The 57,671-nt window shown below is 46.0% G+C and carries 49 protein-coding genes and 1 riboswitch (1 of these 50 running past the window's edge); of the genes, 6 read left to right on the top strand and 43 right to left on the bottom strand.

All coding sequences use genetic code 11. From position 1 onward, the window contains the following. The 8 genes from ABIO93_RS12030 to ABIO93_RS12065 form a co-directional block, all read right to left on the bottom strand. Positions 1-1,028, bottom strand: a 1,028-nt coding sequence (locus ABIO93_RS12030; RefSeq protein WP_348067864.1) for an ABC transporter ATP-binding protein, incomplete at its 3' end; no start/stop codon positions are given. Between the two features lie 62 nt (positions 1,029-1,090). Then, the gene (locus ABIO93_RS12035) at positions 1,091-2,419 is read right to left on the bottom strand and encodes a DEAD/DEAH box helicase (RefSeq protein ID WP_348067866.1); all 1,329 of its coding nucleotides are present in this window, start codon (positions 2,417-2,419) and stop codon (positions 1,091-1,093) included. A 122-nt stretch (positions 2,420-2,541) separates the two neighbouring features. After that, positions 2,542-3,183, bottom strand: coding sequence for a porin family protein (locus ABIO93_RS12040; protein WP_348067868.1), 642 nt, complete (start codon positions 3,181-3,183; stop codon positions 2,542-2,544). A gap of 209 nt (positions 3,184-3,392) precedes the next feature. Then, on the bottom strand, positions 3,393-4,469 hold the full coding sequence (locus ABIO93_RS12045) for a hypothetical protein (RefSeq protein ID WP_348067870.1): 1,077 nt from the start codon (positions 4,467-4,469) through the stop codon (positions 3,393-3,395). A gap of 22 nt (positions 4,470-4,491) precedes the next feature. Continuing rightward, the gene (locus ABIO93_RS12050; RefSeq protein WP_348067872.1) at positions 4,492-5,415 is read right to left on the bottom strand and encodes a hypothetical protein; all 924 of its coding nucleotides are present in this window, start codon (positions 5,413-5,415) and stop codon (positions 4,492-4,494) included. Positions 5,416-5,424: 9 nt separating this feature from the next. Beyond that, positions 5,425-5,994, bottom strand: coding sequence for a phosphoribosylglycinamide formyltransferase (locus ABIO93_RS12055; RefSeq protein WP_348067874.1), 570 nt, complete (start codon positions 5,992-5,994; stop codon positions 5,425-5,427). 131 nt (positions 5,995-6,125) lie between these two features. Further along, positions 6,126-6,821, bottom strand: coding sequence for a hypothetical protein (locus ABIO93_RS12060; protein WP_348067876.1), 696 nt, complete (start codon positions 6,819-6,821; stop codon positions 6,126-6,128). 108 nt (positions 6,822-6,929) lie between these two features. Further along, positions 6,930-7,811 carry a geranylgeranylglycerol-phosphate geranylgeranyltransferase gene (locus ABIO93_RS12065; RefSeq protein WP_348067878.1) on the bottom strand — a complete coding sequence of 294 codons (882 nt, stop codon included), beginning with the start codon at positions 7,809-7,811 and terminating at the stop codon, positions 6,930-6,932. A 181-nt stretch (positions 7,812-7,992) separates the two neighbouring features. Here ABIO93_RS12065 and bshA point away from each other — a divergent pair, with 181 nt between their 5' ends. Together bshA and ABIO93_RS12075 are read left to right on the top strand one after the other, a co-directional pair. Continuing rightward, entirely contained in the window at positions 7,993-9,132 is a 1,140-nt protein-coding gene (gene bshA / locus ABIO93_RS12070; protein ID WP_348067880.1) for an N-acetyl-alpha-D-glucosaminyl L-malate synthase BshA, read from the top strand. A 130-nt stretch (positions 9,133-9,262) separates the two neighbouring features. Next, on the top strand, positions 9,263-9,520 hold the full coding sequence (locus ABIO93_RS12075; RefSeq protein ID WP_348067882.1) for a DUF4834 family protein: 258 nt from the start codon (positions 9,263-9,265) through the stop codon (positions 9,518-9,520). 77 nt (positions 9,521-9,597) lie between these two features. Here the strand turns inward: ABIO93_RS12075 and ABIO93_RS12080 are convergent, their stop codons facing one another. The 6 genes from ABIO93_RS12080 to nuoB form a co-directional block, all read right to left on the bottom strand. Continuing rightward, on the bottom strand, positions 9,598-11,136 hold the full coding sequence (locus ABIO93_RS12080) for an MFS transporter (protein ID WP_348067884.1): 1,539 nt from the start codon (positions 11,134-11,136) through the stop codon (positions 9,598-9,600). Between the two features lie 194 nt (positions 11,137-11,330). Continuing rightward, positions 11,331-14,174, bottom strand: coding sequence for a carbamoyl-phosphate synthase large subunit (gene carB, locus ABIO93_RS12085; protein ID WP_348067886.1), 2,844 nt, complete (start codon positions 14,172-14,174; stop codon positions 11,331-11,333). Positions 14,175-14,389: 215 nt separating this feature from the next. Next, positions 14,390-16,237 carry a hypothetical protein gene (locus tag ABIO93_RS12090; RefSeq protein WP_348067888.1) on the bottom strand — a complete coding sequence of 616 codons (1,848 nt, stop codon included), beginning with the start codon at positions 16,235-16,237 and terminating at the stop codon, positions 14,390-14,392. 104 nt (positions 16,238-16,341) lie between these two features. Beyond that, a complete protein-coding gene (locus ABIO93_RS12095; protein WP_348067890.1) occupies positions 16,342-18,021 on the bottom strand; it encodes a hypothetical protein in 1,680 nt (559 codons plus the stop codon). Between the two features lie 106 nt (positions 18,022-18,127). Then, entirely contained in the window at positions 18,128-18,670 is a 543-nt protein-coding gene (locus ABIO93_RS12100; protein WP_348067892.1) for an NADH-quinone oxidoreductase subunit C, read from the bottom strand. Between the two features lie 15 nt (positions 18,671-18,685). Further along, a complete protein-coding gene (gene nuoB / locus ABIO93_RS12105) occupies positions 18,686-19,210 on the bottom strand; it encodes an NADH-quinone oxidoreductase subunit NuoB (protein WP_348067894.1) in 525 nt (174 codons plus the stop codon). A gap of 135 nt (positions 19,211-19,345) precedes the next feature. On the opposite strand from nuoB, the gene ABIO93_RS12110 reads away from it, so the two are divergent. Further along, the gene (locus ABIO93_RS12110; RefSeq protein WP_348067896.1) at positions 19,346-20,089 is read left to right on the top strand and encodes a hypothetical protein; all 744 of its coding nucleotides are present in this window, start codon (positions 19,346-19,348) and stop codon (positions 20,087-20,089) included. Positions 20,090-20,095: 6 nt separating this feature from the next. Here the strand turns inward: ABIO93_RS12110 and ABIO93_RS12115 are convergent, their stop codons facing one another. Next, the gene (locus tag ABIO93_RS12115) at positions 20,096-20,425 is read right to left on the bottom strand and encodes a helix-turn-helix transcriptional regulator (RefSeq protein WP_348067898.1); all 330 of its coding nucleotides are present in this window, start codon (positions 20,423-20,425) and stop codon (positions 20,096-20,098) included. A 348-nt stretch (positions 20,426-20,773) separates the two neighbouring features. Between ABIO93_RS12115 and ABIO93_RS12120 the strand changes: the two genes are divergently transcribed. After that, positions 20,774-21,214 carry a hypothetical protein gene (locus tag ABIO93_RS12120; protein WP_348067900.1) on the top strand — a complete coding sequence of 147 codons (441 nt, stop codon included), beginning with the start codon at positions 20,774-20,776 and terminating at the stop codon, positions 21,212-21,214. 18 nt (positions 21,215-21,232) lie between these two features. On the opposite strand, the gene ndhC is transcribed toward ABIO93_RS12120, so the two are convergent. The 11 genes from ndhC to thiS form a co-directional block, all read right to left on the bottom strand. Further along, positions 21,233-21,709 carry an NADH-quinone oxidoreductase subunit A gene (gene ndhC / locus ABIO93_RS12125; RefSeq protein WP_348067902.1) on the bottom strand — a complete coding sequence of 159 codons (477 nt, stop codon included), beginning with the start codon at positions 21,707-21,709 and terminating at the stop codon, positions 21,233-21,235. A 91-nt stretch (positions 21,710-21,800) separates the two neighbouring features. Next, the gene (locus ABIO93_RS12130) at positions 21,801-22,682 is read right to left on the bottom strand and encodes a sulfite exporter TauE/SafE family protein (RefSeq protein ID WP_348067904.1); all 882 of its coding nucleotides are present in this window, start codon (positions 22,680-22,682) and stop codon (positions 21,801-21,803) included. A gap of 112 nt (positions 22,683-22,794) precedes the next feature. Then, entirely contained in the window at positions 22,795-23,934 is a 1,140-nt protein-coding gene (locus tag ABIO93_RS12135; RefSeq protein WP_348067906.1) for an ATP-binding protein, read from the bottom strand. A 111-nt stretch (positions 23,935-24,045) separates the two neighbouring features. Continuing rightward, entirely contained in the window at positions 24,046-24,987 is a 942-nt protein-coding gene (locus tag ABIO93_RS12140; protein WP_348067908.1) for a nitrilase family protein, read from the bottom strand. A 120-nt stretch (positions 24,988-25,107) separates the two neighbouring features. Next, positions 25,108-25,911 carry a helix-turn-helix transcriptional regulator gene (locus ABIO93_RS12145; RefSeq protein WP_348067910.1) on the bottom strand — a complete coding sequence of 268 codons (804 nt, stop codon included), beginning with the start codon at positions 25,909-25,911 and terminating at the stop codon, positions 25,108-25,110. 22 nt (positions 25,912-25,933) lie between these two features. Further along, positions 25,934-26,974, bottom strand: coding sequence for a HesA/MoeB/ThiF family protein (locus ABIO93_RS12150; RefSeq protein WP_348067912.1), 1,041 nt, complete (start codon positions 26,972-26,974; stop codon positions 25,934-25,936). A 39-nt stretch (positions 26,975-27,013) separates the two neighbouring features. Next, positions 27,014-28,123, bottom strand: coding sequence for a 2-iminoacetate synthase ThiH (thiH, locus tag ABIO93_RS12155; RefSeq protein ID WP_348067914.1), 1,110 nt, complete (start codon positions 28,121-28,123; stop codon positions 27,014-27,016). After that, entirely contained in the window at positions 28,113-28,880 is a 768-nt protein-coding gene (locus ABIO93_RS12160; protein WP_348067916.1) for a thiazole synthase, read from the bottom strand. The genes thiH and ABIO93_RS12160 overlap by 11 nt, the downstream gene beginning before the upstream one ends. Continuing rightward, on the bottom strand, positions 28,874-30,310 hold the full coding sequence (locus tag ABIO93_RS12165) for a thiamine phosphate synthase (RefSeq protein ID WP_348067918.1): 1,437 nt from the start codon (positions 30,308-30,310) through the stop codon (positions 28,874-28,876). Before ABIO93_RS12165 ends, ABIO93_RS12160 begins: the two co-directional genes overlap by 7 nt. Before the next feature lie 2 nt (positions 30,311-30,312). Beyond that, complete coding sequence (gene thiC / locus ABIO93_RS12170; RefSeq protein ID WP_348067920.1) at positions 30,313-32,196, bottom strand: phosphomethylpyrimidine synthase ThiC; 1,884 nt, start codon at positions 32,194-32,196, stop codon at positions 30,313-30,315. A gap of 38 nt (positions 32,197-32,234) precedes the next feature. Continuing rightward, the gene (thiS, locus tag ABIO93_RS12175; protein WP_348067922.1) at positions 32,235-32,441 is read right to left on the bottom strand and encodes a sulfur carrier protein ThiS; all 207 of its coding nucleotides are present in this window, start codon (positions 32,439-32,441) and stop codon (positions 32,235-32,237) included. 68 nt (positions 32,442-32,509) lie between these two features. Next, a riboswitch (TPP riboswitch) is annotated at positions 32,510-32,605 on the bottom strand. Between the two features lie 141 nt (positions 32,606-32,746). Between thiS and ABIO93_RS12180 the strand changes: the two genes are divergently transcribed. Continuing rightward, a complete protein-coding gene (locus ABIO93_RS12180) occupies positions 32,747-33,250 on the top strand; it encodes an N-acetyltransferase family protein (protein ID WP_348068080.1) in 504 nt (167 codons plus the stop codon). A gap of 840 nt (positions 33,251-34,090) precedes the next feature. On the opposite strand, the gene ABIO93_RS12185 is transcribed toward ABIO93_RS12180, so the two are convergent. The 7 genes from ABIO93_RS12185 to ABIO93_RS12215 form a co-directional block, all read right to left on the bottom strand. Continuing rightward, positions 34,091-35,197 (bottom strand): bile acid:sodium symporter family protein, encoded by a 1,107-nt coding sequence (locus ABIO93_RS12185; RefSeq protein WP_348067924.1) that lies wholly within the window; start codon positions 35,195-35,197, stop codon positions 34,091-34,093. 99 nt (positions 35,198-35,296) lie between these two features. After that, the gene (locus ABIO93_RS12190; RefSeq protein ID WP_348067926.1) at positions 35,297-36,229 is read right to left on the bottom strand and encodes an RraA family protein; all 933 of its coding nucleotides are present in this window, start codon (positions 36,227-36,229) and stop codon (positions 35,297-35,299) included. Positions 36,230-36,316: 87 nt separating this feature from the next. Continuing rightward, complete coding sequence (locus ABIO93_RS12195; protein WP_348067927.1) at positions 36,317-38,107, bottom strand: CocE/NonD family hydrolase; 1,791 nt, start codon at positions 38,105-38,107, stop codon at positions 36,317-36,319. 33 nt (positions 38,108-38,140) lie between these two features. After that, entirely contained in the window at positions 38,141-39,412 is a 1,272-nt protein-coding gene (locus ABIO93_RS12200; protein ID WP_348067929.1) for an amidohydrolase/deacetylase family metallohydrolase, read from the bottom strand. A 205-nt stretch (positions 39,413-39,617) separates the two neighbouring features. Then, on the bottom strand, positions 39,618-41,180 hold the full coding sequence (locus ABIO93_RS12205; RefSeq protein ID WP_348067931.1) for a SusD/RagB family nutrient-binding outer membrane lipoprotein: 1,563 nt from the start codon (positions 41,178-41,180) through the stop codon (positions 39,618-39,620). A 21-nt stretch (positions 41,181-41,201) separates the two neighbouring features. Next, a complete protein-coding gene (locus ABIO93_RS12210; protein WP_348067933.1) occupies positions 41,202-44,648 on the bottom strand; it encodes a SusC/RagA family TonB-linked outer membrane protein in 3,447 nt (1,148 codons plus the stop codon). Between the two features lie 209 nt (positions 44,649-44,857). Then, entirely contained in the window at positions 44,858-45,958 is a 1,101-nt protein-coding gene (locus tag ABIO93_RS12215) for a FecR domain-containing protein (RefSeq protein ID WP_348067935.1), read from the bottom strand. 141 nt (positions 45,959-46,099) lie between these two features. Between ABIO93_RS12215 and ABIO93_RS12220 the strand changes: the two genes are divergently transcribed. Next, on the top strand, positions 46,100-46,705 hold the full coding sequence (locus tag ABIO93_RS12220) for a Crp/Fnr family transcriptional regulator (protein WP_348067937.1): 606 nt from the start codon (positions 46,100-46,102) through the stop codon (positions 46,703-46,705). 11 nt (positions 46,706-46,716) lie between these two features. Here the strand turns inward: ABIO93_RS12220 and ABIO93_RS12225 are convergent, their stop codons facing one another. The 10 genes from ABIO93_RS12225 to ABIO93_RS12270 form a co-directional block, all read right to left on the bottom strand. Beyond that, positions 46,717-47,895, bottom strand: coding sequence for an acyltransferase (locus tag ABIO93_RS12225; RefSeq protein ID WP_348067939.1), 1,179 nt, complete (start codon positions 47,893-47,895; stop codon positions 46,717-46,719). Positions 47,896-47,979: 84 nt separating this feature from the next. Then, positions 47,980-48,588 carry a sigma-70 family RNA polymerase sigma factor gene (locus ABIO93_RS12230; protein WP_348067941.1) on the bottom strand — a complete coding sequence of 203 codons (609 nt, stop codon included), beginning with the start codon at positions 48,586-48,588 and terminating at the stop codon, positions 47,980-47,982. A 193-nt stretch (positions 48,589-48,781) separates the two neighbouring features. After that, the gene (locus tag ABIO93_RS12235; protein ID WP_348067943.1) at positions 48,782-49,255 is read right to left on the bottom strand and encodes a RidA family protein; all 474 of its coding nucleotides are present in this window, start codon (positions 49,253-49,255) and stop codon (positions 48,782-48,784) included. Positions 49,256-49,288: 33 nt separating this feature from the next. After that, positions 49,289-50,770 (bottom strand): cytochrome c class I, encoded by a 1,482-nt coding sequence (locus tag ABIO93_RS12240; protein WP_348067945.1) that lies wholly within the window; start codon positions 50,768-50,770, stop codon positions 49,289-49,291. 21 nt (positions 50,771-50,791) lie between these two features. After that, a complete protein-coding gene (locus tag ABIO93_RS12245) occupies positions 50,792-51,226 on the bottom strand; it encodes a cytochrome c (protein ID WP_348067947.1) in 435 nt (144 codons plus the stop codon). A 107-nt stretch (positions 51,227-51,333) separates the two neighbouring features. Beyond that, complete coding sequence (locus ABIO93_RS12250; RefSeq protein ID WP_348067949.1) at positions 51,334-53,076, bottom strand: c-type cytochrome; 1,743 nt, start codon at positions 53,074-53,076, stop codon at positions 51,334-51,336. A 101-nt stretch (positions 53,077-53,177) separates the two neighbouring features. Continuing rightward, entirely contained in the window at positions 53,178-54,428 is a 1,251-nt protein-coding gene (locus ABIO93_RS12255; protein WP_348067951.1) for an amidohydrolase/deacetylase family metallohydrolase, read from the bottom strand. 47 nt (positions 54,429-54,475) lie between these two features. Continuing rightward, the gene (locus tag ABIO93_RS12260) at positions 54,476-55,696 is read right to left on the bottom strand and encodes an aminotransferase class V-fold PLP-dependent enzyme (protein ID WP_348067953.1); all 1,221 of its coding nucleotides are present in this window, start codon (positions 55,694-55,696) and stop codon (positions 54,476-54,478) included. Positions 55,697-55,877: 181 nt separating this feature from the next. Further along, positions 55,878-57,455 carry a SusD/RagB family nutrient-binding outer membrane lipoprotein gene (locus ABIO93_RS12265; RefSeq protein ID WP_348067955.1) on the bottom strand — a complete coding sequence of 526 codons (1,578 nt, stop codon included), beginning with the start codon at positions 57,453-57,455 and terminating at the stop codon, positions 55,878-55,880. Positions 57,456-57,466: 11 nt separating this feature from the next. Continuing rightward, positions 57,467-57,671, bottom strand: the 3' end of a protein-coding gene (locus tag ABIO93_RS12270) for a SusC/RagA family TonB-linked outer membrane protein (protein ID WP_348067957.1). The gene runs 3,188 nt beyond the window's last position; only the last 205 of its 3,393 coding nucleotides appear in the window; its start codon lies beyond the right edge, outside the window — the gene reads right to left on this strand; its stop codon occupies positions 57,467-57,469.

Genomic DNA, 57,671 nt, shown 5'->3' on the forward strand with positions numbered 1-57,671 from the left:
AGGCTGGGAGGAACTGTTTCGCCACTTTCCTCTACCGCATTATCAGCATCCAGAATGTCGAAGAATCCTTCGGAATACGTCAGCGCATCATTCATCTCGTCATAAATACGGTGTAGCTGCCGGATAGGAGCGGACACATTATTGAACAGCAAAATGTGGAACATGATCGCGCCGATCGACATTTGCTGGTCCAAAACCAAGTACGCGGTAAGGATGATGATGAGAACGACGCCAAGTTGCTCGATGAAACTTTTGATACCGTCGTAGGCAAAGTTGGTACGTCTGGTTTTGAGCTGTGATTCCATCAGTTCCATTTGCGTCTGGTACTGTTTCTCACCCTCAAATTTTTCCCTCACAAAGGATTTGATGACGATAATGGATTCGATCAGGTTGATCAGGCCGCTACTCTTGTTCTCACGCTGTCTTTTCAGTTTCCGCCTCACACCCTGCAGTTCTCCTGCCTGTTTAAAACTGATCCAGAAATAGATCGGAAGGATAGCCAAAGCAATGCTTCCCACATAGAAATTGGCGGAAAACATAATCCCCAGGGCCACTAGTGCATTCGCGAAAAGAGGCAGGATATCAATGAAGAAGTTCTGTATCAGTTTGGTAAGGCTCTCCACGCCGCGGTCAATGCGGGTTTGCAGCTTGCCTTTTTGATTGTCATTATCACTGTAAAAAGCGAGATTGTAAGTGAGGATACGGCTTACCGCTTCCTGGGCAAGGTCGCTCGACACTTTGATCCTGATTTTTTCACCAAAATAACGCTGACCAAATACGATCAGCGAGTTGACGATCTCTTTGATAAAAAGAATGACAGAAATGCGGATCAGTAATTCTTTCCCCTGGATAATGCCCCAATGTTTGTCGAGAATGCTTTGAACGGTATCTACGGTGTAGCGCAAAACCCAGGGGTTAACCTGCGCAGTGACGGCACCGAGTAACGTCAGGAACAAGGCAAAGCTGATTTGCCGGTAGTAAGGTTTAACGTAAGGCTGAAGGCGCTGGAATATTTGCCAAATACTCATATATGAATTGAAACAGATGTTGCTCGGAAATAATTGCAATGACTGTTCTCAATTACTATGCCCTACTTTTTGGCGGAACGCTTGATCGGTCTGCCGTACTTCTGCATTTTTTCTTGTGCATGGTTTCGTCTGACATTCACTTTTTGATTTTTCGCAGCCTTTTCGTGAAATGCCGCCCCGACGGAATCCCGCTTTGGTAGCTTCATATCAATGCTTTTCATGAAGATCTTCGGTTCTTCATCGGGCGTCAGAATATCCGAAATTTTGAGTGTTTCGGGTAAAGGGATGATGGGGATCTCGTAGTCCATTAATTCTTCAATCAATGCCTGCAACTCCTTTTCTCTCTCTGCAATGAAGGAAATGGCTACCCCTTTTTTATCAGCCCGGCCCGTCCTGCCGATCCTATGAATGTAGTTTTCGGGTACTTCTGGAATATCAAATTTGAATACGTGCGACACTTCGGCCACGTCCAGTCCTCTCGCGATGATGTCCGTAGCGATCAGAATGCGATAGGTGCCATCGTGGAACTGCCTGATCGTGTTGAAACGGTGGTTTTGCTCTTTATTAGAATGTATTACCCCAATTTTGTTGAGATAACCCAATTCGAGCTGACCGTAAAGCTGATCGGCCAGTTTTTTAGTGGCTACAAAAATCAGGACCTTGCTCATGTCCTCATTCTGCTCCAGTAACATGTCAAGCAGGTTTACTTTGGTATAAAAATTTGGAACTTCGTAGGCCTTCTGCTCAATGTTTTCCAGGGGTGTTCCAACCGGCGCAGCTTCAATGCGAACCGGATTATTGAAATAAGTTTGCATCAGCGTTTCCACATCCTGGGTAATGGTTGCGGAAAATAGTAGGTTTTGGCGTTTTTGCGGAAGCGTGTCCAGTATATTTTTCAGCTGAGTCCTGAATCCAAGATTCAACATTTCATCCACTTCATCAATCACCAGTTTCTTGATTCCCTTTGTTTTAAGCGAACCATTCAATGCGAGGTCCACCAATCGTCCCGGGGTCGCCACAACTACATCAGCGCCCATTTTCAGTTCGGCCATCTGGACTTTGATATTACCTCCACCATATACGCCAACGACCTGAAGCGTCAGATAGGCACTGAGCTTCCGGACTTCTTCCACTACTTGTACCACCAATTCCCTGGTAGGTACCAGAATGAGAAGCTGAGGCAAACGGTCCTTTGAAAATTCAAGGAGACGCAGCGTAGGAAGCAGGTAGGCAAATGTTTTACCGGTTCCCGTTTGCGCAATTCCACAAACATCCTTGCCCGACATGGTCACAGAAAATACTTTTTCCTGAATCGTGGTCGGCTTGGTGTATCCTGCTTCGGAAAGCGCTTTCAGTAATGGTTTGGTGAGATTTAATTCTTCAAAAGTCATAGCATTGGTCGAAAATAATGTGCAAAGGTACTTCTTAATCTTCCACAAGCCATGAAAACATGTCCTTAAGTAAAAAAGGGCACTCAAAATGAATGCCCTCCTGATCGTGAAGTAATAGTGTGTTAACGCGTCCGAAGTCGTCCGGTGTTTTTATTGTATGTGCCTAGCGGGAAACTCAAACCAACATTGATGCCCCAGTTGTTATTTTTAATGTTGGAGCTCTCAAGCCGCGTTACGTCCAGCAGACCAAGACCATAACGGGCATCAAAATTGAACCAGATTTTCTCCTGCAAGCGATAATTGAAGCCGCCGCCAAATGTAAGTCCCAGGTCAAATGGGCTGAAAACGCGGTTGTTGGAATCACCGTTAATATTATTTCCATCTTTATCCCTTGCACCTACCAGAAAGTTCAGGTTTGGACCAAGGAATATTTTCGGACGCATGCGCTGTCCATATTTGCCGAAAAAGAATGTAGCCAGCAATGGGGCCTGAATGTAGTTGAGGTTAATCTCGTTAGTCTTATTGTTGGTCTGCGCGCCCAGCTGGGTAAATAACAATTGACCGCTGAAACCAAATCCCGATTCACTACTGTAATTATAGAAACCACCGATCGTCAAACCGGGTTTCCAGTTGGTGTTGGATACATCTCCCCTGAAATTAGCAATGGAAATTCCAACAAGCGGGCCTATAGAAACATTCTCTTGTGCTTGTGCCTGCGAGATACATAGTGTCAGCGCAAACAACAAAATAATACAATTCTTCATGTAAGTATGATTTGTTTTTAATCATACCAGAATTACAAAAGATGTACCAGATATGTGTCTGATGGATATTTATGCTAACGGGTTCGCTGCCAATCCAGTTAAGGGCTGTATTTGGATATTTATATTTGTTATAAATAGGGAAAAGCGTAGAAATGCCTCCACAATTGTATACGTTTGCCGCAAAACTTGGCGTATCTGAATAGTTCGGATCAGAACTCATCATCTTCCAGATAAGGCTGATCGGGGATCTGGTAAGTTTTGAGATATGCTTTAAGTTGTGAAGGAACTGCCCAGTGTTTGAGCAGCACTTTAATGTTCTTGATCTCGCTTTTTAACTCATTCACATTGGTATTGAATTTCACAATAACCGTAGTAAGCGAGTTGGCGTGCTGGTAAGGAAGGCCGCACACCGCCGAAATTTGTTTCTGAATGACTTCTTTTTCGAGTTCTAATTCTTCTACCTGCTGTTTGAGCACCTTATTATAGTAGTTCAGCTGGTTTTTGGTCAGATTTTCCAAATTGTCCTGGTCAATCCGTTCAAACTCGATTTGCAGTTTTAACAGTTGAAGCAGGTTGTTTTCCTGGTAGGCCTGCGTAATGCGCTGCATGGTTTCCGTCTTCCGCAGCTTTTCCGCCTCATCAGTTTCACGGTCAGGATGGAATGCTTTTACCAGATCCATGTAAACAGTTCTTACGGATTTGGTTGTTTTCTGCTTCTCTGCATGCAGCTTGGCCTCCTGGATACGCTGTTGAAGCCGCTGTTCCCGTTGCTCGGCTTTGATACGCTGCTGTTCCTCTTCTGGTAAGTCGTGAAATGCGGCTGAGTGAGTTTCCTCTTGCCCATTTTCACTATCAAGAAGAAATGCAGGGTCTGTTATTTTGGTAGCGTCCTTTTCTCGTTTTTCCTCTAATAAAACTTCAATGTCCGTTTCGCTGTATTTGTTGAAAACCGGTTTCAGATCGTCATATCCAAAATGGGCAATGAGGTCGAATGCGCTTTCGGTGATCAGGTAAGAAAGTTTGGTCTGGTATGCCTTTCTGAAAAGATCATTGGAATAAGTTCGGTCCATCAGATGCACAATTTCGGCACGAAAACCCTGATATTCGCGAACCAGCGGGTCAAGATCCGTCGGTATTCTCTGGATCATCTGCTCATAGGCAGCCCGGAGCTCTGGAATGAGCCGGTCCAAGTCTTCAATTTTCTCGGATAACTGATTGAATTCCTTTTGTCTTTTATTAAGACTCTCTTTTTTCTCGTGTATGCGTAAAACCGACGTTTCTGACATGGGGTATTGAAAATGGATAAAGTTAGGGTTGCATTGACAATTCCTGATATGAAATCAGAATAATGGCCAGAACTGCTAATACAAGTCCCCATTTGTTAAGAAGGTTCAAATGTTCCTTATAAATAGCCCATGCGGCGAAGGAAGAGACCAGCATGGTCAGGATATTGTAAATAGGAAACACAAATGCGGCGCTGTTGCTAAATGAACCAAGCGCAAGAAGCAAAAAGTAGAGAGACAAAAAATTAGGTACACCCAGAATGAAGCCGCCCAGTACACTCCGGAGCAGAAGCTTTTCTTTTCCAATGATGATCTTATATATTAGTATCACTGTACCAATAATGATTGCGCCGGTGCATGCGATGATCATGAAGATCGTGGTCTGGCCTGGAAGGTAATACCTGACCGACAGGTAGTTGATGAGCGTATTATTGGTGCCGGCTGCAAAAAATGTCAGGATCGGCAGTAGCCAAAGTGCATTGTCTGAGACCAACGCAGGTTCAACGTTCTTATCTTTTTTCTCGCCTGATTTCTGAATAGCGCCCAGCCCAAGGGCTACCAATGCAACCACCAACCCTGCGTAGTTTAATGTAGTGAATTCCTTGTTATTGTTCCTGAACACAAATAATCCGAAAAGCACCGGGATAACCAGTGACATATTGCCCGCCAGGGAGGTAGCGGTCACGCTTACTTTTTGAGCGGTAAGGCCGATCAACATGAAGGCTGTGACGAACATGGAACCCAGCGCCAAAGTGAGCAATGTGCCTTGCGAATCAGTTTGCACCTCCCGGAATACGGAGAGATCGGGAGTAAGGACGAGCCCGGTCAGAACACAAGCGTAATAATTGAAAACAATAGCATGAAAGGAATCCACCTTGTAGCGCGGATAAGCGCGCATAATGAGGTACAGCGCTACTGTAAACAAAACGGCCAGCAGAAAGTAAAGCATACAAATGTGCTACCGTTTGTAAAGAATTTCGTCTATCACACGCGGATAATGTTCGTGTTCCAGCGCATGGATTTTATGCGCAACGTCATCAGCTGTATCGGTAGGTTCAACGTCACAAGTTGCCTGGAAAATGATATTCCCTTCGTCGTAATGGTGGTTGACATAATGGATGGTAATACCGGATTGGGTTTCCTTCGCATTGACCACAGCCTCGTGTACGTAATGCCCGTACATACCCTTACCGCCGTATTTGGGTAGTAGCGCGGGGTGAATGTTGATCATCCGATTAGGGAAAGCATCGACTAGCATAGGCGGTACCAGCATCATAAACCCGGCAAGAATGACAAGGTCAATTCCCTCATTCTGTAATATTTGCGGGATTTTGCCGGTATGGTAAAAGGTTTTCTTATCAAAAAAGACGACGGGTATCTGTAATTTGCAAGCTCTTTTAATCACACCCGCCATCGGATTATTTGTAAAGATCAGCGAAACGTCCACGTCTTCTCTTTGCAGGAAATATTCACAGATTTTTTCAGCGTTAGATCCAGAACCGGAGGCGAAAATGGCAAGTCTTTTCATTTTTTGTAGTTAAAATTGGAATCGATCGGAGGTATTCGTAATACTTATTTGACAAAGCTAAGCAAAGAACGGCTCACAGAGTCACCGGGAGCCGTTCTTTGGTATAATTATTAACATAAAGACACCAAAGCTCAGTAGATTTTAGTGAGTTCACTGTAACCCATGAGCTTTCCTTTGCGATAAGTCTCAGTTTTGAGGTCCCAGACTATGCCGGGGGCACGATAGGAGATACTTTGCATGTCCATTTTGACGGGGAAACCCATCACCATTTCCATATTCATGTCGGAAGTAAGCTTGTATGCGTCGTAAGTGCCGGCAGGGATGGTCAGTTTTTCCTGACCAACTATGACGCGGTTTTTGATGAGCATATTAAAGTTGATGGCCATCGGTCCGGACTTCCCTTCACCTTTTACCGAAGCGTCCTTTAATTTGTCGCCGACATTGTATTTGGCAGGATACTCAATGTTGTCGTAGGTGAATTTCATTTCCATGTTTTGGAACGACTTCATTTGCTCCTGGCTGATCAAAGAACTGGCGTCCAGTGTCAGTACATTGCCGTCGCACATCATTTTGTAGGTGTTCTTCAACTCGGATTTTCCTTTGTTATTGAAGGATTCCATGTCAATTACAAAAACGGTGTTGGCACCTTCCTTAGTAACTTTGACAATTTTGTAGACGATTTTACCGATCGATTTGGCTTTTCCGTCATAATTATTCATTTCGAATCCGCCGCCTTCTTTCATCGTCAGGCCTGCGCATTCCTGGGCGAAAACCTGCCCGCAAAGCATGAGGAGGCATAGTATGCTCCATAAAACAAGCTTTTTCATAAATGTAGGATTAGTGAGTTACTGGTTTAACACCCGAGTAAATATACTTTTTGAATTCTGTTTTCGCACCTGATTTTTTTTAAATTGATTTAAAGGAAAAATGGCAAATCAGGCCCACACCATGGTGATCAATCCGAGAAGCATAATGATCTTACATAAACTGCTGATTTCCCGGAAGTCACGTCGGGTATCGGCCTTTGAAAGTTTGAATGTAAGCCAGGAAACGGGAAAGAGTAGCAAAAAGAATAGCAACACCAGCAAGTTGTTGTCCAGCGCGTGTGCCATTACGAATAATGTAAGGACAAAGAACGTCACTACCAGATAAAGAAAGTTTTTGGTCCGGCGAATACCCCAGATAATAGGTAATGTACGACAACCATGGGCCTCATCGCCTTTAATGTCTTCCATATCTTTCACAATTTCACGGATCAGTGATATGAAAAAAGAAAATACGGCGTAGATGAAAACCAGATGCCGGTTGGCCGGATAATGTACAGTCAATATCAATAGTGTAAATCCGGTCAGCAGCGACACGATAAAGTTACCAATGAAAGGCAGTCGCTTGTATCGCTCGGAGTAAAACCATAACAGGGTTATTGAAAATACATTGATCAAAAATATATAGGGACTGACGACCAGCCCGAGAACGGCACCCATTACATTCAGTATCTGGTGCGCGCCCATGGCCCACCTTCTTTTGAGGTAACGGCCAACAACTACGCGCTCGGGCTTATTGACAATATCAATTTTAATGTCAAAATAATCATTGATAATATAGCCTGCTGCGGCTATGCAAACCGTTGACAATGAAAGCACAAACATATCGACATTACCGACGATGCTACGCCATTCGTCTCGGGGTCCTATTAAAAGAATTCGTGTGAAGTATTGGGTAAGCACAACAATCACCAGGTTGGTCATGCGGACCAGACGGGCACTTCCGGTAACGTAATCCCATAATCTGATTTTCGGTCTTGCAGACACATTCATGGAGGCTAATATCAGGAAATGAAGGTTTAGGCACTAAAATTATTCATTTTATACCATTAACGACAATTCTTCACATCTTTATCCATTTGTTGAGATAAAAAGAGAGCATTTGTTGTTAGTTGTTTAAAATATGTCATTCTGACGATTTTATCATGGGACTTTCAACTATTTAATGAAAATTATGAAAATTGGTATTGTATGCTATCCTACCTTCGGAGGAAGTGGAGTGGTAGCTACTGAACTTGGAAAAGCACTAGCCAAGGCCGGGCATCAGGTTCATTTTATTACATATTCTCAACCACAAAGACTTGATTTTTTTAATGAGAACCTTTACTACCATGAAGTAAATATACCTGCTTATCCATTATTTCAATACCCCCCTTACGAGTCCGCATTATCCAGTGAAATGGTGCATGTTGTGACCAATGCAGGTCTGGATCTTTTACATGTTCACTATGCTATCCCGCACGCTTCTTCGGCTTATTTGGCCAAACAAATTCTGGCGCAGCAGGGCATCAACATTCCCATCATCACGACATTGCATGGCACCGATATCACGCTGGTAGGTAAAGAACCATCCTATGAGCCGGTAGTGACATTCAGTATCAACCAGTCTGACGGCGTTACGGCAGTTTCAGAATCGTTGAAAAAAGATACTTACAGTCATTTCAAGATCACCAGGGACATTGAGGTAATACCAAACTTCATTGACCTGGATCGTTTTAACCGCCAGAAAAAGGATCATTTCAAGTTGGCGATCTGCCCTAATAATGAAAAGCTGATCGTCCATACCTCCAATTTCAGGAAGGTGAAGCGGATCGATGATGTGATCATGATTTTTGAAAAATTGCGGAAACTGCTGCCGAGTAAATTGTTATTGGTAGGGGACGGCCCTGACCGTGCGCGCATTGAACGCCTTTGTAAAGAGCTGGATATGCTTTCGGACGTGCGGTTTTTGGGTAAATTGGATGCTATTGAAGAAGTTCTTTCGGTTGCGGACCTATTCCTGATGCCTTCTGAATCGGAAAGTTTCGGGCTTGCTGCGCTGGAAGCGCTTGCTTGTGAAGTTCCTTTGATCACGTCCAATGCAGGAGGCTTACCGGAGTTGAATATTCACGGAGTAACCGGGTTTTTGAGTGATGTGGGCGATGTGGAGGACATGGTCAAAAATGCAGCATTCATTCTGGCTGACGAAAATCTGCCTACATTCAAGGTCAATGCACTGGCACGTGCGAAGGAATTTGATGTTGCCAAAATTCTGCCGCATTACGAGTCATATTACGAACGTGTGCTGGAAAGCAGCAAAGCTGTTGAAATTTAGGCACCCAAACCGCTCGTAATTTCACTTCGCCGTTCACAGCCGGATTGCATCATTCATTAGGTTTTCATTATATTCGTGTGCTATTTATGCTAGGTTTACGTTATAGATTGAAGTAATAAACTTTTGACAGATGAAACTGGTATTTAATATAATTCTCATATTCTTGCTTCTGATAGCCTTTGTGCCTTTTTTCAGGAGATTTATTTTTCATTTGCTGGTAGGACGTCAGCTTATCAAAGAGCAGGAAAGACAATACAGGGCTCAGCAGCAACAGCAACGCCAGAGCGCAAAACAAGGTGTCCGGGTTGACAATGTGCAGCAGGCTGACCCTAATCAGTCGTCGAGGTTTGGAGGTGGTGAGTATGTTGACTACGAAGAAGTGAAATAGAAAAAATTGAATAAATAGGAAGAGCCGGTATTTCAAAAGTACCGGCTCTTTTGCTTTTTCCATGACCCTGACTTGCTTCAATGATCATCCTGGTCTTCGACCCGGAGCGATAGCAGAGCAGCCAGGATCATTGAAAATCCGCCGACGACCAATGCATAAATCGGTTCGCCGTGAAAGAATTGCTTGATCAGAAAGCCAAGTAAGGCGGCAGCGACGATTTGCGGAATGACAATGAAGAAATTGAACAATCCCATAAAATAACCCATTTTCTTGGGCGGCAACGAGCCAGCGAGCATTGCATAAGGAATAGATAAAATAGAAGCCCACGCCACTCCGATTCCGATCATGGACAGCATTAGATACTTAGCGTCTGGTAGTAAGTATACTGATAACAAGGCGATTCCACCTGCCAGCAAGCATATCATATGCGTCACTTTTCTGCCAGTTTTGATGGCGATAACCGGAATTATGAATGCTACCAATGCTGAAATTCCATTGTAAACACCCATACACAGCCCTACCCAGTCGGCGCCGTCGTTGTACAATTTGCTGGTAGGATCGGAAGTGCCGTATAAGTGACTTGTTACCGCCGGGGTCATGTAAATCCACATGGCAAAAAGGGCGAACCATGAAAAAAACTGTACGACAGCTAGTTGCTTCATGGTAGCTGGCATATTTTGCAGGTCGCTCATGATCATGACAAAAGCAGAGCCTTCACTTTTATCTCTGGCAGCTATTCCGGCGGCGACAAAAAGGAGGCCCATGACCAGAACACCCAGGGAAAATATGTAGAGTTCTTTGTTTAGATCGCGGCTGATGAACCATAGCGTAAATGCGACTCCGATGGCGGAAAATATATAACCTTGTCGTAAAAGCTTCTGTTGCTTGCCCGTAGCGATTACCGCGGGGTGAAGCAGCGGTGTTTCGGCCTGCTGCTTGGAAAACGCGTGCAACTGTTCCGGCGAATATTCCCTCGATTTGGCGACGGTCCAAATCACTGCCAGCAAAAAGATAAACCCTCCGAGGTAGAACGACCACTTGACTGAATCGGGGACAATGCCTTGCGGCGCCTGATTGGAAATATCAAACCAATTCGTAAAAATATAAGGCAGCGAAGAAGCTACAATGGCACCGGTACCGATAAAAAAGCTCTGCATCGCGAAACCGGAAGTCCGTTGCCGGGATGGCAGATTGTCACCCACAAAAGCCCTGAATGGCTCCATTGTAATGTTAATGGATGCATCCAGTATCCACAATGTGCCAGCTGCAAACCAAAGCCCGGGAGAATTTGGCATGACAAATAACGAAAGCGAGGCAAGAATGGCACCGGCAAGGAAGTAAGGTCGCCGCCTGCCCAGGCGCGTCCAGGTATGGTCACTAAAATAGCCGATGATGGGTTGTATGATGAGGCCGGTTAATGGAGCAGCTACCCAGAGAATGGGAATGTCGTCTACTTTTGCGCCGAGTGTTTCAAAGATGCGGCTCACATTCGCATTCTGTAATGCAAACCCAAACTGAATACCCAGGAAGCCGAAACTCATATTCCAGATATCCCAAAACGGAAGTAAAGGCTTGGTATCTGATGCTTCACTTACGGAGGGGGAATTGGACGCCATTTTACTAATTTTTAGATACTGGAGAGAAGCAAATCAGTCCAAAAGTAGAATAGTTTCCGGGTTTTCAAAATTTAATTTTCAAAAGGTTATTTTGCATTAAATAAATGAAAAAAGCCTTGGAAATAAACTCCAAGGCTTCCATTATTAAATCAAACCATCGGCCTGATTAGCAGACGAGGTTGGCTGAATGAGCACTACCGGCTCAGGTAAAGATTGCGTTCGCCATATATTTTCTGAAAGAAATCATCCTGCAAATCATCAATGAAGTAAATGGCTTCACCGGTTGACTTCATTTCAGGCCCCAGTTCCTTATTGACATTTGGGAACTTGTTGAATGAGAACACAGGGATTTTAATTGCCCAGCCTTTTTTCACAGGTTTGAAGTCGAAATCCTTCACTTTTTTATCACCCAGCATCAATTTGGTAGCGTAATTGACGTAAGGCTCCTGGTATGCCTTGCAAATAAACGGCACCGTCCGGGAAGCCCTTGGGTTGGCCTCGATCACGTACACCACGCCATTTTTAATCGCGAATTGCACATTGATCAATCCTTTGACGTTCATCGCCAATGCAATTTTACGGGTATGCTCTTCAATCTGACGGATTTCGTCTGCTGAAAGATCAAATGGAGGTAATGCGGCATGGGAGTCACCGGAGTGAATTCCGGCTGGCTCGATATGCTCCATCACACCGATAATGTACGCGTCTTCGCCGTCGCAGATTGCATCCGCTTCTGCTTCCAGCGCGCCTTCCAGGAAGTGGTCAAGAAGAATGTTGTTATCGGGAATGTCGTGGAGGATCTTCACAACATGCTGCTCCAATTCCTTCTCATTGATCACAATCTTCATATTTTGTCCACCCAATACGTAGCTTGGACGTACCAGAAGCGGGAAGCCCAGGGTGCGTGACAGTTCCACGGCCGCATCGGAAGTTCTTACTGTTCCGAATTGAGGAAAAGGAATTTCCAGTTCTTCAAGCAGGGCAGAGAATCGACCACGGTCTTCGGCTAAGTCTAACGACTGGTAGCTGGTACCGATAATTTTAATACCGTATTTTTCCAGTTTCTCTGCCATTTTGAGAGCGGTCTGGCCACCAAGCTGAACGATTACGCCTTCCGGTTTTTCGTGCTCAATGATGTCAAAAACGTGCTCCCAGAAAACCGGTTCAAAGTACAATTTGTCCGAAATGTCAGGGTCAGTTGAAACCGTCTCAGGGTTACAGTTTACCATGATCGTTTCATAACCTGCTTCTTTTGCAGCCAAAACGCCATGGACACAGGAGTAGTCAAATTCAATTCCCTGCCCGATCCGGTTAGGACCTGAACCGAGTACCACCACTTTTTTGCGGTCGCTCACGATGGATTCATTGTCAGGGAATTCCTGTGACGTATTGAATGTAGAGTAGTAATAGGGTGTCTTCGCCTCAAACTCCGCCGCGCAGGTATCCACACATTTATATACACGCTTGATACCCATTTCCTTTCTCTTATCGTATACCTTACTTTCCTTGGTATTCAACAAATGGGCGATCTGGCGGTCAGCGTAACCTTTTTGTTTTGCAGTCAATAACAGATCTTTTGGAAGATCGTTGAGGTCAAATTTTTCGATTTCATGTTCCAGCTCGATCAGTTCTTCGATCTGGCGCAGGAACCATGCATCAATTTTGGTCAGGTTTTGGATGGTTTTGAATGACAAACCGATCTTGAATGCATCATATATATGGAAAAGACGGTCCCAGCTTGGATGTTTCAAGCTGTATTTAATCGCTTCCTGATCGCGTAGCTCACGTCCATCTGCTCCCAAACCGTTTCTACGAATTTCCAGTGACTGACAAGCTTTTTGCAATGCTTCCTGGAAATTACGTCCGATACCCATGGCTTCACCTACGGACTTCATTTGTAGACCCAGTGAGCGGTCAGCTCCTTTAAATTTATCAAAATTCCAGCGAGGGACTTTTACAATGACATAGTCAATAGAAGGCTCGAAGAAGGCCGAAGTGCTTCCGGTGATCGGGTTGATCAGCTCGTCGAGGTTGTATCCGATCGCCATTTTCGCAGCGATTTTCGCAATAGGGTAACCAGTCGCTTTGGATGCCAGTGCCGAAGAGCGGGAAACACGTGGGTTAATTTCAATCGCAATGATTTGATCATCAGCCGGATTTACCGAGAACTGAACATTACAGCCACCCGCAAATTTGCCGATACCATCCATCATTTTGATGGCCAGATCGCGCATTTGCTGATAAAGCGTATCAGGTAATGTCATTGCGGGCGCAACCGTGATGCTGTCTCCTGTATGTACACCCATCGGGTCAAAGTTCTCGATCGAGCAGATAATGATGAAGTTACCTTTGCCGTCGCGAAGCAGTTCCAGTTCGTATTCTTTCCAGCCCATTGCACTTTGCTCTACCAATACTTCGTGTACGGGTGAAGCGTGCAAGCCATTATTCAATGCTTTGTCGAAATCCTCTTCCCTTTCAACAAAACCTCCTCCTGTTCCTCCCAATGTATAGGAAGGGCGGATCACAAGGGGGAAACCAATTTCCTGCGCAATTTCTTTTCCTTCCAAAAACGACCTCGCTGTACGGCCTTTGCAGACATTCACATTGAGTTCAAGCATTTTCAGACGGAATTTCTCCCTATCCTCAGTAGTTTCGATCGCTTTGATGTCCACACCGATGATCTCAATATCATATTTCTTCCAGATACCTGCTTTGTCGCAGTCAATGGCAAGGTTCAACGCAGTTTGCCCACCCATGGTAGGAAGTACGGCATCAATGGGCTTGCCCATTGCCTTATGCTTTTCCAGAATTTCAACGATATACTTCTTTTCCAACGGCAACAGATAGACGTGATCTGCGCTGATCGGATCTGTCATAATTGTTGCAGGATTCGAGTTGATCAAGACCACCTCTATTCCTTCTTCACGTAGAGAACGGGCTGCCTGAGAACCGGCATAGTCAAACTCGCACGCCTGACCGATGATAATTGGACCTGAACCGATAATTAGAACGGAATTGATATTCGTATTTTTGGGCACAGTAAATGGTAATTTGTAGAAATGACGAAATACTTTTTAACAACTTTTGGGGTTGCCTGTTAATATCTGAGCAGGGGTACGTCCAAAAATTCCACAAAGTTAATTCACATATCCGAAAATGAAGGGTAGGTAGCTGGAAATTACTGTGATTTTTTGTGTATTGGACATTAACTACCTTTTTATCAGCTCATTAAGCAGATTAAAATTCATCAATGTCATTGAAGTGGGACAATGGAAGGAGCGGAGATGTCAAAATCTCTCAATCGGAGCGGTACGTTTCCGCTGGCGCCAAAACGGAAATCCGCTGAATTGCCTGGGATATTAGGGTAATAACCCACACGGAGTTGTAAGGTGTTAAATGTAAGGTTTTCATTTCTCAGCCTCAGGCCGAGCCCGTAACCTTGATATAAAGGACTTTTCCAGATCGATGCCCCACCCTTGACCAAACCAATGTCTGCAAAAACAAAGTAGGCAATACGAAACCCTAGCAAACTTTTGTCAGAAAAGAATACGGTTTCGGTACCTAAAGTCAGCCTTTTTGTGCCAATTAACTGATCATTATTAATACCTCTAATGCCTTGCTCTCCACTGATATTCAAGTAATCCAGTGGGTCGCGGCGGATGCCGTGCGTGTAGCGGAATACGAGGAACTGGCGGAAAAAGCTGTATCGGAATGGAATCAGGTTGCTAATGTAATTGAGCTGCCCGTTGATCACACCCTGTTGCGCGCGGCCATTTTTGGAATAACTGCCCATGTTCACAATCCCATACATATAGCCCAGATTGTGAGGCAGGTATTTGCCCGTGGCATATTGAATACCTCCATATCCCCGTGCTCCAAACTCAGTATTTTCCTGTCCGATCGTGAGTGCAAACAAGCTACCGATCGGAACGTCCTCCGTTCTACCAAAACCGTAGATCAAGACATCCCGCCGGTAATTACGGTTAGAGAAACCAATACTGACCAATGTCGCGGTCCTGTTCCAATAGATCTTATTGGTGTCTGCTGCTACGTTTGGACGCTTTTCAAAATCGTATTTATTATGCCTGATAGCCGTCACGATCCGTGAGTTCTTGCTCAGTCGGCTGTTCGGGAACGGGAATTTAAATGCTCTTCCGAGCCATAAGTCGTAATATTTGTATTCGGTTGGATACACGGGCAGGGAAACATCAGGATTGTCCAGATCCCGCCTGTATTGCTGCGTGTTGTAATGACCAATTTCCACAGCCCCAGCATACTTGGTTTCATTGGTAAGAAACCGTCGGAAGAAACGGATCGATTGTTCTTTTAGGTCTTTTTCGAAAATAAAACTGGCCTGCCCTGTGATGAAGGTTTTACCAATATATGGGACCGTGTAAATGGTCCTGAACTGAAATTTTTGAGCGTTATCGGCAGTATCCTTCGCATCCCAGCGGATGGCCGTTCGCTGGGAATGTGTCGTACCCCTGACGTTAATATTTTCAATACCGGCATTGAATTTCTTGAATGAGCTGAAACCGCCAGAGAAATTCAGCGACCACGCATCCTGGATCAGGATCACCACGTCGGCCATCCAGGTTACGTCCGTCCTCGGTACCACAATGATCCGCGCATCGACAATGGTGCGGTTACTTCGGAGTAGACGTTCATTGTCTTTCAGCTTTTGCGCCTCAATGTCGTCCCCTTCCGAAAAAAGCAGGAATGATTTTCGGATGATGCCTTCGCGGGTGTTGGTATGCACGCTTTTACTCAGGAAACGTTCGAGCTGGTTACCTTTCCGGGTGGTATCATAAACCGACTCGCCAAGAATGTCCAGCTGACGAATGTAAATTTTGCGGATAACCATTCCCTCGTACGGAGTGAATGGATTTGTCTCGATTTTCTTAACCTCCGTAACCTTGCCCTGGTTGTAAACATCCCTGAATAAAAGCCTGTAAACGGCGCGTGAAAATTTTGTTTTCGACATCCGCGCTTTCAGGTTTGTATACCTTATGCTGTCGCGGCTGTGAGCTTCCAGGCTGTCGGGATTTTGGGCCGAAGCGGTGGCAGCTAGCAGTAAAAACAGCAATAAATATCTATACATGGCACTTTCAATTCCAAATCAACACACTTAACGTAAATGTACGAATGTCAGATATAGTAAGATTGCGAACGATTTACGGGTATTTACGGAAAAGTACGACGATGCTATTGTTTATCCGCTTCTAAAATTGCCGTAGCCGTTTTCTCCGTCGCGCTGGGTGCAGGAGCGTTTTTTAAGGCGAATTTTCCATTCGGCCTGATGATGGAAAATGTTGCCGCGTCCAGGGGATTGAGCCTGAACAAAAGGTCCATCATCTGACTGCTGTTCAGTAACAAATGCGTTCCTCGGAGTTTGTGGCGTACAATATATTGTTTGAGAAGTGCATCGGAGGCTACATATTCTTCACCGGGTAAGTGAATGTAGAGAAATACAATGTCTTCGGGAAGACTCGCCTGCAGTGCGGGGATATAGTCCATTTCTTCGCGGCTTTTGGCATCTTCCATATTCCATTTAACGAGGTAAATGGTTTTCCCTTTGTTAATTTCAATGATCCGGTTGACCCAGGCAGTTCCCCGGTCATTGGAAGCCGCTAGTAAATAGCCAGGCAATACTTCCACAGGATCGGTTCTCAGGTCCTTGAAATTGATCAGCTTGTTGATATCCGTGCTGTCTTTTACTTCCAGGTTCACAATCTCGTCGAGCGACTCCCGAAACTGAGGGATACCAGTCTTGGATTGAATGTGTTGGCTCAGTAATAATTGTTGTTTGTAAGTAAATTTGTAAAGATTTTTGGCCAGGTAGCGTGCTTTTAGAAATTCGGTAGCGGTACTGTCGAAAAGGTCATTGTAGATCCGGCTTTCTCTTTCATAGTTGAAAAGCAGGTTGAGTACCATTTCATTTTTTGCAAAAAGCTTGTTCAGGAAATCCAGCTCTGACTTTTCCGCCAATCCATTTAATGTGACCTGGTCGAGACGCTCTTTTTCTTCGGCAGTCAGCTTGGTAGCATTGTTTCTGATCAGAGAGGCCATTAACCTCACCGGTAGGGAATTGGTACGGCTCGGATTGTTATATTTCCGCTCTTCGACTAGCAGGTCGGAATAGTTGCCAAAACGGTTGGCCCAAATCACGCGCTGCCCGGTCAATGGAGGATCACCAAGGCGCTTCAAGCTGTCCAGCAAACCTTTACCAACCTCATATTGTCCGCTTAATGCATGTTCGAACAGGATTTGAAGTTGTTCTTCGTCGGTAATGGATTTGACCCATTGATATAAAAGCGGCGACTGAACATTGTTCCTGGTAGCAGCCTGAACAGCCGAAAGTCGTAGTTGCGCACGTTGCGAGGCCAGGGATTTGGCGTCCGAAGGACTTCTTTCCCAAAAGGATTTGAAGAAATCGGCGCCCAGGACTCTATTGGAAGTCAACGCCTGATTTTCTGCTGCCAGGTATTGTCCGTACTGATTGTTGGCATCCGCATTAACTCCTGCGAAGTAAAAAAGCTTTTTCGCCTTGGCCAGTGAGTCACCATTGAAAGTGACCTCTACCGTACCGGGAGAGCCGAGAAACGTGGTAAAAGCTTTACCGCCGTAGTCCAGATAAAATTCTTCCTGAGGAAAAAGAATGGGTAGCGACACGCGAAAACTGCCGTCGGGCTGCAAAGGAGCCTGCTTGCTCAGCTCCGACTGCGGTTGCAGAATGTTGTTTCGGGAAAAAGTGATCGAGGGGGCCTGACGGTAAAGTCTTCCATTTAAATTGAGTATGCGCCCTTTAATGATCAGAGAATCAGATGAAGCAAATGATGCTGTGAAAAAACCTGAGAAGAGGACGGTCAAAAGTATGAAGCGCATGCACGTACATATTAAAAATTTGTAACGAAAAATAGTGAGCCTTTTTCACGCTACCAAATTTGTCGTGTTTATTTCAGGGCATTGCCGGTTGCTCCAATTGTCGATATCAGGCCCGGTCTGTATCAGTCGGCTGTTGCTCGGAATTGCCATCTTGATAACGCACATAAATTCCGTGGTAACGGTCTTGTAGCTGGTAGTCCTTTCGCAACGGATGTCCTTCCCAATCTTCGGGTAACAGGATCCGTCTCAGGTCCGGATGTCCTTCAAAATGGATACCCATCAGGTCAAAGGCCTCGCGTTCGTGCCAATCGGCCGTACGCCAAATCGTACTGACGGTGGGTACGACGGGTAGGGGAGTACCCGGTAAATTTCTTGGAAAAATCGTTTTGAGGGTCAGGTCATGCCCATAGGGAATGGAAGTAAGGTTGTAGATCACTTCCATAGTCGCCAGGCCCGGGCCATTGTCAATCGCGGTAATGCACGCCAGGTAGTCGAAATACAGTCTTTCATCGGCGTGTAAAAACCGACAGATATCCTGCACACTGTCAACCGGAATGATCAAAACAGGCTGCGGGCTTCTGGTATCCGCATCAATGGTAGCATCCGGGAATGCGGCTACGATCAATGCAGTTATTTCCTGAAAATTCATGAGGTTACATTAATGTTAAGTAGTGGCGATTTCGGCAGCTTCCATTTCCAGGAACAATTCGGGTGCCAGAGGATGTTCACCCCTGATCTTCTCCTGCAACTTCATAAAACCACCGATCAGGGCTTCCGGGCGCGGAGGACAACCAGGAACGTATACATCCACCGGTATAATTCTGTCCACACCTTTCACCACATGGTAGCCATGTTCCCAGTATGGCCCTCCACAGTTTGAGCAACTTCCCATGGAGATAACATAGCGTGGCTCAGGCATTTGTTCGTATAATCTGCGTATCCGGTCAGCCATTTTGAATGTAACGGTACCCGCCACAATCATCACGTCCGATTGCCTCGGAGACGGTCGCGGAAATATACCGAAACGTTCCAGATCATAGTTAGACGCATAGGACGCCATCATTTCAATCGCACAGCATGCCAACCCAAAGCCCATAGGCCACAATGACGACAGCCGTGCCCAGTTCATCAGGTCTTCTGCGCTGGTTAGTATGATACCACCGTCACCGGTTTTGATTCGCTCACTCATTCGTTATTGCAGGGGAATTTTCAGTGGTACGGATATTGCTTAACATACCTCTGAACTGTATGTACAAAAGTAACCATAATTAGCAAGAAACTGTCCCGGGAGGCGTTACAAACCAAACACATTAACCATAACTATATGAGAAACAAAATACTTTCAGCCGTAATATTAGCGGTAAACTTCATCACCTGCGCACAAGCTCAGACAGACTCAACCGCAAGAATGTTTAAGAGCGGAATGGCCATTTATGCAGAATTCGGGCTACTTCCCAATAATAAGGATATCCGTGACCAACTTTCCAGGCTGAACATCAAGCCATTTACTTCTTTTATGGGGTCTATTGTTCTGGCGAAAAGAATGGAATCAGAGCGGTGGTTTTCGGAAGGCAGGCTCATTCTCATGAACAGCACCAACTATACCAAGGACAAGGATGATAAGAAGGCATACCTCAACGGAATTGGAATAGGAACCGATGGCGGGCCGAAACTCGTCAATACCACGCGTTGGAATGTGCTGATACCGATTGGGGCAGACCTGATGTTGTACCGTTTAAAAATCAAAAACAACAGTTCGGCAACCATTTCGCAGGTAGTTCAAAATCCGTCATCTTTTCAGCCTGTCAAGCTTTTTACAGGTAATATCAATCTCCACGCTGGTGTTGGAGCGGATTACAAAATGAATGTCATGCCCAAATTTTACGACAAAGTTTATCTAAGCGGGAAAGCGACCTATCATTTGCCAATACTAGGTAAAAGGAAATGGAAAGGTGAAGACGTCACGATCAGTGACCTGTCGTCGCTTAAACTGAACCAGATCTATTTGCAGCTGGGGTTGGTTTTCTTTCCAAAACCCGGCATGAAAAAGTGGGGTAAAATGCATTGATCTCGTTTATCGAGTGCTCTCCTTTTCCAGCAGCAAAGCACGGAGGCGATTTTCTAATATCTTAATGTAAGTGTCCTTATCTGCTTCGGTACGTTGTAAGACAGGCGGAGTTATTGGAGTCTCAGAATGGCTCATTTGCTGTTCTGAGATCAACTCGTCTACTGTTATTTCCAGGATTTTCGCGAATTTTTTCAGCTGTTCAATGGAAGGGTTCGTTTTGCCTCTTTCAATGTCAGAGTAGTTAGGCTGGGACATCCCGCAATGGATGGCCATAAATGCCTGTGTCAATCTTTTCTCTTCCCTTCTGGCGAGCAGGTTGCTTGCAAAAATGTTCATGATAGTGTGTTATGAATTTGTGTGACAATCAATACCGCACGCAAAGTCTATATTTTTTGAACATCGGTCAAGCTAATCCTGAAATTATAAGGCTAGACTATCATTTTATAAGGAATGGTTATGATGTTATAAGCAAGTCGACTTGTTTATAAGTTTGTCATCAGGGCATTTTTGCAAAACATCCGACTACCACAAAATATCGGAGGTAGGGAGGGATTGTAACATGCTATAACATTGAAAAAAATATGGCAAATGGAACGACTACTATGCATTTGGCCAGTACAATCCGAACGGGAATAACTATAATGGAAATCTACATGTAATTAGCGGGATCAGACCGTAATTAATATGAAAAATTTAGCTGAGCCACTGATCATACTTGTATCCATACTACTAGCAGCAGGTCGTTGCGAACCACCGGACGGTTGGTTTTATAGCGGTCCGATGAGGCCATATTTGGCAGGGAAGTGGAGACTGGAACAGGTCGTTACACCGACAGATACTTTAATTGGCTCGCAAATCGGCTATAATGAGGTTTTGAGCTATACCCATGACTCTAAAATAGGACTCGATAGTATTTTCAGGAATGATACGCTTTTTGCAGTTCATGTCAGGCTTCAAAATATGAATCCCGTTTTAAACAACGATAGTATGAACGTACTGATCTACTATGAGGGAGGCTTGCAGCGGTTTCAAAAAGTTATTCTAAATGACTATGTGACGAAGCTCGAAGCCTCAGCTTACCTAAAAGAGGTTGGAAGTGAGGCGGATTCTGTAAAATATATTTAAGGGAGATTCTAACAAAGCTTACTCCGCCTTTTTGGCGTATTTCGCATTCACCTTTTGGTACAAATCAGCGGGTACCGGAGATTGAATGTGCGGTACCTGCGGTTTTGGCCGTACCCAGTCGAGGTAACCTTTTGCCCAGGCGTAGGCGAGCCCGAAGATGAGTATGCCAATGAAGACGGTCATTTCCGCCATTGCAAACCAGCCCCATTGTCCGTTCGTCTGGCGAATCAGTTCTTCATTGCCGAATACTACTGACCAGGGGAATAAAAACAACAGCTCGACTTCGAACAGCACGAAAATCAATGCAATGACGTAAAACCGGACATTGAACTGAATGTTAGCGTTTCCCATCGGATCTTCCCCAGATTCGTAAGTAGTCAGTTTTTCTTCATTGGGACGGCTGGGACGAAGCACTTTGGCGATCGTTAACATTACTCCCAGCAGGGCGAGTCCGGCGATGATGAACAGTAATATGTAACCAAAATCGGTGAGCATGATCAGAAACTTGTTTCTGCAAAACTACTGATTTTGCGTAAACACAATCCTAACAGGAATAAAAAGAAGAGAATTGGCAGCGCAGGAATGTTTAAATGCTCAGGTAAATGGTACGGACACTTAGCGCGATGACCAGGCAGCCAACGATCAGCATCAATGGCTTGCGGTTGATTTTTCCAACTAGCATTGCGCCAAATGGAGCAGCGATAACCCCACCTACGATCAGGCCTAATACAACCTGCCAGTTGTTAATGCCGTTAAAAAGAAGAAAGGTAATCCCACTGGCAAAGGCAATAACAAACTCTGCAGCATTCACTGACCCGATGGTATATCTCGGATCGCGACCCTGTCCGAGTAATGTAGAAGTAACGATCGGTCCCCAGCCACCGCCGCCAATCGAGTCCAGAAAACCACCGGTTGCCGCCAGTACACCGATCCGTTTCGTCTTGTTTTTGACCAATGTTTTTTTCAATGCCTTCCTGATGATAATTACACCGAGAATAAGCATGTAAAATGCGATGTAGGGTTTGATCATGTTGCTATCAATGATGTCAGAAAGCAAGTATGCGCCCACTACCGCACCGGCAACGCCAGGTATCAGCAAACTTTTGAATAACTTTTTGTTGATGTTTTTAAACCGGAAATGCGAGATTGCCGATGCACCCGTTGTGAACATTTCGGCGAAGTGAACGCTTGCGCTACTTACTGCCGGTGTAACGCCGAGGCTTAGCAAAAAGGAATTGGAAGTAACCCCATAAGCCATTCCCAAAGCTCCATCCACCAGCTGTGCGCCGAGGCCGACAAGCAGGTATAAGAAAAAATCTCCTGTTAGAAATGTAGTAACCTCCTGGCTATCAATATGAATTGTTCCATTCGACAAAAGAATCCCAAACAGCAAAATCAGGATTGTGGCAGGCACAATGTACCAGGCTCGAGAAGAGGGAAGTTTGAGTGAAAGAACTTTTGCAAGCATTGCATTATTGATTTTGGAATAATAATCTGACGACAGTTTACAAAAGTACACAAACTATTTAATCTACCAAATTGATAGATTATTAAATTTTACTTAAAATTTTGTGTACGATTTATATCTCGCCACTTACAAAATCAATGTAGTTTTCCTGTGTGATCCAGCTTGTTTTTGCTTCGGGGTATCCTTCCACAAAAGCTTTGGGGAATTTGACCTTATCATTGCTCCATTTAAACTCGTAGCCGCTCAGTTGTTCGTTTTCAACTTCCAGCCAGTCCAATTCCTGCTGGTCATATGTTCGCCAGAAGTAGGTGAGTGGGTTTGTTCTGGTGTAGGAATTGCATTTCGCTCTTTCGGCAGCAAGATAATTTTCCCACAATGAACCAATATCCTGCCTCTGAGGTACAGGCAGGAAGTTATTGATCAAAGCATTTCTAATCCCATTGTCGAAGAAATACCATTTCGAGGATTTGGTCACCTCTTTTCTCAGATTCCTACTAAACCCACCGATGCGGAAAATGATGAAAACTTTGGAAAACAAGTCAAGATACCGCTCCACCGTATTTCTGTCGATTTGAAGTGATTTTGATAATTCGTCATACGAAACCTCCTGGCCGGTTTGATAAGCTACCAATTGCAACAACTGTAACATTTTGTGTGAGTAGCGAACCTGTTCAAACATCAGTATATCTTTCAGCAGATAGGCACTTACTAAACTTTTCAAATACTCAATTTTGTCGTCTGCATTTGCCATCTGGAGTACGTCCGGATAGCTGCCAAAAACTAATCTGTCATTGAGCCGTTGTTTCGTTTCCAAATAGTTTTCATGTTTTGAAAGTTCGATTTGGGCCAATGGAAATAATTGGTAGCTGATTTGCCTTCCCACCAGCGGTTCACCGGTTTTGTTGGATAATTCGAAAGCGGAGGAGCCGCTGGCAAGAATCGTCAACGTGGGAAATGAATCAATTAGCAATTTAAGTGATTTACCAATTTCAGGGACCATTTGCGCTTCATCCACAATCAAAAGATCTATATTGGAAACCCAGCGTTGGAAAGAAGCAACTCTCCGATCCGACAAAAGCGATACGGTATCCAGATCCTCACCATTGAGAAACATTGATTTCCCTGTGAATTCAGCCTGTATCGTTTTGATCAGATGTGTTTTACCCACTCTTCTTGCCCCTGCCAAAATCAAAACTTTGTTTGATTTCAAGTTATCTTTCACAGCTGAATAAATGTATCGGGAGAACTCCATAGCTAAATTCGTTGATTCTATTCAACAAATTTAGCTAAATTTATTGAGTTAATTCAACCAATTTAGCTAAATTCATTGAATGGACTCAACGAATTTAGGTTTTTAGCACCTTTACAACCAAACAACCCGCTGCTCCGAAACATGTTCCTTTCCAATAATAGTCCCGTATAACCCGGGCCTGCGGGCCTGGATGTAGCGGTAACCACCGGCTTGTTGAAGTTTTTCAGGAGTGAACGTGGCTATGGCAATGTCATTGTCCAGCTCCCGGCATTCTGCGATAATGTCTCCAAAAGGGTCGAGGATCATGGAGCAGCCGTTTTTCAATTGATCATCATCCATGCCAATCGGGTTGGAGAAAACCGCATACACAGAATTGTCATAAGCCCGGGCAGGCAACCATTTCATCAGCCACGCGCGACCTTTCAAACCATCAAATTCCTGGCGGAGCGAAGTAGGATCGGCGGCACGGTTATGCCATAGTGCGGGATCTACGAAACCCGCGCCCGGCCGCGTGGAAGGTGTACACATGGTTACGTGAGGCATAAAAATAATGTCGGCGCCAAGCAGTTTGGTCGCGCGCACATTCTCGATGATATTGTTATCGTAGCAGATCAGAATGCCGCATTTCCAGCCGTATAGGTCAAAAGTGACGTATTCATTGCCCGGCGTAAGGTGTGGATTAATGAACGGATGCAGCTTGCGGTACTTGGCTATCAGTCCGGTTTTGTCAACACAGACGTAAGCCTTATACAATTTGTCGTTTGCGTCTTTTTCAAACAGTCCTGCGAGAATGGCGATGTCATGTTTTGTGGCGATCTTTTGAAGTTTCTGAATGCTCGGTCCGTCAGGAATGAACTCTGCAATGTCAAGCATTTGCTCCTTTGAAAGGTTTCGGGCGAATGTGTATCCGGTAATCGAGCATTCGTGAAATGCAATCGCTTGCGCGCCTTTCAATGCAGCCTCTCCGGCTAGCTGATCAATAATTTGTAGGTTGTAAGCTTTGTCTCCGCTCCGGTTTTCGAACTGGGCAGTTGCAATTTTGATGTTTTCCATAGCTTTGTTTTTGTCCTTTGTTAGGTCAAAATTAGGCGGATGCAACCCATTGCTATTGTACAAACCCGACAAAATGCGGGCAGCTGATTACTTCGGTAATCTAAGTTGAAAGAACTCGAACTATGGTAACCGTATCAGATTAGCAGCGAGAAGGTTACCGCCATTCATATACTGGCCTGGCGTCAAGCCTGAAAGGTTTTTCAACTCCCGGTTAAGATGGGCAGGATCGTAAAATCCGCTTTCGTAAAGCACATCGGTGAGCGTCGTTTCCAAAGACCTGTTGCGAAGTAATTTTAGAAAATACTGAATCCGCGCAATGCCCGAGTACCTCTTGGGCGTAATGCCTATATGCTCCTCAAAAGCCCTTTGAAGCTGTCTATCATGCACATTCAATGCAGAGGCGAGGTGGGTAACCGTGATACCGCCATGGCATTGGTCAATCAAATGTACTGCGTTGGTCGCCAACACATTGCTTGTAACCGGCTGACGTAATGCCGACAGCAGAGCATTTTCAATGATCCTGATTTTGTCCAGCATATGTGGAGCATTATCCAGTTGATCTAAAACCGTTTCCGTTCTTAGAAATGGAAATGTGATCGTGTCAATAATTTGGTTTTTGAGCTGGAAAGCGGGTATTCGAAGTAATGCAGATGCTCCGTACGGGTGGAGAACTGCAATTAATAGTTTGATTTTCCCGGAGGCAATCACATTTTGAAATATGTCAAGCTGGCCGTAAATAAAGCTTTGCGGTAATGCTTCATGGCTTGGAGCATTGCATTCATGCCGGTAAAGTGAATCCCCGCCATTGAAAACCATTCCTGTATTTCCATCCGAAAAGATGCGCAACATCAGGCTGCTGTCATTTTCCAGGATCAGAAAATGTTTGACAATTCCGGAAAGGCCAGGGGACGGTTTTACTTGCATAACCCTTATTTAAACTTAAAACTTACCAGTGTTGCGCCCAAAAACTACGTCCATTGAAGCCACTTTGCAAAAGTAATTTTGCAGCCTGCATGCTTCTTTTTCCACTTTGACAATAGAATACAATGATCTTGTCTTTGGGGAAAGTGGCAATGCTTTCGGGAATTTCGGAAAGCGGAATGTTGATGCCACCGAAATTATCTGCTTCAAACTCATTGTCTTCCCGAACATCAATCAGGTGAATTTGCTCAGGGAAAGTTTGCTGAATATTTTCAAATTCTTCGTAAGAAATCTCCTCTAATTCCTGAACGGCAGGTTGCTCTTTTTTTAGTTCCGGCTTTGGAGCTACCGCAGTTGCATGTGAAAACTGAAAGACCGAGGTTGCATTGGTCAATGCATTGATCACCATTAACTTACCAGAAAGCGTCTCGCCGATCTCGCAAATAATCTTGATCGCCTCATTCGTCATATAAGTGCCCACGATTCCGGGCAGTATCCCTATCACTCCGGCCTCAGCGCAGTTATCACCCTCTTCCGCATCAGGAAAAAGACTCCGGTAGTCAGGTCCTCCATTGTAATTAAATACCGAAACCTGGCCTTCAAAACGCAATATGGAGCCGAATACCAACGGTTTGTTTAATGTCACACAAAAATCACTGACCAGGTAGCGTGTCGGGAAGTTGTCGGATCCGTCGATCACCAAATCGTATGCTGAAATTATTTCGGAAGCATTGCTTTCACTAAGTCTTATCGGGTATGGAACAATACTGATGAAAGGATTCAGCAGCGAAAGCTTTTCAGCAGCGGTAACAGCCTTGTTTTTACCAATATCATTGTGGTTGTACAGGATCTGACGATGCAGATTAGTAACATCCACGGTATCATCATCCACAATTCCGATGTGGCCAACTCCCGCCGCGGCCAGGTATTGCAGCACCGGACAGCCCAGCCCGCCCGCGCCGATCACCAGCACTTTGGCAGCCTTCAATTTCTCCTGACCGAGCAAACCGACCTCGGGAAGCAGGATTTGCCGGCTGTATCGTTTGCGTTCCTGTGGCTCCAACATGGTTTTGAAATATCTGTTAGCGAATCTATCAATTTCTTTTCAAACAAAAACATTGTCCCAATCTTTCCAGACCGGTTCGTAACCGCCCGCTCTGATCATGTCGGCAATTTGGGCCGGACTGCGGTCATCCGAAATCTCAAATTGTTCCAATGAACCAGGTTCTACCGCATAGCCGCCGGGATTTGTTTTGGAACCCGCACTGATCGAAGTCACGCCCAGCTGAATGCAATGGTTGCGGAATTTTTCAGATTCCCGTGTCGACAGTGAAATCTCAACTTCCTCATTCATAATCCTGTAGGCGCATATCAGTTGCACGAGTTCCTTATCCGTCATTTCTACCTTCGGTTCCAGTCCGCCGGAAAACGGTCTGAGCCTTGGGAATGATAAACTGTAACGCGTTTGCCAGTAGGTTCGTTCGAGATAATTTAAATGTAAAGCCGTGAAAAAGCTGTCGGTACGCCAGTCTTCCAATCCGATCAGTACGCCGAGGCCCATTTTGTAAATTCCCGCACGACCCAGCCGGTCCGGGGTTTCCAGCCGATAATTGAAATTCGACTTTTTGCCTTTTGGATGATGTTTTCGATAGTCTTCCTGGTGGTAAGTTTCCTGGTAGATCAATACCGAATGTAAGCCCAGCGGAATAAGTTGCTCATATTCATCCTGGTCCAATGGCTGCACTTCCATCGAAACCTGAGCAAAATGCGGCCGGATCAGATCCAATGCTTTTTTGAAATAATCGACATGGACAGTCTGGTTTGCTTCGCCGGTAACCAACAGAACATGCTCGTAGCCAAGGCTTTTAATGACTTCCACCTCCTTCAAAATCTCGTCCGCATTCAATGTCCGCCGTCGCACTTTGTTATCCAGACTGAACCCGCAGTAGGTGCAAATATTGGTACATTCATTCGAGAGATACAGCGGAATGTACATCTGGATGGTTTTGCCAAACCTCTTTTGCGTGAGCTCGCGGCTTAGCCTGGCCATCGGTTCCAGATATCGTGCCGCCGCTGGAGATATTAGCGCTTTGAAATCGTCCAAAGTCCTTTTGGAGGCGTGCAGCGCGGTTTCGACGTCGGTTTCGGTTTTGGAATAAATACTATCCTTCACCTCATTCCAGTCATGGCGTTCAAATTGTTCTCTAAAACTCATCTAAAAAGGCAGTTAAAGGGCTGGTAGCGGCGGCAAAGTTTCCTTTGTTCCCTAATCGGGCTTCGAAGGCCATTCGCCCGGCTTGTACGGCCAGTTTAAATGCAGCGGCCATCGTCACAGGATCACCGGCGACTGCAATGGCCGTGTTTACCAGTACCGCATCCGCACCGATCTCCATGGCCAGTGCAGCATCAGAAGGTGAGCCGATTCCCGCATCTACGACCACCGGTACCTTGCTTTGCTCGATGATAATTTCCAGAAAATCAATGGTTTTTAATCCCTTATTACTTCCAATAGGCGATCCCAATGGCATTACCGCAGCGGCACCTGCATTTTCCAGATGCTTGCACAGTACCGGGTCGGCGTGAATGTAAGGCAGGATCACGAAACCTAGTTTGGCCAGTTCCTCAGTGGCTTTCAGCGTTTCAATGGCGTCGGGCATGAGGTACTTGGGGTCAGGATGAATTTCCAGTTTGAGCCAGTTGCTTTCCAAAGCTTCCCGCGCGAGTTGCGCCGCGAATACGGCTTCTTTTGCATTCCTAACGCCCGAAGTATTGGGTAGCAAATGAATATGTGCATGTTTCAAATGCGTCAGAATGTCGTCTTGCGTATTGTTCATGTCCACGCGGCGCAATGCCACGGTGACCAGCTCGGAGCCGGAAGCTAGTAACGCTTCTTCCATCATTTCCGAGGAACTGAACTTGCCAGTACCTGTAAATAACCGGGACTGAAATTCTTTGTCTGCAATTTTCAGCATAATGTTGTCTTGATTTTACTAACAGTTTCTTGGATATCAGCAGCTTGTAACAAAGCCGACGACATCGCTATTCCATGCAGGCCTGTGTTTTTCAAAGCGGCAATGTCATCTGGTAAAATACCTCCAATCGCTATAATTGGAATGTAATGACCCGCTTTTGCAAGCCTGTCCATTAGTTTTTGATACCCTTCCAAACCCAGTATCGGGCTAAGGTTCTGCTTGGTAGTAGTGAACCGGTATGGGCCGAGACCTACGTAATCCGCGCCTTCATTAATTCTCAAAACAATGTCCTCATAGGTATTGGCAGTTCCTCCTATGATCATTTCGCTGCCCACGATTTCCCTGGCTTGCGGTATCTTCATGTCCGACAACCCCAGATGCAATCCGTATGCACGCACTTCTTTTGCTATCATTGGAAAATCATTGATGATCAGTTTGGCGTTGTATCTATCACAAAATATTTTAGCTTTCATAGCCAGTGGCAGCACATCTTCCTGCGGCTGGTCTTTCACCCGCAATTGTATCCATTTACAGCCCCCGTCGAGCGCTTTTTGAATGCTTTTCAAGTGGGTGCGACCGGTTGTCTTGCTGGATATGAAGTGGAGCTTCGCTATTTTTTGAGTGATTCGGCTTGGGCTAAAGCCCTGTCCATGGGCTGGGACTTGGTCGAGAACCCCAGGTTGAAACCTGGGGTTGATGGCTGGCGCACCGGTGCAATTTGGTTCATCATAGGTATCATCCTGTTCCGGGCCTCGGGCGAAGATTCCGATATGTCTCTCTCCAGCCCCAGGTTTCAACCTGGGGACAAGGTGATGGCATAGCCTCCGGAAGTTCATGATAGCATCTTCCGGCTGTTCCCAAAGTGACCCAAGTATGGCGGCCCCGTCAAAGTTCATTGCCTGAATGTCTTTCAGATTAGAAGCTCCGATGCCTCCGAGGGCGATCAAACTGACTGGTTTTTTGATTAGTCTGAAATTGCCCTTCACTACACCGTGATACCCTTTTTTTGAAATGCTATCAAATACAGGTCCGAAAAAGGCATAGGAAAAGCAAGTTGGCAGCGTGTCATGTTGTTCAACTTGGTGGATTGAGGTACTCAGTGTGATACCTTTTTTTCGCATCTCCTGAAAAGCCTCCCACGATGTAGCAGCCCGCTCTTTTTCTGTGAAATGCAGCCTGAAAATACCAAATTCCTCCGCGAGGCAGTGGTGCTGATGCAAAGCAATGCGACCGAGGTACTTTTGGTTTATTTCGCTAAGCAGCACTTTTACTTGCTCCCTGGTACTGTCCGGCTTCCGCAAATGCAGAACCTGCAAGCCATTTTCAAATAGCTTATTGATCAGGCCAGCTTCATCCCGCAATGACCCCGGGGTTCCACCGGGGGTTCCACCGGGGGTTCCACCCGGGTGCGATATCACAATCAATTTCATAGCTATAAATAAATTTCACTACCCTTACTCGCAAACTCTCTCGACTTCGCCAGCATACCTTCTGAAATGGCTTCTTCCTCTCCAAAACCATTCGATTCAGCATACTCCCGTACGTCCTGTGTGATTTTCATCGAGCAGAAATTCGGGCCGCACATCGAACAGAAATGGGCGATTTTAGCTCCTTCCGCCGGTAATGTCTCGTCGTGGAATTCTTTGGCAGTATCCGGGTCAAGCGACAAATTGAACTGGTCTTCCCAGCGGAATTCAAAGCGGGCTTTACTCAATGCATTGTCGCGGTACTGGGCACCGGGGTGGCCTTTGGCAAGGTCTGCGGCGTGGGCGGCGATCTTGTAAGTGATCACGCCGTCCTTTACATCTTTTTTGTTTGGTAAACCCAAATGCTCCTTCGGTGTGACGTAACACAGCATCGCAGTACCGAACCAGCCGATCATGGCCGCACCAATGGCCGAGGTAATGTGGTCATAACCAGGCGCAATGTCGGTGGTTAATGGGCCTAATGTGTAAAATGGGGCTTCCTGGCAATGTTCCAGCTGCTTTTCCATATTCTCCTTGATCAGGTGCATCGGCACGTGGCCGGGACCTTCGATAATGGTCTGAATGTCGTGTTTCCAGGCGATTTTGGTCAGTTCTCCTAACGTTTCCAGCTCTGCAAATTGGGCGGCATCATTGGCATCCGCGATACTGCCCGGGCGCAGGCCATCGCCCAGTGAAAATGCCACATCATAGGCTTTCATGATCTCGCAAATGTCTTCAAAATGCGTGTAAAGGAAGTTTTCCTTGTGATGCGCGAGACACCATTTGGCCATAATAGAGCCACCCCGCGACACGATTCCGGTAATGCGTTTGGCAGTAAGCGGAATGTAGCGCAGCAATACCCCGGCATGGATCGTAAAGTAGTCGACTCCTTGCTCGGCCTGCTCGATCAATGTATCGCGAAAGAGCTCCCAGGTCAGGTCTTCGGCTTTACCATTTACTTTCTCCAATGCCTGGTAAATAGGCACAGTACCGATTGGAACGGGAGAATTTCGGATGATCCATTCGCGGGTTTCATGGATGTTTTTACCGGTCGAAAGGTCCATAATGGTATCTGCACCCCAGCGACATGCCCACACGGCTTTTTCAACTTCCTCTTCAATGGACGAAGACACAGCCGAGTTCCCAATGTTAGCATTAATTTTCACCAGAAAATTTCTTCCGATGATCATCGGTTCGCTTTCGGGGTGATTGATATTATTGGGTATCACAGCTCTGCCGGATGCTACTTCCTGTCTTACAAATTCCGCAGTAATGTGCCCTTTCGGCGTATTGGCACCAAAGCTATGCCCCGCGTGCTGGTGGCCGAGTGTACCAGCCTTACCATTCAATTCTTTCAGTTGCTGATCAATGCGCTGATTTTCGCGGATCGCGATGTATTCCATTTCCGCGGTAATGATCCCTTTTTTGGCGTAATGTAGTTGCGAAACATTCTGGCCTGGCAATGCTCGGAGCGGCTTGCTGATATGGACGAAACGCAAATGATCGAGCGTAGCATCGGTTAGCCGCTGCTGTCCATAGGCAGAAGAAATACCAGGCAATTCTTCCACATCCTGCCGGTCGCGAATCCACTTAGCTCTCAATGCAGGCAGTCCTTTCTTTACATCAATGTCAATGTTTGGGTCGGTGAAAGGGCCGCTGGTATCGTACACTGTGACAGGCGCGTTTTTCTCTGCTGCACCGAGCCGTCCATGCTGGCGGGTGTCGGTAAGCAAAATTTCACGCATCGCCACGGAAATGTCATGAATCTGACCTTTCACATAAATCTTTCTGGAATTGGGGAAAGGGGTGCGGGTGATCGCTCCGGCCTCGGGTGTTTTTTCAGTTTTCATAAAAAATGATGAGTAATTGAATGGATGAATAGACAGGATCAGCCGCCTTGGGTGGCTTTGATCAGCATAACCTGATCATTGGAATGAAGCAGACGGGTTGCCCATTCGGATCCAGGAATAACAGATTGATTAATAGCGACCGCGATCCCTTTGACCTGAGGCCCGGGAAATAAAGAAGACAGGAGAAGCTGAACTGAAAACTGTTCAGGGATTTCTTTGGATTGACCGTTAATGATGATTTCCATTCCGAATTTTGTTTTGTAATAAAACTTCAGGAATGGACCTTTTTGGAAAGATACATTGAGATACAATAGTAGTATCTCTTACTTTTCCCTTCGGCAGTACTAACTGCATCAGGTTCAAAGGGTATTATCTCAGTCCGCATGTCGGGACACCCCTAAAGTCAGGACAAAGCTATTCTAAAATCGCGATTTTCAAAAAAAAACGCTGAAAACGTTGCGCTAATGGTTGATCTTACATTCAATTTTTTAAAATTATCGGGTAACTTTAAGCCCAATATTTCAACCTGACAACGACCCTATTTATTTTGATGGATCTTATTATCAGAAGCGCAGCTCCCAAGGATCTGCCTTCCCTGTTAGAAATTATCAACCACGCTATACTCAACACCACAGCTATTTACGATTATGAGCCGCGAACAATGGAGCAACAAAAAGCCTGGTTTGAACAGATGTTCAATGACGGTATGCCTGTGATCGTGGCGGAAGTGGAAGGAGAAGTGATCGGATACGGTTCCTATAATATTTTCCGGCCTAAGATCGGGTACAAATTCAGTGTAGAACATTCCATTTATCTTGATGAAAAATCACGGGGAATGGGTGTGGGAGGGAAGTTACTGGGAAGCCTCATCCAGCGCGCACGCGAATCCGGCCTGCATACCATGATCGCCGGCATCGACGCTGCCAACCGCGGCAGCATCGAATTTCACAAAAAATATGGCTTTGTAGAAAAAGGCTACCTGAAAGAGGTAGGCTATAAATTTGACCAGTGGTTGGATTTGGTTTTTATGCAGCTGTTGCTGGAAGAGGATTGAAAAACGTTGACCGTAGTCTCTGACAACAGTCGGGTGAAAACCGGTCTCTGACCGGTTTGTGATACGTTAACGGTCGGAGACCGTAGACACTCGGACGTAGTCAGAGACTATGCCCAACTTTCAATGCGCTCGCCCGGTCTCTACATAAGTCTCTTTATCATCCGTAGGCTTACTCCGTTTGAAAACTCATTTTAACCCCTGGATAGGTAAAGCAAAGAAATCAATCGTTTTGGACTGTTATTGTGCAGTGTAACTTTATTATTATCATTTAGTTACCTCACATTTGAAATTATTGTCTAAAATGAATGGTTGGAAAATGGCTTTCTTCGGGACACTGACGATTTCGATAATTATATTGACCTTGGTGGGCTATATAATTGTCGTTCAATCTTTAACGATTGCTCATGATAATCATAGCTATTACGAATTAAAAAAGGACATAACGATACTGTCGAAGATTATTAGTGACAGCAATGTACAAAAGAGGCGTATTATCGAGATGTTAGTTAAAAATAAATTGATTGACGACGAAAATATTTCGGGAGATACGCTATTCCTGAATCAAAGCTTGTTGATATTTAGAAACGAGCAGCTGTTAAAAATAACGGTGCATTACGATTAACTTGCCAATTCTCAACGCCAAGTTGCTCTCAACTTGGCGACTTTTAAAACAGTCTAATGGGCAAGCCGGTTTCCGTATAGATTGCGTTGATCGTGGTCTTCGATTGTCTGATGCCTTGTTACCATTGAGTTTTTGGTTCTGACGGATAGTGAATGCTCATTTGGGGCCCGGTCGGAGACCGTAGACACTCGGACGTAGTCGGAGACTACGCCCAACTTTCAATGCGCCCGCCCCGTTTCCACATACGTCTCCTCATCGCCGGTAGGCTTACCCTGCCACCACGAGGCCAGAATCGATCCTGTAATATTCATAAGCGGCCCGAAAATCGCGGGGGCTAACCCGACAGTGGCCATTTTACCCATTTCTTTGGCGATACCGGAAGCTAGGCCTCCATTTTGCATCCCTACTTCGATAGCGATAGTCCGGCAGTCCCGCTCAGTCATTTTGAACAACCTGCCCGACCAGTAACCCAGCGTATATCCCGAAAGATTGTGGATCAGTACGATTAAAAGTAATGTAGGTCCGATGGTAAGCAAACTATCACGACCGGCGGCGGTAATGATCACAATGATAAACGCGATACCAGCCATTGAGACCAGCGGCATGGCGTCGTCGAGCCATTTGGCTTTGCCACTGAAAAATCTATTAAACAACAGACCTGCGCCGATTGGAATAATCACCATTTTAATGATATCCCACATCATGTGCAATGTGTCAATTTGTACAAATGCACCTGCCAACAGGCTCATCAGCAACGGTGTAACGATCGGAGCAAGCATTGTCGAGACCGCTGTAATGGTGATCGACAATGCGAGGTTTGCTTTGGCCAGATAGGAAATTACGTTAGAAGCCATACCATTGGGCGAGCAACCGATCAGGATAATTCCTGCTGCAATTTCAGGAGGAAAACCACTGAGACTGGCAAGTGTATAACCAATGGTAGGCATAATAATAAAGTGGCTAACCACGCCGATCAGCACCCCTTTTGGCATTTTCACCACACCAACAAAATCTCCGAAACTCATCGAAGTTCCCATCCCGAACATGATGATCTGGATCAGCGGGGTGATCAATATGGCCAGTTTAAAATCGCCAACGGTCTGGAAATGCTGCGGGTAGTACAATGCGGTAGTCACTGCCGCGAAAATAACCGTGGTATATGTAAAACCTTTCAGCTTTTCATAACCTCTGAAACTGATGGCCAATGCCAGAAAAAAACCGATAAAGAATGGACCTGCCTGCGCCAGATTACCACTCAATGCAAAATATAACGCTACCAGGAGGCATAATGCGGCGACACCAGAGAGGAGCTTGTAAATGTTCATATAATTGTATTTATAATACTATTCAAAAAAAGGGGAAAGAAAATTCCTGCTGAATGATCATACAGGAACTCTGTCATTTGGTTTAGGGGAACTACCTGGTTACCAGGTTCTTTTCTTCATATATTCGTCCAGTTCGGCGCGCTTCATCGGGATTTCCTTCGGATTTCCGTCGAGCCATTTCAGGAATGCTTCTTTCAGCTGATCCGTCCATTGGTTATCGATCTGGCCTGGCGTGAATTTGCCTTCTCTTAGCATTTGCAAGGCAAATTTGTCCCTTAATGTGAGGAATTCGGCGGTCAGGATCACTTTTTCGGCCATGTGCGCAGGGATGAAAATCACACCTTCTTTTTTGGCCAAAACCACATCACCAGGCAACACAATAGCGCGGCCAATGCGGATAGGCGTGTTGATGCCCGTCAGGAAAACATCTTTCAGGAAAGACGGATCAAAATCTCTTACAAAAGCATTGAAACCCTCAATTTTGGAAAGCCCCTCCAAGTCCCTAACAGCAGCGTCAAACACGACTCCATTCCCTGATTTGGCAAAAATAGAGGTTCCTAAATTATCTCCGATCAATGTTCCGCTGGCGATTTTCCCAAAGCCATCGGCCACGTAAACATCACCTTTGGAAAGCATATCAATCGGCCAGGAGTTGGTGTTTCCCAATCTGCCATTTTTGTTTCCACGGTCTTTCACCAACTTTTCGACATCCGGGCGGGAAGGCATAAACTGAGCTGTTAATGCACGTCCTGCGATCACAATGTCATCTTTCAGGATTTTCCAATTTCCGTCGAACTGGCAGTTGTAGCCTTCATTTTGCAATACCACCCACGCTTCTTCAATCGAAATATTTTTTGCGCGTGCAATGAGTGCGTCGGGTACTTTGGGGCGGCCGTCCGGGAAGCGTTCACCTTTCCATTCGGAGGTCAAGAAGATCAATTCTTCCTTGGGCATGGTCTGCGATCTGGCGGTACTTGGAGCGCCCAGGGCTAGGGCAGCGATGGCGATGAGGCCAAGAAACTGTACTCTCATAAACTCAGGATAAATTTAGCGGCTTTTATATAAGTCAAAAATGGATTGATTATCATGGATTTGAATGTTATAAATTTTCGAGACCGATCAATTATTGGGCAGTCCGGAAACAACAGGCAGCAAGATATGACTTAACTCCGGACCGCCGAAATAAATGGTCTGTTTAGCGATGCGTGTTTTGGTACTTGTTCCCAATGGTTCACCGGTGTTCGGGTTTCTGTCGAACTGTGGAAAGTTGCTGGACGTAATGTCAACGCGGATGCGGTGTCCTGGTTGAAACACATTGGCCGTACCTGTCATTTCAATCTCATATTCATAAACCTTATCCGGTGTCAGCAGCTTGATTTTATCCAATCCCTCCCTGAATTTGGCCCTCAAAATACCTTCCGAAACCGGCATAGCGAACCCGTTTGGATGTACGTCGACGAGTTTGATCATCCAGTCTGTATCCGGGCCGTCGGTAGCGGCATGCAGTTTCATTTTGACAGGGCCGGCGATCGTTAATGGCTTTTCGAGAAATTCACTTGTGTATACCAACACGTCTTCGCGCTGTTCCAACGGCCGCTGGTCGCGGGGGCCCGCTGGGGTAGGAGTGCCGCAGCAGTTATTGCCGCCGGTGGTAGGTACGGGGCTTTGCGGGTCGTAGCGATAAGTGTCCGTGCCAATTTTAGTAGGTTTGGTAAATGATAATGTGCCTTTTCCGCGCACAGAATTGGCATTTCCATTGCTACCCAGATATAACTCCTGATACTTCGTCCCCGGAATGGGCCAGTCGGTTTCGCTGCGCCATTGATTGGCACCCATATAGAATAACCGCACGGGCTTATCAGTCTCGATTAGGTTTTTGATGCCTTTTAAATGATAGTCAAAGAAGCTGAGCTCGGTTTCAAATTGTTCTACCAAAGCCGCAGGAGTAAAATCCACGTCGCCGTATGACTGGCTCGGTCCGTGACCCCACGGCCCGATGATCATTCTCGCTCCTTTTCTGGCTTCTGATGTGGCGCCTTTATTCTTCATGCCTACATAGCCATTGATGGTGCCCATCACGAAAATGTCAAACCAACCGCCTGATACATAAGTCGGAACGTCTATTTTATCAAAGCGTTCTTCGTCACTGATGGATTTCCAGTAATCGTCGTAGCTTTCATGCTTGATCCAGTCGCGGTAATGGGGTACCACGGCCCCGGCACTTTGCAGATCGCCATCATTCAATGGCAAATGCATGAGAATGTTGGCGTATTTGAGCTCTTCGGGTGTATAATTTTCAGTATGAAAATATTGCGGCAGCATAATACGGTTGGGCATCCTCACCACTCCCCAGCCGTAATTGAAACTGAGCCGGAATGCCCCTCCCATCGTGATCCAGTTGGCGTAAATGTTAGTGGACGCGAGTGAAGGAAATGCGGCTACCAAATGCGGCGGATTCAAGCTGGCCGCCTGCCATTGATTATGCCCCAGATAACTTCCGCCCTGCGTCGCCACCTTGCCATTTGAAAAAGGTTGGGTCGCGGCCCATTCAATGGTGTCGTAACCATCTTTGGCTTCATCGCGAAATGGCTCCCATTTGCCGTCACTTTCGTAGCGACCACGCACATCCTGCACTACTACGGCGTACCCGCGCTGCGCAAACTTGATCATTCCCTGATGCACCGCGTCGCGCTGCGAACCATACGGCGTGCGGGTGATAATGGTCGGGTATTTTCCAGGCGTAGCGGGCATATACACATCCGCATACAGGATCACCCCATCGCGCATAGGTACTGCCTTATGCCGCTCAATGCGAATTTCATTGAGTGGATAACCTGCATTTGAATGATTGACAAAACAAAAAATGACGAGGGCGGACAGCCAGATGCTGCGGGATATTTTCAAAATCATTGCATCACACATTTAGGTAAACAATGGATCGGACTACCTTCTCGAAAGTACGAGTGGATTGGTGATACCATTGAGGTCGTACACCACTTTCCCACCGCGAATGGTCAGTTCTGCTTCCAGTTTTTGCTTCCCCTGGATTTTGGTGCCGGTATAGTCCCAAAAACCAAAAGTACCGGTATCATTCAGCTGGAATTTGCCGTCCAAAACCCTCAAAACGGTCACATCGGCGCGTGAACCCACAGACAGGTTTCCCAGCTCTTCGCGATGAATGGCCTGTGCAGGTGCCCAGGTGCTGGCTTTGATCACGGCTGGCAGGTCCATACCCATTGCCAGGAATTTGGACATGACATTCAGCATGTCTTTCATCGCATTGTTCATACTGCCGGTGTGGATGTCGGTACTGATCGTATTGGGATAAAAACCACTTTTCACGGCTGGTATGGCCTGAGAAAATGCAAAGCTGATCCCGCCGTAACCTACGTCGAAAAGAATGCCTTTTTTTCGTGCCTCATAAACGAACGGTTTGATCTTGCCCGTCGCTACGTCCAGGATCGGTTCGCGGCTGTTGAGCTGGCCAAAGCAATGTGTGAAGATGTCGCCCGGACGTAAATGTTTCATGAAAAGCTCTTCGATGGGTAACACGGGCGAGCTTCCGCCGAAATCGACCATGACCGGAATGTTGGCGAGCTTGCCGGCTTCTACGGCACGTTCGGTTGGAGTCCAGTTGTAGCCATTGAAGTGGGCCAGTTTTATTCCAACTATATATTCAGGATTTTCCTTCGCGACTTTGGCAGTGGCCGCGGGATCCATATCCTCTACATTTTGTTCAAATGTGCCACCGCGCATGCCTTCGCCCACAATGTTGAGGAAAGAGAGTACCCGTGTTTTGGAAACATCAATGGTTTGTTTTTTGAAATCAGCAAATGACTTCCAGCCAGCGCAGCCTGCATCCACCACAGTAGTAACCCCGGTGCGGAATGTAAATCCGTCGGGGGGTAATGCATTGGGACCATTGCTGTAAGTCTGGTCCATTTTGGTGCCGTAAAAGTTGTGCGAATGCATGTCGATCAAGCCCGGTGTTACGAATAATCCTTTGGCATTCACGACCTGCCGGCCCTCTTTGGGATCAATGTTTTTGGCAACCAGCATCACGGTATCGCCTTTCAGGGCGACATCCATAATCTGGTTGATATTGTTTTTGGGGTCAATAACGTGTCCGCCTTTGATGACGACACTGTATTTCTGAGCATTGGCAATGGTAACGCTGCAGAAAATGGTGGCTGCGAATAATAATTTTCTGATCATGGTACGGGATTAGGTTCTGAGGTATTTGGGCAAGACAATTTGCTGATGATTACCAGCACTGATGATAAGACAGGAATTACAATGCATTCACCTCACTCCGGTCTTTATTTTTTTATACTTTTTCAAAAAAATGATACGGATTGCTGTTTTGGGCAATCCGTATCGGGTCAATTCAATTTAAACAAAAGCGATACAAAGGTTACCCTTACTTATCCCACCATACCATGCTCGAAAGCGTATTCGTTCCGCCCTGGCGGGTACGTGCTTCGATGAAGTTGGCTTTGTTGTATTGTTCTTCTGAATCTGGTATAACAAAACGGGTTGGAATCTTGCCGCCGGTAAGGTTACCAGGATAGTTAGTGGGCGTCAACTTGGGATATCCGGTGCGTCTCCAGTTAGAGAAGATCTCATACTCGTCTTCCAGGAACAGGCTCGCCCATTTCTGTGTACCGATCTGCTCCATTTTTTCAGCCAATGTTCCGGCTGCTTTGAACGGATTGGCTTTCAGGTAAGCCGTAATTTTAGCATCTGAAATGATACCCGCGCTGCCAAACAATGTCCATTGCTTCATCGCAGAAGTAACAGCTGCGGTATACTCAGCTTCTGCTGTGGTACCGCTGTACCAGCCCCTCAATGCGGCTTCTGCCAGCAAAAGATGCGCTTCGGCGGTTGTGAAAACCAATAATGGCGCGTTGTATTTCAGGATAGTCGCAGGGTTAGGCTCCGAATAAGTGTTGAAATCACCCGGTAAGCTGTTGAATGCTGCATTCGGCATTCCTTTCTGCAATGTGGTAGTCGTATCTGCGGTAAATGTTTTGCCATCGGCAGACGGTACCCATACGATCGAGATCACATTCAAACGTGGATCTTTGGTGTCTTTGAAATGGTCCACCAGCGTTTTGGCCAATTTACCACCTTCCACATTGTCACCACCTGGATTTACATAATCCGTGCTCATCAGTCCGCTGGCAATGAAATTACGGCTGGCTGTGATGGATCCGTCCACATAAGCAATGGTCGCCATGTCCGAGTCGCTGGTGATCACACCGCCTGCGATCGCTTTCTTCACCCAGGTTTCTGCCATTGCAGGATCGATTTCAGTCAGACGCATGCCTAAACGCAGCATCATTGAATAACCGAATTTCTTCCATTTAGGCACATCGCCGCCATAGATCAGGTCGGAGTTACCGAAAGTGGCTTTGGCCGCATCGAATGCTGTGATGGATTCGTCGATCTCTTTCAGCATATCCGCGTAGATAGCAGCCTGCGTATCATATTTCGGTGTGAAATTCTTGTCAGTGAGCGCTTTTCCTGCTTCTGAGTAAGGAATGTCACCGTATAGGTCTGTCAATCTGTGGTACAGATATGCTCTCCAGATACGTGCTACCGACAACTTATTAACATCTTCCGGAGCAGTTTTCACCGCCCCAATCACCTGCTCCACGTCGATCACCGCACCGGCTGACGCGGGGTCACCGCCATACAATGCCCAGCTTCCGTTGGAATAGCCGTAATTGAAATACTTGTCACCAGCAGCAGGAACCTCTTTATAGGTCGCAAAGTGCTGCATGGATTGGCCAATCGTCAGGTAGGCAGCGCCGGTATAGTTGTTGGCCACGGTTGTAAGCTGTGCCCTGGTGAAAAGGAATCCTGGCACTACTTCCGTGGAAGCATTGGGGTTGACATTCATTTCCTCGAACCCATTATCGCAGGAGGCAATGAAGAAGGCCATCGGGGCCAGATATAGTAGCTTTAAGTATTTTTTCATCTTCACTAAATATTTTAATGATTAAAATTTCACTTGCAGGTTCACACCGATGTTTCTGGTCCGTGGTACACCGAACGCTTCAAGGCCCTGTGCATTACCATTGGTATAGCTAGACTCAGGATCGAAATAGTTGTTTCTCTTGTCTTTGTAGAGTAGCAAAAGATTACGTCCCACAAGCGAAAGCGAAGCGGATTGTATCTTGCCTCCCAGTATCGACATTTTGGCAACAGGCAAATTGTAGCTGATGATTACCTGGCGCAGCTTGATGAAATCATTGTTGAACACGAAAATACCCGTGTAGTTCTTGTCATTGTCATAGTAGGTATCCACATCCTTTTTCTCCCATGTTTTGGTAAAAGGAGCTCCCTCAGGCGTTACACCCGTTACAGTTACACCGGTTTCACGACCGGGAAGCGTTTCTTTCGGCAAACCGAAGCGATAGGCGTACTGGTACATGTTGGAGTAAACCACACTTCCGAACTTGCCATCCACAAGGATATTCAAAGAGAAATTTTTGTATTTGAAGTTATTGGTGATACCCATTGTCCAAGGTGGAATACCATTGCCCAGTTTCGCAAGGTCACCTCTTACCGCATAGCCGCTGGCTGTGTTGAATACGGTATTGCCGTTGGCGTCTTTCTTTTTGTTATAACCCCAAACCTCGCCGTAGGTACCGCCCACGTAGTTATTGATGATACCACCACCTACGCCATTACCAATGGTAAGACTTGGAAGCTTGTCGTCCAGCTTAATGATATCGCTTTTGTTGTAAGCCATATTGTAGCTGATATCCCATGTGAAATCCGCAGATTTTACCGGTGTTGCAGTCAGCAAGATCTCGACACCCTTGTTACTCAGCTCACCCAGGTTTAGCAAAGCAGATGTGTAGCCAGAAGAGGATGCAATGTTGCTCTGTACGATATCATTGGTTGTTTTACGATTGTACAATGTCAGATCAAGACCTACGCGGTTGTGCAGGAATTTAGCTTCGATACCCACTTCATAGGTTGTGGAAGTCAATGGTCTCAGGTTCGGGTTAGGTACCAATGCTGATCCCAATTGCTGCACCGGACGACCATTGTGGCCACCTTGCGCCATGCTGTAACTTTGGTAGATCTGGTAAGCTGCTACGTTCGCACCACCTACCTGCGCCCATGATCCGCGCAGTTTCGCGAAGCTTACCGCCGATGGCAGCTTAAATGCCTCGGAAAGGATCAGCGACCCGCCGATTGCAGGGTAGAAAATGCTGTTGCTAGCCGTGTTCAGCACCGAGAACCAGTCCTGGCGACCTGACATCGTGATATAGGCAAATCCTTTGTAACCTAAATCAACAGAACCAAAAAGCGAGTTGATACCGCTCTTGGTATACGTAGGAACGGTCGTTGAAGTAGCCAGGTTGGTAAAGCTGTAAAAACCAGGAATGGTAAACTCAGTTCCGTTGAATGCAGTTTGGTCGTAAATGCTTCGCTGCATGTTGCCCCCAGCCAGCGCTGAGAAATTAAAGTCTTCGGAGAAATCCTTGCTGTAATTCAGCGTAAGCATTCCGTTGGTTTCAGACGATGTGATTTTCTTAGCTTCGTATTTTCCCAAAGGTTCGTAGGCATTGGCAGTAGGTACTACGAATTCATAATTGAAATTATAGTAGTCCTGGCTCACACTTCCTTTGATAAACAGGTTGTCCAGAATGTCATATTTAATGTTGGCCTGTCCTAGAAAACGATTTTTACGGTCTTCGTTTTTGAATTTATTTATTACAAAATAGGGGTTGGGAGCCGCAGGTACCGGGTTCCATTCCACTTCCTTGCCCGTTGTAGCATCGTAACCTGGTGAAAGGCTTCTGATGTCAACCGTATTAGCGATCAGATAGGTTGCCCAGTGTGGGTTGTAATCCGCGTAACCTACTTTTGGACGGTTGTGTCCATTTTCAATGTTGTATTGAACAACCGTTTCAATGCTCAGTTTTTTGCCCAATTGTGCGTTCAGATTGAGGTTGGCAATTCTTCTGTTGAATGAAGAATTGGGTACAATGCTGGTCGCACTGGTGTTGTTCAGGCCAAAACGAAAGTTAATAACCTCGTTACCACCTGTGAATGAGATAGAATTGATGTAGTTTTTTCCTGTACGATAGAAATTTTTAAGATTATCCTTCTGCGGGGAATAGGGACGCATCTGGCCATCAAACTGGATCACATCGGTACCGTCCATTTTCGCTCCATATGACAAGCGGCCTGAGCTTTTTGCCTGGGTTTGCGTAGTAGGTTTAACACCGTCCACGCCCTGTCCGTATTCGTATTGCCAATCAGGAATGATAGAAAGGTTATCGACACTGAAGTTGCCATTGTACTCCACGCCAATGCCTTTTTGCGCACGTCCTTTTTTGGTAGTGATCAAAATAACACCATTGGAAGCACGGGCGCCATAAAGTGCAGCGGCGGGTCCACCTTTCAAAACACTGATCGATTCAATGTCGTCCGGGTTGATACCGCCGATACCGTCACCACGGTCAGTATTGTTACCATTACCATCCGATGCATTGCCGCCACCCGGAACGCTATTGTCCATCGGCATACCATTGATCACATACAAAGGCTGGTTGTTTCCGCTCAAAGATCCGTTACCGCGGATAATGATACGGCTGGATCCACCCGGGCCTGTTGACATACCGGTTGCGTTAACCCCTGCAATTTTACCTGTCAATGCATTCGCGACGTTGTTTTCACGTGCTTGTGTAAACTCGCTTCCTTTTACCTCTGTCACCGCATAAGCAAGTGCTTTCTTTTCTTTGGAAATACCCAAAGCAGTCACCACGATCTCGTTCAATGCTTTTGCTTCAGGTTCCAGCTGCACATTCAGGTCTGATTGTGAGCCAACTGTAATTTCCTTGGATGTATAACCTACAAAGCTGAATACCAGAACAGTGGATGCAACATCTGCATCAGCAATGTCCAGTGCATATTTTCCATCCGTGTCAGAAGATGTACCACGCTGGGTACCTTTGATCAAAATGCTCACACCAGGCAAACCAGTGCCTGTTTCGTCAGTTACCTTACCAGTTACATTACGTTTAGGCGCAATTTTACTGGCAGGTACGTCTTCCACTACCGGTGCCTGCTCCCGTTTGAGGATAATGCGGTCCTGCACCACTTCATAAGTAACCTTATGTGGTGTGAGGATCTTATTGAGTACTTCCGACAGCGCTTCTTCCTGGAATTTATAAGTCGATTTTTGGTTATTGAAAATCTGAGGGTTGTACATAAACTTAACCTTCGTAGTACTTTCAATCTTCTCCAAAGCCTTGTCAATTTCGGAGTTGGACAAACGCAACGTCACTTTTTGTTCTAAAATTCTTTGACCACGCACATCGTTTGCATGCACAAAAGTGCTGACTGCGATGGAGAGTAGGGCTTGATACAGCGTAATGCGCATGATTTTCTGTAAAGCATGGTGAAATTGTACTCTTTTTGACATAATTTTGATTTTTGTCGGGTTAAAATTCGGCATAAATGATTCCCACGGCAGCCTCTATGGGTGCCGTTAAGCGTGAACAAGCGGGGGATTAAATTGGAGGTCGGTGGTGTTGCAGCATCATCGACTTTTCTTAGGCAATTAGTAATAGATTCTATTCATAGGCTTCCTTTGAATTTTTGCTTTAAGTATGAGAGAAGAGGTATTAACGTTTAACAACCCTTGCTGTTAATAATGATACTGGCATCGAGCTGTTCATACTGCGCGCCGATCGTCTTACAGATCAGGTTGATTTTTTCAAACAGTGGCTCGTCAGAAAGTGAGGCCGTCAGATAGCAGTTTTGCATCACCTCGGCATCGAAAATAATCTTCACACCATAGGACTTTTCCAGTGCTGCAAATACTTCGGTAATAGGCGTTCCCTTGAATTCAAAAGATTGGCGCTGAATAGGCAATTCCAGCAATTTTGGGTTTGGTACCAGGCTGCGCGTCAGGCGTAACTCCTTGGCAGCGAATACAATCTGCTGGTTTGGAGTCAATACCATTCCGCCCAGCTTGTCGTCAGCATGTTGCGAAGCCAGCGCTTCCTTAGTCATCGGGAAAACAGAAACCCTTCCCGTTTTTACCACCACTTTCACCTCACGGTCATCGTCAAATGCACTCACTTTAAAGCTGGTACCCAGCACCTTCGTCGCCAGCGTATGTGCGTATACATAGAAGGGTTTGTCAGGGTTTTTGGCGACTTCAAAAAAGGCTTCACCATTTAAAAACACTTCCCGTTTATTACCGGCAAAGTTCCTCGGGTAAGTTATGCGGCTGTTGGGTTGCAGGAGGATCGAGCTTCCGTCTTCCAGCAGCACCAGGCGCGCTTTGTCGGAAGTGTTATTTTCTTCCACCAATGGCTCGGTGATCTGGCTGAGGATCACTTTGTACTGATCCGATTGCTGTTGGGTAGCTGTTTGTTTGTTGAACAACCATCCTGCAAACATCAGTATCAGCACGGAAGCGGCCATGTGATACCAGTTAGGTCGGAAACGCAGCCATATCGATGATTTCTTGGCCGTTTTTTCGCCTATCGCGTGAGACAAGCGGTACATTTCGTTGGCAACTTCTTCGTCAGTGATCTGGTCAAATGTGGTTTCCGTCGCAGCTAGAAAGTTTTGCGCGCGGGTCACCAGTTCCTGCTTATCAGGATTGAGTTCGAGCCATTCCTCCCACACAGTTCCTTCTGCGGGGTCGTTGTACAAGGCCCAGCGTCTGAATGATGGATCGGCTGCTAGCTCCTCCGGAAGAAAATTGCGGTAATTCTGCATATCAGGCAAATAATAGTATGGCTAATTTTAATAAGGATGCAGAATCATTAGGCCAATACTCTTTTTCTGAAAATTATTTTTCAGAACTAACTTATACACCATTAATTTATACCTTGTTGTAGAACAAGACCCGGAAATCAAATGAAGGTCACCGAGGAGATCAAACCTTTGCAAAGACTGTTAGAGGCGTCGCAATTTATGTTGTCGGAAGAGGTGAAAGAGCGGTTTCAACAGAACCTGAAAAGGTTTGTGATTCCAAAAGGCCGGGTTTTGGTCGATCTCGGACAGGTGAGCCCCAGCCTGTACTTTATCGAAAAAGGCGTGATGCGCACTTACTATCTCAGAGGATCCGAGGATATTACGTCCCTGCTGGTTTCGGACGGCGACATTGTGTGCATTGCCGAGAGCTTTCTTTTGCAAAAGCTGTCCAGTGAAGTACTGGAAACACTGGAAGATACCATCGTCTACGCGATCTCCTATGACGCTTATCGCAAACTGGTGGAGCAGGATTCTTACATGGCGACATTGGCTGTCAAGCTTTTAGAACAACACCTTATCAATTTCACCGACCGTGTCAAAGTCTTCAAGTACTTGTCTGTGGAAGAGCGCATTGCATATTATGTTAATCAACCTTCGTCACTCTTTCGCCGCATTCCGGATCATTATATCGCCACTTACCTGGGTACCACGGCAGCTACATTCAGCAGATGTCTGAAATCAGTTAATTTTGACAAAAATCGTCATTGAGGACAGCGATTTTACAGGTATCTTCTGAAAAATGCATTCTTCCTGATCGCAATACTCACCGCCCAGCTCGCTGAAACGGATACAATAAACGTGATCGAAAATTTGACAAATGCCGGTAAAGGAGCTTCCAGTAGCAAATACTGGCACCAGATCACGAAAGCATAATGCACCAGGTAGATCAGGTAAGCATTGTCGGAAAGAGAATCCCACCAACTTTTGGGCGTATGTACCGTAGCGCGGAACATCGTAATGAATGCAATGCAGCTGCATGTGCAGGAGGCCACATAAATGGAGAAGTAGATCAGGTATCCGACTAATTCCGTGATTTGCTGGTGCTTCACCATTTCGGTCAATGTAGCGGGGAAGATCGTGAGAATCGTATAAGTTAATGCGCAAAGGAATAGCCACCATTTCCAATTTCTAACCAGCGGTGAGGCAGGGTTGAAAATGCTATCATTGAATGCAGTGTTGCCGATGGCGGTACCCAATATAAAATAGCCAAAATACAACAGGATCCTGTTCAGCTGAAAATCAAATGGTCCGAAACCCGTCCAGTTACCCGTTCCCAGCCAGAATGCGAAGGGTACATACAGAATGAAGGTGAACAAAAACCAGCCTATGATGAATGCAAATGGTTTTTTGCCCCAATCTACATTGAAAAGCAACTCCTTGCTTCGCCACTTTTTGCGTGTTAAATAAATCAACGCAAAAAGTATATTGAATACAAATAACACCCAGATAAACCAAGGCGGACCCACCGGCCATTGTTCCACAAAGAAAAAGTCTTTGACGTAGGCAACTACATCATTACTATCGTGGGCAACCTTGTAAGCAGGAAAGTAAGCCAACAGGTTCATCAGTGTTCCGCCGAGCAGAAAGGGAATCAGAAGGCGGTAAACCCGGTCCCGAGTGAATGCCATCGCGCCTTTTTTCTGAATGCTTTTGAAAAGAAACAGACCGGCGATAAAGAACATCAGTGACATGAAGAATACGTCATTGAAATTTTCGAAAATATCAAGACCAACCCATCGCTGGCTGTCCACAATAGGATTGGTGGAATTAATGTAGGCTGTTTTGTTGAAACTCGCAAAAGTGGTGTAGGCGAGGGAGGAGTGATGGGCAACGACGAGAACGGTAATAAAAGAGCGTAAATAGTCAATCCATAGAGTTCTGCTCACGACTTTGTCCATCAGAAGGGTATTTTGGTATGCAATAAAGTGACGCAAGATAGCGCCTCCGTTGCATCCAGTCCATTATTTATTTTGGGAAAAACCTTACCAGTAAAAGGGAATGATCAGTACCAGCAAATGACTTACGGTATGCATCTGATGTTTCAGGGAGGAAATGGCTTTGAAGAGCAGATTAGCGACAGATTGGCGGTTCACCTGCATGAGATCGGCGATCTGTTCATTGTCCATGCCTTCGAAATATTTGAGGAAAACGGCTTCTTTCTGGCGGCGTGGCAGCTCATTCAATGCTGCGCGGACTTTCACCTGATTTTCGCTGTACAGTTCATTTTGCTCAATTTCGGTTTCAATGGTCTGATAATCCGAAAGCTGGCCTATCTCGTCAATGTCGAGCAGAGAGTGGGGAGCGTTACGACGGAATTCCTGAAGAAGCTGATTGCGCAGCGCTTTCAGAAAGTAAATGGTAACAAATTGAATATTGATGTTCTGACGCTTTTCCCAGATGTGGATAAGCAATTCCTGAATGGAATCTTTAATGAACTCTTTGTCGGTAGTAAAGTTACAGGCGTAGTTGAAAAGAGTACGGTATTGCTTGTCAGCGAGTTGGCAAAAAGCCAGGCTATCACCGGCTTGCGATTGTTGCCAGAGATTTAAAAGAATTGTATTCTCCTCAGCTATGCGTTGTCTCTTGTTCAAGGGCGGTCAGGTCAGATAACAAAGTAACTGTTAAATCGTTGCAAAATAAAATATAAGTATGACTTTATTTTTTTTGAAAGAATTTAATGCTGGGAAATTGTATTATTCCAGAATATTAGTTTGTGATTTAGGGTGAGACTTACCAAGTCTTCAAGACTTGGCAAGTCTTCAAGACTTGGCAAGTCTTAATTTCCTAGATATAAGCAATGCAATCGATCTCCACCAATGAATCACCCGGTACGCCGCCGTAGACCGCTACCGTGGTACGGCAAGGGGGCTTGCTGCCGAAACGACCTTTGTACGCTTCGTTCATGGCTTTGTAATCGTTCAGATCGTGCAGGAATACGCTGCATTTCAATACCTTTTCCATCGATGAACCCGCTTTGATCAACTCTTTTTCAAGTTCGTCCAATACGTGTTTGGTATGGGCAGTAATGTCTCCCTCAAAGTGGGCGCCTTTTCCAGCTACGAAAACCATGTTGTTGAATTTGGTATGGCCAGAAAACAAAGGCACATCCTGGTACATTACCACCTCACCCACTTCTTTTACAGGAGCCGCAGCTGCGGGAGCTTCTGCTGCTACTACTTTGGAAGCTGCTCCAATGCCTACTACACCTGCAACGGAGGCGAACAATGATTTAAGAATCGATCTTCTTTCGGATTTCATGTTGGTATAATTAAGTTATTGAAATATGTACATTTATGCTCTTTTTTTCTTGCTCTTTTTTGCCATTTTTTCATTAGCAGGCAGGTTGACTTTCCATATACCACCGCCGGCTTTGTTACCACCCTGTTTCCCTCCGTATTCAATGATATATAAGGTACTTCCAACCAATAATGCGTCGGTAGGAGCCGTGAAGCCTTCCACGATCCGGGTTGTTTTGACTTTATAATTATCAGTCGCTTTGTCGTAGATCATATCCAGATGAAGCAGGTCTTTGCCTTGTCTTCTCAGCGGGTTCGGGTTGACAACCCCGTTTCTTGCCCCTCCGGTGTACCGTATCACAAACCCGTCCCCGGCCAGGTCTTTGCCCAATGTTTTTTCAGTATCAAAAAACAAAGCGAGGGGCGATGAATGTGCGTTGAATGTTCCCACTGTCGCACCGGTTGTGTCGCCATCCATGACTACGCCTGTTTTTCTGTCACGGTACTCGTTGGCATCCGGGCCCATATTCTGAACGGACGGGGTGAATGTAACGCCAGCTGGTTTTTTAGGAAATTCAGGATCATTGTGAAAATACTTCATCAGGTATGCAAATGCAAATTTGCTCAGAAAAGGATCTTTTTCAGGATCAGCCTGGAAATCGGGGAACTGCTGCGGGTTTTCTATACCACCCATAATCCAGGGAAAGCCGTAATGATGACCTTGTCTCACCCAGAACATATCTTCGGGATGGTCGTAATCGCCTGAGTTTGAAACTGCAAACAAATTTCCTTTTGGATCAAAGGCCATGTCATAAGCATTGCGGATACCTTCCGCGTACAGATAACCCTCTGCTTTCAATTTGGGCACATCGGTAGACAGCAACAAGTCTTTTGCATTGATCGGGAAGCGGAAGATGTTCGCAGTCAATGCATTATCACGCGCATTTGGATATTCACCGCCATTGTCCTGCACCTCGCCATGATCGGTACGGGCGCCGGTATTGACGAAAATGTACTTCCCGTCGGGGCTGATCTCCAATGCATTCCAGCCATGATCGAAAGTGGTTTTATTGGCACCATATTCAACAGTATTGAAAACCACGGTCATTTCGGGCTTCTCAACGCCGGGTTTCATTTCATAGCGTACCATACGGCCCTTATTTCCCTTATTATTATTGACGCTGACATTTCCGGCGAGAAAGAGGGTATTGCCATGAAACGCAGCGCCTTGTAAACGGGGGATGCTGTGATCTTCCACCGAAAAAATCTTCTTGCTTTCCGGTTTTCCGTCAACGGTTACGATTTTTAAAACGTCACCAAAGAATGTCGTGTAGTAAATTTCTCCGGTCAATGGATGCTGAATGATACGGACTGCCTCGGGTTCTACTTTCATGTAGTACTCGATGGTAATGTCGTCGCGGAGCGCTTTGGGTGTAGTGACGACGGCTTCTTTCGTTTGTCCGGAAACATGAAGTGAAATGCCCAGGGCAAGCGCGGCAGTAATCCCTGATTTTAAAATGCGGCTAAAATGTAACATGGTATGGTTTAGGATTCAGGATTACTCAGTTTTGCCCAGATGGCGAATGTAAGCAACGAGCTGCCATCTTTGTTCGTCGGTGAAAACGTCTTTGAAAGGCGGCATATTACCCCTTCCGGTCGAGATTTTCCAGAAAACAGAGCCGTCACTTTGCGCTTTTACGAGCGTATCGTGAAAGTTGGCGGGTTTTTGTCCCAATGCGCCACCGGCTGCCCCGTCCCCATAACCGCCATCGCCGTGGCAAGATGCGCAATAAAGTGTAAACAGCTCTTCGCCCTGCGCGAGGGTGAGGGGTTCGTCGTGGTAAGGACTTTTCAAAGTGTCGACCCAGGCCGGAGCCTTCCAGGGATCCTGACTATTGAAATGGTAATCATGCTTGTTCTCAGCAGAAAACCCTGCAAGGCCTACCCCGGAAATAATGATCAAGCTTGCGGCTAAGATTTTATTTTTAGACATTCAATGTACTGAAAAATGATGTATGCCATTCTCCCTCCAACCTCTTAAAGGAACACTCAATTGCCGGAGAGTAATATCCGCTTAAACAGGTTGGAAGGAGAAAAGCATTATTTCAAACTATCGAGCGACGCCCGTACTTTACTAACTTCTTCAATGGTGACAGCATCGGCCGTATTTCCAAAATTGCTACGGATGTGGGTCAGTACCTCCGAAATTTCCTCGTCTTTCAAAAAGCTGTGCTGCGGCATCACATTGTTATACGACTGGCCCTTAACGTCAATGGGGCCATCCAATCCTTTCAGCACTACCTTGATCAGCCTTTCCTTACCGCCGGTTACCCATTCAGAACCGCCTAGTGGAGGAAAACGCTGCGAATCGCCCATGCCGTTGCGCTGGTGGCAAGCACCGCAATAAACGCTATACACTTTGCCGCCCGCTACCGGCTTGTCCTTATCCAGATTGTCATTCACAAAATCGGGTGTGCGTATATGTGCCAGTGATTTTCTCTTTTCCATTTTGGCAAGCGCAGTTTTTGCAAACTTCTTCTTATCGCCTTTATAAGTGATTTTCCAGATCTTTCCTTTTTCAGTCTCAGCAATGTAAATAGAACCGTCCGGCCCCATGGCAATCCCCATCGGGCGATAAACTGCGTCGCTGACATTCACGATCGGGTCAATTCCTGCGAAACCGTCTGCGAAAACTTCGTATGGGCCGGATGGCGCACCATTTTTGAATGGAACAAAACCAATGAAGTAGCTCGACTGCGGGTACGGAGCGCGGTTGGTAGAACCATGGAATGCAATGAATGAACCGTCTTTATAACGATCCGGTAACTGATTTCCCTGATAAAAAAGAAGGTCATTCGGCGCCCAGTGGCCGGGGAAACCAATCAATGGTTTTTCGTACTGATCGCAATCGCCAACAATTTTACCGTCGCCGCCATATTCCGGGTTTAGTACCTTTTTGCCTTGCATCTGGTCCCAGTAGCAGTAAGGCCAGCCCGCGTGCGTTCCTTCTTTGATCCGTAAAAATTCTTCGGACGGCAGCATTGCGCTTTGCCAGCCATTGTAAATCTGTGGCCACAAGCGAAGCAGGTCGTCACGGCCATGTTGTACGGCGTATAGATTATTGTCTTTAAAATTCCAGTCAAGGGCGACCACGCTGCGGAGGCCGGTAGCATATTTCACGCCGTCTTTCTGATGTTGGCCGACTTTGTTAGCATCAAATTTCCAGATACCGCCGTGATCTTCCAGGATAGGGCAAGGAGTCATCCCCGGCGAGCCCGGCGTACGGTTATCTACCTGACACGCATTGGAATTGGCACCAAAAGGAACATACATGAAACCATTGTTATCGAATGTCAATGGCTTCGCAATGTGCTCATGCATACCGTGCGGGTGGTCGTCGGTCAGGATCACTTCTTCCTCACTTTCAGGTACGAGCTGGCCTGGTGTCAGTTTGTAACGGTACACCACCAGTTCGGAACTGAAATACAAATATCCCTTGTAAATACGCATGGCAGTACCATATGCCCGCTCCTTGGCAGCGCCGCCGAAACGCTTGATGATATCGGCACGGCCATCATTGTTGGTATCGCGTAATGCAATGACGGATTCGCCTTTGTCGGCAAATCGCGCTTTTACATAAATATCACCATTATCATTGATCGCAAGATGCCGCGCGCGACCTGGCAAGCTGTCGACTACGACGGTGGCTTCAAATCCATCCGGCAAAAACAAACCGCCGTTCTTGGTATTAACAGGCAATTCCTGCTGATCAGAACGCTGCGTAAATCCCAATGCAAACAGCACCAGTAGCGAGGCGGACCATTTTAAGCGTTTATTGTTCATAGGGGTTAGGGTTTATTGGCTTTTAGCTGTTAGCTGTTAGCTTTTAGTTTTTTAGCTTTTTCGCCAAAAAATAAAAGAGCTAATGGCTAACAGCTAATAACTCATTTCAAATATATCGGCTTGGCAATTCCATTTAAATCATACACAATCTTACCTCCCATGATTGTCATCTCACATTCCAGTTTTTCTTTGCCTTCCATTTTATAACCGGTTTTGTCATAAAAACCGAAATTGCCTTTTCTCATGGAGAAGATAGCAACATCTGCGATCGCATTTTCAGAGATATGGCCCAGGTTTTCGCGGTGAATAACCTGCGCCGGTGCCCAGGTACTGGCTTTGATCACCGCTGGCAGGTCCATTCCCATGACATAGAATTTGGACATAATGCTCAGCATATCCTTCATCGAACCATTCATACTGCCCGTATGCAGGTCGGTACTGATGGTATTGGGATAAAATCCTGCTTTGACCGCTGGAATGGCCTGTGAATAATTGAAGCTAGCGCCGCCGTAGCCGACGTCAAAAATGATCCCCTTCTTGCGTGCTTCGTAAACGAATGGTTTTACTTTCTGGGCCGATTCGTCCACGATCGTTTCCCGCACATTGCCTTCGAGTAATGTATATGCGTGTGTAAAAATGTCGCCCGGACGAAGGTGTTTCATGAACAGTTCTTCGAGCGGAAGCGGAGGGTTATTCCCTCCAAAATCAATCATAACCGGCATATTAGCCAGCTTACCTGCTTTTACAGCATTGTCGACCGGTTTCCAGTCACCGCCTATAAAGTGTGCAACTTTAAAACCGACCACGTCATTCCTGTTTTTAATGGCAACTCCTGCGGCCAGGTTCGGGTCCATATCCGCAGTGTCCTGCTCGTAATTACCGCCGCGCATACCTTCACCCACAATGTTGAGGAATGATAGTACCCGCGTTTTTGAACTGAAAATAACATTCTTTTTGAATTCAGAGAAAGAATCCCAGCCAGCGCCGCCTGCATCCACGATGGTGGTAACGCCTACGCGGAAAGTGAAACCGTCGGGCGGCAGCGCGACCAAACCATTACTGAGATAATGGTTTGGCTCGGTGCCGAAAAACACATGTCCATGGATATCGATCAGTCCGGGAGTGACGTACATTCCTTTTGCGTCAACGACTTGACGGGCTTCCTTCGGATCAATGTCCTTGGCAACCTTTTTGATCTTCCCTTCGAAAATACCCACATCCATGACCTGGTTGAGGTTATTCTTGGGATCAATGACCGTTCCGCCTTTGATCAGTACACTATAAGTTTGTGCATTTGAAACAAAACTTTGCAAACACACCAGAAGAAGGATAGCGATGGACTTGTGCTTCATTTTTTAAGAAAAAGTAGGGCTTAGGAATAGCATTCTACTGTACATATTTAAACTACTGCTTTCGACAGTTCTTCTTTTAATCTGGACGCTACGATTTTCTCCTCGCCCGATTTGAGCATCCAGGCAGTGATTGTCAGCGAATTGTTTTCCGCCGGCATAATTTCGATCGAAGGGTTTCCTTTGCGCAGGCTCTCTTGCAGCACTTTCACTGCCAGACTCACTTTCGCAGGGTCCCACGATACTTTCAAGGTAGGGGTATGGTTGCCGAGTTCAGGAACGGTTACGTCAGTGGTGACACCATTCACGCTTTTGGCGGCATTGGCAATGTGGGCAATGCGGTCTTCCCACATTTTCCATTCTTTCTTATGATCCATTTTGACGAAGTTATCCAGCGCCACGTACATGCCCAGGATTTCTTCTTTATTCACCTTCATACCACGTCCGATCGTCGATCCGCGCGGCGGCATGCTCAGTCTTGCTGCGTCGATTAGGTGTTTTTTACCCATTAATATTCCGGCACTCTGAGGTCCGCGCATTGCTTTTCCTCCTGAAACGCAAACCAGGTCGAAACCCATGTCGTTGAATTTCCAGAGATTTTCCACCGGCGGAACGTCAGCTGCCATGTCGATCATGGTAGGTATGCCATTCTTTTTGCCAATTTCAATAAACTTTTCATGCATTACCTGCCCTTTGTCAGCCTGAATGTTCAGGAACCAAAGCATAGCAGTTTTTTCATTGATCGCTTTTTCAAGCTCTTCCAATGTTTCCACCTGTATGATCTTGCAGCCCGTGTTAGTCAATGCATGCGAGTAACCAATGTTATGTCCTTTCTGAATAATAACCTCTGATTTCATTCCGGTACCTTCCAGGTGCGGCAATGCTTCTACTTTTTTCTGGTCCATGCCAGTCAGTACACCAGCAAGCCCCAGCGTCAATGCTGAAAAGCAACCTGCTGTAACAACGGCAGCCTCTGCGTGGGTAAGCGCAGCAATTTTTTCGCCTACCTTAGTCTGGACTTCATCCAGCATCATAAAATCCTTAGCGGCCCCCTGAATGGTTTCGACCACCTCATCCTGCATCAGTGATCCGGTCATCATCGTGTAGGTACCCGCAGCATTAATAAAAGTACGGATGCCTAGTTCTTTGGCCAGGTTCCTCACGGGTAGTTTGGCGACAAAGCTGGCGGGTTCCAGGCTGTTTTGTCCCAAAAATCCACCGAGAAGCGGAAAAGTGGATAAATGCTTGATTAAATCTCTACGGTTTATCATAACGGTTAAAGGGCTGAATAAATGTGATAATGGCTTTTCAAAACAACTTTGACATACTAACAGAGAAAGGATGCAGGAAATATCTGGTAATACTCTGTTTGCTAAGATTATTTTTTTTAATACTGGAAATTTAAAAAATAAAGTTTGGTCATTGTTGATTTTGAAGGCTTTTTATTCCGAATTACTCTACGTCCCACCAAATCGGTGTTGCTGCGCTGTCTTTTCCGCCCAGATAAGCAGCTACTGCGGCTTTCACTGCGTCGCCACCCGAGTTCGTCACGGCGGAAGGGTAGGTCAAACGTTTGATGAATGTACCCGTCGGCAGGTCAGGATTTTTGGTCACCGCCACCGGATACAGTTTCGGGTAACCCGTTCGTCTGAACTCCGACCAGGCTTCGGTCCCTTCCGGGTATAGTGCGATCCATTTCTGGGTAATGATGCGTTCCAGCTTGGTTTCGAAGTTATCGGCCTCGTTCCATTTTACGGTGATCTTGGTCATGGCTGGCGAATTGTTGGCCGTATTTTTCGGGTCAATGTAGGGAATCTGGGTAGTGTTCCCGGTGAGGTATCCCTCCACACCGCTCGCACCATTCGCTTTGAACGAGGCTTTGATGCCTTCTTCATAGAAAAACTGTGTGGTTCCACCCATATTCCATCCTCTGAGCGCACCTTCGGCTTTCAGAAAATAGCTTTCCGCAACGTCTACCTGTTTTACAGGCGCAGTGGTAGACACATTGGGAAGAGAATAAAACTGGTACCTTGTCTTATCCGGACGTTCAGAACCTGCACGGATGCCTTTGATCTGCCCCGCTACTGCCTTATCGGTAGCTGCCACGGCATATACCGGCAAGCGAGGATCTGCAAATCCTTTGAGGAAAGTCTCAACCGCTGCCGACATGCGCGTGTCAGACCATGCATTGGCCATCGTATAATATGGATTGGTGGTCGTCGGAACGATCGAAAAGCCAACGTCCGTCAGCAAACCACCATTCGCCGGATCCACCGCTTTTTCTGCCTCTGTTTTCGCCAGAGCAGGTTTTACTTTCGATATCCGCATCGCCAGACGCAGTTTTATAGTATTGGCCAGCTTGATCCAGCTGGTATATTCACCCAATAATGATGATTTGTCCCATTTCAAGAAACGTGCTTTATCTGCATTCGGGTTGGCAGCTTCTGCGGCTTTCAATGCAATCACGGCTTTGTCGAGATCTGCAAAAAAAGCGGTGTAGGCCTCTTCCTCTGAGTCAAATGTTACCTGCGCGGAAGTCCCGTATTTGGTATAGGGATAAGGCCCGAATGTATCCACCAGGCGATGCGCGGCTGTTACTTTAATGATCAGGGCAATGGCGTACAAGTCGGGGTACTTGGTTTCGTAACCTTTCTTCCACATTTGCAGCCATTGGTCCATCACGTTCTGGGTGGATGTATTCCATGCCGTGTTGTTCCAGCCGTCTACCATGAAATACGTGGTCGTGTTTTCATTGTTCAGGAACGGGGTAGGCGTTTCCAGGTAACCCGCAAATGATTCTGCCTGCAGGTTTTGCTGGGTTTGAACGGCCGTAGTCGTAGCCACGATGCGGTTCATCATCAGCGGAAGCAAAATCCCGCCTTCATTTGCATCCTGCACCAGGTCTTCGTCCGTGATCAGTTTGTCGTCCTGGTTCAGGGTCTGCATATAGTCTGTACAAGAGGTCGCTACGGAAAGCAGGCAGCCCATGGCCAGAACACTGAATTTATGTTTATCGAGGAAAAATTTCATTGGAATGATAGTTAGAAGGTTGCACGAACGGTAAAACCATAGGAACGGGTCGCAGGAATGCTGAATCCTTCCATTCCCTGCATGCTGTTGGCAGTGGTAATGCTCACTTCGGGATCAAACGGTGCGTCTTTGTAGAAGAAGAAGAGGTTTCTGCTAATGAAGGAAACGCTGATATCTTTAATCGCTTTCGATACTTTCGGGAATGTATAACCCAGC

Origin of the sequence: Dyadobacter sp. (genome assembly GCF_039919315.1) — a bacterium.
GTDB lineage: Bacteria > Bacteroidota > Bacteroidia > Cytophagales > Spirosomataceae > Dyadobacter.

Excerpts from the sequence above, each read along its gene's own strand:
- ABIO93_RS12035 (WP_348067866.1), bottom strand. The coding sequence starts at position 2,419 with ATGACTTTTGAAGAATTAAATCTCACCAAACCATTACTGAAAGCGCTT.
- ABIO93_RS12040 (WP_348067868.1), bottom strand. The coding sequence starts at position 3,183 with ATGAAGAATTGTATTATTTTGTTGTTTGCGCTGACACTATGTATCTCG.
- ABIO93_RS12045 (WP_348067870.1), bottom strand. The coding sequence starts at position 4,469 with ATGTCAGAAACGTCGGTTTTACGCATACACGAGAAAAAAGAGAGTCTT.
- ABIO93_RS12050 (WP_348067872.1), bottom strand. The coding sequence starts at position 5,415 with ATGCTTTACTTTCTGCTGGCCGTTTTGTTTACAGTAGCGCTGTACCTC.
- ABIO93_RS12055 (WP_348067874.1), bottom strand. The coding sequence starts at position 5,994 with ATGAAAAGACTTGCCATTTTCGCCTCCGGTTCTGGATCTAACGCTGAA.
- ABIO93_RS12060 (WP_348067876.1), bottom strand. The coding sequence starts at position 6,821 with ATGAAAAAGCTTGTTTTATGGAGCATACTATGCCTCCTCATGCTTTGC.
- ABIO93_RS12065 (WP_348067878.1), bottom strand. The coding sequence starts at position 7,811 with ATGAATGTGTCTGCAAGACCGAAAATCAGATTATGGGATTACGTTACC.
- bshA (WP_348067880.1), top strand. The coding sequence starts at position 7,993 with ATGAAAATTGGTATTGTATGCTATCCTACCTTCGGAGGAAGTGGAGTG.
- ABIO93_RS12075 (WP_348067882.1), top strand. The coding sequence starts at position 9,263 with ATGAAACTGGTATTTAATATAATTCTCATATTCTTGCTTCTGATAGCC.
- ABIO93_RS12080 (WP_348067884.1), bottom strand. The coding sequence starts at position 11,136 with ATGGCGTCCAATTCCCCCTCCGTAAGTGAAGCATCAGATACCAAGCCT.
- ABIO93_RS12090 (WP_348067888.1), bottom strand. The coding sequence starts at position 16,237 with ATGTATAGATATTTATTGCTGTTTTTACTGCTAGCTGCCACCGCTTCG.
- ABIO93_RS12095 (WP_348067890.1), bottom strand. The coding sequence starts at position 18,021 with ATGCGCTTCATACTTTTGACCGTCCTCTTCTCAGGTTTTTTCACAGCA.
- ABIO93_RS12100 (WP_348067892.1), bottom strand. The coding sequence starts at position 18,670 with ATGAATTTTCAGGAAATAACTGCATTGATCGTAGCCGCATTCCCGGAT.
- nuoB (WP_348067894.1), bottom strand. The coding sequence starts at position 19,210 with ATGAGTGAGCGAATCAAAACCGGTGACGGTGGTATCATACTAACCAGC.
- ABIO93_RS12110 (WP_348067896.1), top strand. The coding sequence starts at position 19,346 with ATGAGAAACAAAATACTTTCAGCCGTAATATTAGCGGTAAACTTCATC.
- ABIO93_RS12115 (WP_348067898.1), bottom strand. The coding sequence starts at position 20,425 with ATGAACATTTTTGCAAGCAACCTGCTCGCCAGAAGGGAAGAGAAAAGA.
- ABIO93_RS12120 (WP_348067900.1), top strand. The coding sequence starts at position 20,774 with ATGAAAAATTTAGCTGAGCCACTGATCATACTTGTATCCATACTACTA.
- ndhC (WP_348067902.1), bottom strand. The coding sequence starts at position 21,709 with ATGCTCACCGATTTTGGTTACATATTACTGTTCATCATCGCCGGACTC.
- ABIO93_RS12130 (WP_348067904.1), bottom strand. The coding sequence starts at position 22,682 with ATGCTTGCAAAAGTTCTTTCACTCAAACTTCCCTCTTCTCGAGCCTGG.
- ABIO93_RS12135 (WP_348067906.1), bottom strand. The coding sequence starts at position 23,934 with ATGGAGTTCTCCCGATACATTTATTCAGCTGTGAAAGATAACTTGAAA.
- ABIO93_RS12140 (WP_348067908.1), bottom strand. The coding sequence starts at position 24,987 with ATGGAAAACATCAAAATTGCAACTGCCCAGTTCGAAAACCGGAGCGGA.
- ABIO93_RS12145 (WP_348067910.1), bottom strand. The coding sequence starts at position 25,911 with ATGCAAGTAAAACCGTCCCCTGGCCTTTCCGGAATTGTCAAACATTTT.
- ABIO93_RS12150 (WP_348067912.1), bottom strand. The coding sequence starts at position 26,974 with ATGTTGGAGCCACAGGAACGCAAACGATACAGCCGGCAAATCCTGCTT.
- thiH (WP_348067914.1), bottom strand. The coding sequence starts at position 28,123 with ATGAGTTTTAGAGAACAATTTGAACGCCATGACTGGAATGAGGTGAAG.
- ABIO93_RS12160 (WP_348067916.1), bottom strand. The coding sequence starts at position 28,880 with ATGCTGAAAATTGCAGACAAAGAATTTCAGTCCCGGTTATTTACAGGT.
- ABIO93_RS12165 (WP_348067918.1), bottom strand. The coding sequence starts at position 30,310 with ATGAAATTGATTGTGATATCGCACCCGGGTGGAACCCCCGGTGGAACC.
- thiC (WP_348067920.1), bottom strand. The coding sequence starts at position 32,196 with ATGAAAACTGAAAAAACACCCGAGGCCGGAGCGATCACCCGCACCCCT.
- thiS (WP_348067922.1), bottom strand. The coding sequence starts at position 32,441 with ATGGAAATCATCATTAACGGTCAATCCAAAGAAATCCCTGAACAGTTT.
- ABIO93_RS12180 (WP_348068080.1), top strand. The coding sequence starts at position 32,747 with ATGGATCTTATTATCAGAAGCGCAGCTCCCAAGGATCTGCCTTCCCTG.
- ABIO93_RS12185 (WP_348067924.1), bottom strand. The coding sequence starts at position 35,197 with ATGAACATTTACAAGCTCCTCTCTGGTGTCGCCGCATTATGCCTCCTG.
- ABIO93_RS12190 (WP_348067926.1), bottom strand. The coding sequence starts at position 36,229 with ATGAGAGTACAGTTTCTTGGCCTCATCGCCATCGCTGCCCTAGCCCTG.
- ABIO93_RS12195 (WP_348067927.1), bottom strand. The coding sequence starts at position 38,107 with ATGATTTTGAAAATATCCCGCAGCATCTGGCTGTCCGCCCTCGTCATT.
- ABIO93_RS12200 (WP_348067929.1), bottom strand. The coding sequence starts at position 39,412 with ATGATCAGAAAATTATTATTCGCAGCCACCATTTTCTGCAGCGTTACC.
- ABIO93_RS12205 (WP_348067931.1), bottom strand. The coding sequence starts at position 41,180 with ATGAAAAAATACTTAAAGCTACTATATCTGGCCCCGATGGCCTTCTTC.
- ABIO93_RS12210 (WP_348067933.1), bottom strand. The coding sequence starts at position 44,648 with ATGTCAAAAAGAGTACAATTTCACCATGCTTTACAGAAAATCATGCGC.
- ABIO93_RS12215 (WP_348067935.1), bottom strand. The coding sequence starts at position 45,958 with ATGCAGAATTACCGCAATTTTCTTCCGGAGGAGCTAGCAGCCGATCCA.
- ABIO93_RS12220 (WP_348067937.1), top strand. The coding sequence starts at position 46,100 with ATGAAGGTCACCGAGGAGATCAAACCTTTGCAAAGACTGTTAGAGGCG.
- ABIO93_RS12225 (WP_348067939.1), bottom strand. The coding sequence starts at position 47,895 with ATGGACAAAGTCGTGAGCAGAACTCTATGGATTGACTATTTACGCTCT.
- ABIO93_RS12235 (WP_348067943.1), bottom strand. The coding sequence starts at position 49,255 with ATGAAATCCGAAAGAAGATCGATTCTTAAATCATTGTTCGCCTCCGTT.
- ABIO93_RS12240 (WP_348067945.1), bottom strand. The coding sequence starts at position 50,770 with ATGTTACATTTTAGCCGCATTTTAAAATCAGGGATTACTGCCGCGCTT.
- ABIO93_RS12245 (WP_348067947.1), bottom strand. The coding sequence starts at position 51,226 with ATGTCTAAAAATAAAATCTTAGCCGCAAGCTTGATCATTATTTCCGGG.
- ABIO93_RS12250 (WP_348067949.1), bottom strand. The coding sequence starts at position 53,076 with ATGAACAATAAACGCTTAAAATGGTCCGCCTCGCTACTGGTGCTGTTT.
- ABIO93_RS12255 (WP_348067951.1), bottom strand. The coding sequence starts at position 54,428 with ATGAAGCACAAGTCCATCGCTATCCTTCTTCTGGTGTGTTTGCAAAGT.
- ABIO93_RS12260 (WP_348067953.1), bottom strand. The coding sequence starts at position 55,696 with ATGATAAACCGTAGAGATTTAATCAAGCATTTATCCACTTTTCCGCTT.
- ABIO93_RS12265 (WP_348067955.1), bottom strand. The coding sequence starts at position 57,455 with ATGAAATTTTTCCTCGATAAACATAAATTCAGTGTTCTGGCCATGGGC.